This window comes from Nonomuraea turcica (assembly GCF_030718205.1).
GTDB lineage: Bacteria > Actinomycetota > Actinomycetes > Streptosporangiales > Streptosporangiaceae > Nonomuraea.
Genome location: NZ_JAUZQF010000014.1, coordinates 279,673 through 320,514, shown reverse-complemented (window position 1 = coordinate 320,514; position 40,842 = coordinate 279,673). Strand labels below are relative to the sequence as shown.

The window sequence follows — 40,842 nt, the reverse complement described above, 5'->3', positions numbered from 1 at the left end:
TCCGCACAGCCATCCAGCCCTTGGCCGGCAACGCCCGCCCGTCCGGCCCGACCCCGCAGGCCAGCGCATCCAGATCCGCCGGGTTCCACCGGGCGGCGACCAGATCGGCGGTCAGTTCTTGTGCCAGTTCGGCCATCCAGGCGACCCGCTGGGCCAGCAGCGGCTGCGGGACGACCTGGCCGCTCTGCTCCACCATCGCGCCATGGGCGGTGCAGGTCGCGGTCGCGGTGAGCTTACTCACGTCGCCGCCCCCGTTCGGAGGAGGCATCCGGCATGTGCCGCACGACCTGCACCCCGCCTCCTACCTCAACGATTTGTAGCCGTAACATTACCAAGAGTTCGCACCCGTGGGTAGAACGTTTGAGCGATAAACACCCCGCCGAAAACCTTGCGATTTAAGGTGATCAAGCTGACTTCTTGAGTGCTGGGTGGCGTAGAGCTGGGGTGCTGGTACGGCCCTTGGGGCGTCCAGGACCGGCCGTGGAGGATTTCGGTGGGGTAGCGGGGGTGCCCAAGGTGATCAGCAGTCGGGGGAATCCCTGCGGACTCGTCCCGGAGATAGTCTGCGGTGGTGGCGCCGTTCCCAAGGGTAGCGTTGATCTTGGGCGTGGTGGCGGGCGAGCAGGAGCTGGGTGTAGGCGGCCAGCAGGGTCCAGGTCCAGCGCATCGCCTGTTCGGGATGGCGCAGCGCCATATGGGTCCAGCCGAGCACGCGCTTGAGGAATTTTCAGGTAGTGCTCGATGTCGAACCGCCGCAGATATGATCTCCAGCATCGTTCCAGGTCAGGGATGCCTTGGCCGGACCAGAACAGCCACATCGGCTTAGGGGTGGCACGTCGCCCGCCGGGCAGCCGTTCCACCTGGACGCGGATGACCGTGCCGGACAGGATCGGCGCTTCGGCCCGGTGGGCGAAGTGGTCCTTCTTGTCCAGCTTGGGGTGCAGGCCACCCCAGGCGGTAACGGTGACCTGGCCGCAAAGCTCATCGTGGAGGGTCAGGTGCTGGTCGGGCTCGCCATGAGTGTCGGGGCGGGCGCAGGAGAAGGGCTCGCCGTGGCGGCGGGGACGTCCCGGGGCGGCCGCCGTTGCCCGGCTCGCGCGGCGGTGGGTCACGATACAGCAGCCGGTCGTTGCGGATGCGGACCAGCAACTCGATGTCGTCGTTGCCGCTGACCGTGTGCACCCCGCACAACCGGTGATGGGTGTCGGCGGGCAGGTCGGTGCAGCGGGCCGTGTGCTCGCCGTTCACATCGGCCTCACCATGCAGCTCGTAGGCCAGCACCGCCAGGTCGTAACCGGCATCGTGGACGAATAGCTTGCGCCCGGCGCGTCCGGCCGCGCGCAGGCGCCCGGCCAGGGCGCGGATCTGCCCGACCGCGGCCAGCGTCTGGGCCGGACCTCCGGTGGCAACCCGGACGGCGTCCATTGGCGCGACCCACGAATCGTGATCAAGGTTGAGCTGGGTGACATGCTGCCAGGCCCAGCCGGGCACTCCGCCATCCATCCCGCCCGGCCCGGACAGATGATGCCACTCCCGTCCGGGGCTGGTCTCGGCATATGGGCGCGGATGGGTGCTGGCATCGATCGCGAACGTCAACGGCCAATCCCTCGGCCCCGCCGCCACCAGCAACTCCGGCACGCGATCATCATCGATGCGGCCCGCGGCCAGCCCGTCATACAAGCTGCCCCAACTGCGGCGAAAGACCGGCTCCAGACTCAGATACGGCAGCGAAGTGATCATCGGCGCCGATAACACCGCGTCGGTGAGCTCGAACAACGCGTCCTTGCGGCTGGTCAAGCAGTCGTACCAGCCTGCCCGGAACTCCCCCAGCCTGTCGATCGCCTCGGAACTTCTCGTCGATGCCACTCCCGTACCCAGCGGCGTAACCGTCATACTGGACCCCACGGCCATCGTTTTGGATCTTTGATTCTTCGCAGAACAGAAGATCGACGATGGCGTCCTCGTGTCACGCCGGCGTGCCGCTCCGCCACCCAATCGTGATCAACCTCGAGAGAGCAACCTTAAACGCAAGGCTGTCGAACAGGTTGCGGCCGCGGCATGCGCGAATCCGGGGGAGACGGTTCATTGCGTGACGGCGCGGAGGAAGGCGGCGGCGAACACGGCGGCGGATTCCTCGATCGGCGGCAGGTCCGGGCCGATAGATGCCTCCAGGACAGGGCGGAGCAGCATGTGCAGGACCAGCGGCCCGATCATCATCTGAATGAGCAGGGCGATGGGAAGATCGCGTAGGCGACCCTGCGCTATCTCGCGGGACAGCAGCGTGCCGACGCCCTGCAGCATGCGCGGTGTCGCTTGTTCGAGGATCTGCCGGGCCGGGCCGGCGGGGCGGGCGAGGACATCGGCGAACAGCGCCGGCATGACCCGTGGCTCCTGGCCGAACGTGGCGATCAACGCTCGGTAGATGCCGCGGATGGTCTCCTCGATGTGCTCGGGCGGGCCCGCGGCCAGCGCCTCCACGTCCAGCACGGGGCTATAGCGGTCGAAGACCGCGGCCAGCAGGCCGTCTCGGCCCTGGAACACCGTGTGCAGGGTGGGCAGGGAGCAGTCGGCCGCGGCGGCGACCGCGTCCAGGGTGAGCGCGCCGAGTCCACGTTCGCCGATCAGGCGGCCTGCGGCCTCGATGGCGCGCTCCCGCACCGGCAGTCGGCCGCCAGGGTCGATGCCCGCTGCGCGCACGGCCTCATCGAGGGTGGCGCGCGAACCGTTCAGTCGGCGCAGCAGGGTGCTACGGGAGATGCCCGCGGCTGCGGCGATAGCGGTCAATGGCACCTCGGCGACGTCCTGGCCGCGTTGTCTGGCCGCCCGGACGGCCGCCTCTACCAGGTCTTGCAACATGTCCATCGTCATGAAACTTAAGATTACTAGACATCTGAAACTGTCCCAAATATGGTCTCTGCAACGAGGTCACCCGATCTCTTGGAGAAAGGCCCGAATCATGACCGAAAAGACGACTGTGGTGATCAGCGGAGGCGGCCCTGCCGGCATGGTGCTCGGCCTGCTGCTGGCCCGAGGCGGTATCCAGGTGACAGCGCTGGAAAAGCACGGCGACTTCCTGCGCGACTTCCGCGGCGACACCGTGCACGCCTCCACCGTGCAGCTCATGGATGAGCTGGGTCTGGGCGAGAAGTTCCGGGCGCTGCCGCAGAGCCGGCTGGGCGACCTGGAAGCGCCACTACCCGACGGCGGCCGGGTGCAGCTGAGCGAGTTCGCCGCGCTGCCCGCGCCCTACAACTACGTCGCGATGATCCCCCAGTGGGACCTGCTCGACTTCCTGGCCGGCGAAGCCGCCAAGGAACCGTCGTTCACGCTGCGGATGAACACCGCCGCCACCGGTTTGATCAAGGAGAACGGCAAGGTGGCCGGCGTGCGCTACCGCACCCGTGACGGCGAGGAAGGCGAGATCCGCGCCGAGCTCACCGTGGCCTGCGACGGCCGCCACTCCACCCTGCGCCAGGAGGCGGGCCTTTCCCCGAAGGAGTACCCCGTCCCCTTCGACACCTGGTGGTTCCGGCTGCCGCGACACGCCGACGAGCAGGACCAGATCGCCAGGCTCGTCGGCGAGTTCAAAGGCGACCAGATCGCGCTCAGCTTCACCCGGGAGGACTTCTACCAGATCGCCTACTTCACCAGAAAGGGCGCCGACCCCCGGCTGCGCGCCGAAGGCGTCGAGCGCTTCCGCCAGAAGATCGCCCAACTGCTGCCCCAGTACGCCGACCGCGTCGAGCACATCCGCAGCATGGATGACCTGCACCTGCTCGACGTCAAGCTCAATCGCCTCCCCCGCTGGCACATTGACGGCCTGCTCCTCATCGGCGACGCCGCGCACGCCATGTCACCCGCCGGCGGCATGGGCATCAACCTGGCCATCCAGGACGCCGTGGCCGCCGCCACCCTCCTGGCCGAGCCCCTCCAGAACGGCACCCTGACCACCGCCGACCTGGCCAAGGTGCAAAAGCGCCGCTGGCGGCCGACCGTCCTGGTCCAGCGCTTCCAACTGCTGCTGCACCGCGTCATGTTCGCCCCCGCCTTCGCCGGCAAGCGGGTCGGCCCGCCCAAGCCGCTCGTGTTCATCGCCCGCCGCTTCCCGGCCTTCCGCCGCATCCCCTCCAAACTGATCGCCTTCGGCCCTCGCCCCGAACACGCCCCCGCCTACGCCCGCCGAGCGAACGCGTTGTGATCGAGCCGCCTGCACGTCCGACACAGACCTAATGGACGCAGTGGTGAGAGGCACCGCATCCGAAAGTTCTCGCCCCGCCCAGCCGCCGGGCCTGCCGGGTGGGGCCGAGGTAGTCCCATGCCCCACCAATAGCGGCAAGGAGATTCGCATCAACAGCGGAAAACCTGTGACAGAACGTGCGGCAGCAGATGATCCTTCAGATCGACGGCGGCGCTCCTGTAACAGGCACGCGCCGCCTCGACGGAGGCGTTGACGTGGCGGATGACCATGCTGCCCAGCGCGATCGGATGTCGACGCAGCAAGTCGTGAGCTCGGTAGTCAGCCGGGACGCATCGAGTAACCTTAAAACGCAAGAAAACCGCCCGACCGCCCAACCGCACTGCGTGACAGCAGAGGGCCCGGCCTCCACCGGCACAACGTGAACGGCAAGATCGAGACCGGCTCGGGCACACCGCCGGCGATCGTGCCGGGACCCGCTTCCCAGCACCTGCCTGCCGCGCAACAACCCGAGAAACGAACGTGACCGCCGCAACCGCGGCCATCTGCCCGTCCAGGCCGAACGACCCTCCCCCAGCCCCGGAGCCCTATCCCTGGCAGACCTTCACGATCCCGGTCCGGCCGGTGCGACGTCATTCCTCTTCCCGCACCGACAGGCAGCCCGCCTGTCGCCCGCACCAGACACGCGCACGTAGCCGACCAGCTACTAGCCGACCTCCACCCTGTCCCGGCACCGCAACAGGCTGCAACAAGGCCCCCGTCGAAGCGGCCCTCGGATTGAGGCATGCCGACCCAAGCAAATCCGGCTCCGATCGGCCCCCAGCGGCAGCACACCCAGACGCCTAACCGCCTCCGCCCATCTCAACACAGCCAACTCGGAGATCATGGCTGAATCTCAGGCTTTCATAGCGAATGTGAGGAACAGTTCATACCCTCTGTCGTCCCGGCATCTTCGGCGCTCCGGACGAACGACGCCGCCCGTCTTGTGCGGGAGCCCAAACGCCCACCCCGGCGGCGTCCTGTCGAGACGCCCAGCACCGTTGCGTCCTGCCCCATGGGCTCGCGTCACCCCGGTGACCATATGTGATGAGCGGTTACGTAGAGTCGTATTCCTCCCCACCGTACGTTCATGGGGAGGACGCGTTGCCGCTGCTCGCGCTGCTCGTGCTGGCACTGCTCGCCGCCGCCTGCGCCGCCGAGCCGCCCGCACCCGTTCCCGTCGCTCCTTCCGCTCGTGCCGTTCCTTCCGCCGCGCCGTCCAGCGCTCAGGCACGACCCGTCCCTTCCGCCGTGCCCGACCCGGTCCCGCTGAAGGTGCCGCACGCGGCCTCCGGCAGGTACGCGGTCGTGCGCGGAGCCGCGCCGGCGCCGCCGGGCCGCGGGCCGGTGATCCGGTATCTGGTCGAGGTGGAGCGCGGCCTGCCGGTCGGCGCCCGTGCGTTCGCCGCCCAGGTGCATCGCATACTCAACGACGCCCGCGGGTGGGCCAGGTTCCAGCGTGTCGATCGCGGCCCGGTGCGGGTGCGGGTCGCCCTGTCCAGCCCGAGTCTCACCGTCCGCCAGTGCCTGCCGCTGCGCACCGGCGGCGAGTTGTCCTGCTGGAACGGCACCCGCTCGATCATCAACGCCCGGCGCTGGGCGAAAGGCGTGCCGCAGTACGGGCGCGACCTGGCCGCGTACCGGGCGTACCTGATCAACCACGAGGTCGGCCACGCCCTCGGGCACCACCACGAGTCCTGCCCGGGTCCCGGCCGGCTCGCCCCGGTCATGGTCCAGCAATCGAAGTCGCTGGGCCGCTGCCGGCCGAACCCCTGGCCGCACCCCGGCCGCAAACGGCGCGACGGCCCTTAGAGGCCCTGGCCGGTGCCGACGCCCCGGAGCAGCGTGTCCACCACACGGGTGGCGAGGGCGTCGGGGCCGGCGTCGCGGCTCTGGGCCGCCTCATGGATCAGCGCGTAGTAGACCCGCCTGGCCCAGCCGGGATCCACCTCGGCCCGCAGCACGCCGGCCGCCTGCGCCCTCCTGAAGAGGCGATCGCAGCGTTCCTCCACGTCCGCGTGCACCCTGGCCACCTCGGGGTCGTCCGACAGCGCCCGGCTCATCGCGAACCCCCAGGTGCTCTTGACCCGCAGCACGCTGGCCGTGACCTGGTAGAGCGCGACCAGCGGCGGCGTGTCCTCCGGGTGCGCGGACTCGACGGCCTCGGCGAACTGCCGGGTGGCCCATGCCGCCATCGCGTGCACCAGCGCCTCCCGCGAGGCGAAGCGCCGGTGCACGGTCGTGCGCGCCACCCCCGCGGCCTCGGCGATCTGCTCCATGCTGGCCGCCGGGTTCTTGCTGAGCACGCGCTCGGCCGCCTCCAGGATGGTCCGCACCGTCCGCGCCGCGTCCGACCGCACCGCCCGCGTCGTCTCACTCACCCCCACAGGGTACAGCACTGTCACGGCTACTCGATTAGTTGCATCATTTATGTTGCAAGTTGTATGGTCTGAGCATCACAACTGATGCATCTCATGGAGGAGAACCATGGACCTGCGACTCACCGGCAAGACGGCCGTGGTGACCGGCGCGAGCAGAGGGCTGGGCCTGGCGATCGTCCAGGCGCTGACCGGCGAGGGCATGCGCGTGGTGGCCGCCGCCCGGACGATCTCGCCCGCGTTGAAGGAGACCGGTGCGGTCGCCGTGGCGGCCGACCTGTCCACCGCGCACGGCCCCGCCGAGGTGATCGACCGCGCCCTGGCCGAGCTGGGCGCGATCGACCTGCTGGTCAACAACGTGGGCGGCGGCGACGGAGGCGAGGGCCAGACCGGCGGCTTCCTCGGCTTCGCCGACGAGCAGTGGCGGCAGACCTACGACCTGAACTTCCTCAGCGCCGTCCGCGCCACCAGAGCCGCCCTGCCGAGCCTCATCGGCCGCCGCGGCACTGTGATCAACATCTCCTCGATCGGCGCCCGCCTGCCGCACAACGGCCCGCTGCCGTACACGACCGCCAAGGCGGCGCTGACCGCGTTCGGCAAGGCGCTGTCTGAGGAGTTCGGACCCCAGGGGGTGCGGGTCAACACGATCTCACCCGGCATCACCCGCACCTCGATGTGGGAGTCTCCCGACGGGTACGGCGCCGCGGTGGCCGCCGCACACGGCGTCGACCACGAGCCCTTCCTGGCGGCGCTGCCGTCCGTCAGCGGGATGACGACGGGCCGCCTCGTCGAGCCGGAGGAGGTCGCCGCGCTCGTGACGTGGCTCGCCTCGCCGCACGCCGGAAGCATCAACGGCGCCGACTACGTCATCGACGGCGGGACGATCAAAACAGTGTGACCTATCGCGATATATCGTAGGGCTGGGAACACCGGGGGGTCCTGGCCCGGTTGAGCGAAGTGAAGAGACCTCCGAAGGGGAGAGTGAGCGATGGCGGGTAAGCGGCGGGGCTCGACGGCACGGCGGATTCTGGCGGGCGGCGCGGCCCTCCTGGCGGCCGGCTGGGCGCTGCGTGACGTGCCGGCCGAGCTGGGCGTGCGGCCGCTGAGCTCGGGCCCGGACCGGGTGGCGCGGATGCGGCAGTCGGCGCAGTTCAGGGACGGCACGTTTTTCAACCCGATGCCCGAGCCGACGCATCTGATGACCACCCCGCCCGTGAACCTGTTCGCCGAGATGGCCAAGAACAAGGAGCAGCGCCGCCCCGCGGGTCCCGTGCCGCTGCGGGTCCCCGCGCCGGGGCCGCCCCCCGCCGACGGCGTACGCGTCGTCTGGTACGGCCATGCCTCCACGCTGGTGGAGATCGAGGGCAAGCGGGTGCTGTTCGACCCGGTGTGGAGCAAGCGTCCCTCCCCCTCGCAGCTGATCGGCCCGAAGCGGCACCACCCGGTGCCGGTCGCGATCGGCGAGTTGCCGCCGATCGACGCCATCGCGATCTCGCACGACCACTACGACCACCTGGACCTGGCGACCGTGCGCTCGCTGACCAGGACGCAGAAGGCGCCGTTCCTGGTGCCGCTGGGCATCGGCGCGCACCTGGAGCGGTGGGGCGTGCCCGCCTACCGGATCATCGAGCTCGACTGGGAGGAGGAGGCCCAGGTGGCGGGGCTGCGCTTCGTCGCCACGGCGGCCCGCCACTTCTCAGGGCGGGCGTTGACCCGCAACGACACGTTGTGGGGGTCCTGGGTGGTCGCCGGGGCGAGCAAGCGGGTGTTCTACGCGGGCGACTCCGGATACTTCGAGGGTTACCGGGGCATCGGGTCGGCGCACGGGCCGTTCGACCTGACGCTGATGCCGATCGGCGCCTACAGCCCCGCCTGGCCGGACATCCACATGAACCCGGAAGAGGCCGTCAACGCCCAGCTCGACCTTGGGGGCGAGCTGTTGCTGCCGGTGCACTGGGCGACGTTCACGCTGGCTCTGCACCCGTGGGCGGAGCCGGTCGATCGGCTGTGGCGGGAGGCCAAGGCGCGCGACGTCAAGATCGTCGTGCCGCGGCCGGGCGAGGCCGTCGACACCACCGCGGCGCCGGCGGTGGACGGCTGGTGGGAGACGCTGAGCTGAGCGGGCGGCCCTCGCCGGGGCCGCCCGCTTGATCGGGACGTCAGCCGGGCCGGTCCAGCTCCCCGCCCGGCGCCTGTGAACGGCCGTCCAACTCCCCGCCCTGCGCCCGCGAACGGCCGTCCAACTCCGCGGCAGGCGCTCGCGTGCGCCGCTCCAGCTCGCGCCGGGGCCCCGGCGGCCGGTGGTCCGGCTCCGCGGCCGCGTGGGGCGGCGGCGGCGGCTCCGGCGCCCGCTCGGGTTCAGGCTCGGGTTCGTACGCCGCGACCGCCTCCTGATACGCCTTGCGCAGCTTGTCCGCCTCGGCCTGCGGGTTGTGGAACCAGTTCGTGGACCACAGGCGGTGGAAGTTCCAGCCGAGCCGTTCCAGGTGCTCCTTGCGCAGCCGGTCGCGGTCGCGCACGCTGCGCGAGTCGCGGTAGGAGGCGCCGTCGGCCTCGATCGCCAGGACCATGCGGTCGGGGTCCCTCGGGTGGGTGGCGGCGAAGTCGACACGGAAACCGCCGACGCCGTACTGCGGGACGACGGTGATGCCGTGCCTGGCCAGCCGGTCGCGTACGTCGGCCTCGAACGGATTGAGTGCCGTGCCGCCCGAGGCGTCGGCGGGGGTGCCGCCGGAGCCCGCGTACTCCAGGTAGTCGGCCAGCAGCCGGGCTCCTGCCTTGGTGACGCGGGCGGGGTCCACGTCGTGGCTGGAGAACGAGCTGACCAGGGTGAGCCGGTGCTTGGCGCGGGTGGCGGCCACGTTCAGCCGGCGCTCGCCGCCGTCACGCAGCAGCGGGCCCCACTGGTAGCGCATGCGGCCGTCGCGGTGCTTGCCGTACCCGATGGTGAGGATGATCGCGTCACGTTCGTCACCCTGGACGCGTTCGAGGTTCTTGACGAAGAACGGCTCCGGCGCGTCCTCGGCGAAGAAGTCCTCCAACTCGGGATGCTCGGCCAGCGCCTCCCGCAGCGCCTGGTCGACGCGTTCGGCGTGGCGCATGCCGAGCGCGATCACGCCGAGCGACTCGCCCGGGCGGGCGCGGGCGTGGTCCAGCACCAGCTCCACGACCTTGTCCACCTCGGCCGGCACCGACGCCTCCTGACCGGGCCCGGTGGTCGGGGCCGCCGGCTGGGCGACGACCACGTGCCGCAGGCAGTCACCGCGCGACACGCCGGGGAACGTGGTCAGCGCGCCGCCATAGATGCGCGCGTTCGAGAACGCCACCAGCCGCTCGTCCCTGCTCCGGTAGTGCCAGGTCAGCGGCCATGTCGGCAACAGCGGGCGGAGCGCGTCCAGCACCGACTCGAACCCCGCGCCGAACGACACCATGCTCTCCTCGTCCTCGGCGTCATCGGCCCCGTCACCCACCTGCCGGAAGAAGTTCGTCGGCGGGAGCTGCCGGTCGTCGCCGGCGACCACGATCTGGTGCGCCCGCATGACGGACGGGACCGCGTCGGCGGGCACGATCTGGCTGGCCTCGTCGAAGATCACCACGTCGAACAGCCTGGTCGCGGGGAGCACCTGGCTGACGATCAGCGGGGACATGGCCCAGCACGGCTTGAGCGCGAACAGCACATCGCCCGTCTGGTCGAGCAGGCGGCGCAGCGGTAGCTGGCCCCGGCGCAGAGCCGCCTGCTTGCGGATCACCCTGGCCTGGAGCGGGTGCCGGTCCTCGGCGTCGCGCAGCCGGACCGCCCACGCCCTGCGGACCCGTGCCCGGTTGGCGGCCAGGTGCCGGATGTCGCGCTCACGGAAGTCGCCGGCGATCTCGTCGAGCGCGTCTCCCCTTTCCGCGGCGTACCGCGGGTCGCTGACCCTGACGTGGTCGAGGATGGAGGAGTACCAGGCGTGGTCGAACGCGGCCGCCGCCAGGTCCGCCGTCGCCTGCTTGCGTGCCAGGTCGTCGAGGAGCTGACCGAGGCCCAGGGCGTCGAACCGCATGCCCAGGTCGTACAGTCTGGGGAGTTTCCACGCGGTGTCGCGGTCGGCGCAGAGCGCGGCGAGGACCTCGCCGGGGTCGTCGGGGACGCGTACGTAGGCGCGCAGGGAGGCCAGCTGTGCCTCGCACTCGGCCTGCAGCCGCAGCAGCCCGCCGAGATCGGACGGCGGCCACGGCGGCCTGCCGGACGGGGAGGTGCCGTCGGGGCCGGCGCGCCAGGCGTCCGGCGCGGGTGGCGGGAGGCGGCGGGCGTCCCACTCGGCGAGCTGCTCGGCCGCCTCCGCCAGCGCCGCGTGCAGCTCGGCGCGCTCCGGCTTGCCGGCGCCCAGCCACAGGGCACGCGCCCGCTTGCGCAGCGCGTGACGCTCCCGCAGCCCCAGGGGACCATCGCCGGCGGTGCCATCGCCGGCGGCGGCGGCCAGGCGGGAAGGATCCGACTCGAAGACGCGGGGCGACAGGCGCCGCATCGTCTGCGCGACCCCGGCGAAGAGCTGCAGCACCGTCACCCGTTCCCGGTGCCCCTCGGGCGCGCGCAGGCCGGCCTCGGCGCACGCCTGGTCCACCCGGTACGCCAGCAGCGGCAGCAGATGCGAATGCAGGCGGGACGCGAGATCGGCGGCCTGCCGGGCCTGCTCGGCGGTCCGCAGCGACGCCCCGTACCAGGGGGTGCTGCCGGGACGCAGGGTGAACCCGCCCAGGTGGGCGAAGTCGCGCAGCTCGTCCCTGATCCGGTCGGCCGCCTCGCGGTCGATGTGCTCGGGCGGGAAGAGCCGCACCGGCGTACGCGCCTCGGCCGGCACGCCGAGCAGCGCCGACTGGATCTGGAACGCCGACACTCCCCACGGCGGGCGCGGCTCGTGCAGCCCCGCCACGTGCCGCGACAGCCGGCGCTGCCGGTCGATGAGCCGCCGGTCCAGCTCCTGCTCGGGCCCTTCGGTCACGGTCTGGGCGAGGTCGAGCGTGTCGCCCAGGTCCCGGGCGATGCGCAGCCGGTCACGCGTGCCCTCGTGGATGTCGAGCACCAGGTCCCCCAGGTCGGCGCCCTTGAGGCGGGACAGCACGGCGTCGATCGCGGCCCGCTTCTCGGCCACGAACAGCACCTTGCGCCCTTTGGCGACCAACGCCGCGATCAGGTTCGCGATGGTCTGGCTCTTGCCGGTGCCCGGCGGCCCGTGGATCACGAGACTGCGGCCGGACAGCACGGCGTCGATGGTACTGCGCTGAGAGGAGTCGGCGTCGAGCACCGAGTAGTCGTCCTCCGGCGAGTCCAGCTCCAGCACCTCCCCCCTATCGCCCGACAGCAGTTCCTGCGCCTCGGCGTCGCCGGCGATGGCTGCCACCACGTCGCTGTCGGCCAGCAGCTCGCCCGCCGCCTGCATGTCCCTGACCATGGGCAGTTTGGAGTAGGTGAACGTGCCGATGACCCGCCGATCCTGGATGTCGAATCCCGGCACCTCGGCGGCGGCCGCGATGGCGCGCAGCTGGTCGTGGTCGCCGGTGGCGCGCTCGGCGTCGGCGCCGTACACGGTGGCGAGCTTGTGCAGCAGCACCGGGTTGACCTCGACCTCGTCGTCGAGCGCGAGGTGGAAATCGTCGTGCCTGGCCCGGGTGGGGGTGATGGTGAGGCCGCGCAGCAGCACGGGCGCGGCGGGCTCGAGGAACAGCTCGTCCCATGTGGCCATGCCGGTGGCCAGGTACGCGGCCCGCAGCCCGCGCTCCTCGAGCAGCTCGCGGGACTTGCGGTGGATGGCCTGCACGCGTCTGATCGCGTCGGCCCTGGCGTCGGCGTCGCTGAACAGGCGGGTGAGCCTGATCGAGCCGGTGCGGAGGAAGCGTTCGAGGTTCGCGGGGTCGGCCGTGGCCAGGTCGAGGGTGCCTGCCCGGCGGTCCTTGTAGTAGAGCAGCGTGTTGCGCCCGCCCAGGTCGGTGAGCGCCGATATCCAGTTCGCCTGGGCCGCGGCGATCAGCTCGGCCCGGCGGTTGTCCGATGGCTCTGCCATGAACGCTACTTCTGCCCTGACGCGGCCTTTGCAGTCGCTTGACCGCGCGGCGCGGGTCATGTCAGTCGCTGCGCCTTGCTCAGCAGCCGCTGCGCCACTACCACCAGCGCCAGGAACACCCCGCTCACGACCTGCTGGAACGCCGACGTCAGGCTCCCGACCTGGTTGATCAAGCTCTGGATGACGCCGAGCAGCAGCACCCCGGCCACGGTGCCGGTGATCCCGCCCGCTCCCCCGGTCAGCAGGGTGCCGCCGATCACCACGGCGGCGATGGCGTCCAGTTCGAGGCCGATGCCGAGGATGGTCACGCCGGATGACAGGCGGGCCGCGTTCAGCGCTCCGGCGAGGCCGGCCAGCAGGCCCGACATGACGTACACCCAGACCTTGGTCCGGGCGACCGGCACGCCCATCAGCGCGGCCGCCTGCTCGTTCCCGCCGATGGCGTAGACGTTCTGGCCGAAGCCGGTGCGCTGCAGCAGCACCATCGCCGCCAGGGCCAGGGCGGCGGTGATGTAGACCGGATAGGACAGGCCGAGCACCTCGCCCTGGCCCACGGCGGCGAAGGCGGGGTCTTTCACGAGGTACGTGGTGGCGCCCTCGTCGGAGATCGCCAGCATCAGCCCGCGCACGCCGAGCAGCCCGGCCAGGGTGACGATGAACGGCGCCATCCCCGTCCTGGCGATCACCAGCCCCTGGAGCAGGCCGACCATCCCGCACACCGCCAGCGGCAGCAGCAGCGCCACCGGCAGGCCGTACGGGGAGCCGTAGGCGGCCAGGACCCCGCCCAGCACGAACAGCGATCCCACCGACAGGTCGATGCCGCCGCTGATGATGACGAACGTCATCCCGATCGCGATGATCGCCAGGAACGACGACGACACCACGACGCTGGCCGCGTTCCCCGGCGTGGCGAACGAGTCGAAGGCGAGGCTGCCCCCGACCACCAGCAGACCCAGCACCATGAGGGCGCCGTGCTGCTGGAGCACCCGGCCGGCCTGTTCTCGGTTCATCGGCGCTCCCTGGTGGCGTAGACGGCGGCCAGGATGATGGCCGCCTGGACCATCTGGGTCCACGACTGGGGCAGGTTGTGCTTGATCAGCGTGGCCGACAGCAACTGCATGAGCAGCGCACCCATGACCGTGCTGAGCACCCGGATCCGGCCGCCGGTCAGCGGCGTGCCGCCGACCACGACCGCGGTGATGGCCGACAGCTCGATGAACAGGCCGAGCGACGTCGGGTCGCTGGCCTGCAGCCGGGCCGTGGCCAGCACCCCGGCCAGCGCCGCCAGCAGGCCCGAGATCACGTAGACGGTCAGGAGCACGCGCTTGACCGGCAGGCCGGACAACTCGCTGGCCGGCCGGTTGCCGCCGATCGCGACCACCTGCCGCCCGAACGTGGTGCGCCGCACCACGAACAACACGATCAGGGTCAGCGTCGCCGCGATCAGCACGATCACCGGGATCCCGGCCACCGAGCTGCTGCCCAGCGCGATCAGGTCGGGGTTGCGGAACTCGACGAGCTGCGGCACCAGCACGTTGGCCAGCCCGCGCACGCCGACGAGCAGCGCGAGGGTGGCCACGATCGGCTGCACCCCGACGTACGCCACCAGCGCTCCGCCCGCCGCTCCGACCGCCGCCCCGCCGATCACGGCCACGAGCACGGCCGGCAGCCAGCCGTACCCCAGGTACATCACGACCAGCGCGGCCGCGAGCGCCATCACCGAGCCGACCGACAGGTCGATGCCCTGGGTGCCGATCACCAGCGCCATCCCGAGCGAGACGATCACGATGGGGGTGACCTGGACGAGCTGGGTGCGGAAGTTCGCGGCGTCCAGGAAGTGCGGGGTGAACAGCACGTTGAACAGCAGCAGCGCCAGCACGGCCGCGTACACGCCGTAGTCCTGCACCCAGGCGAGCACGCGCGGCTTGAGCACCGCGACGCGGGCCATCTGACCGCCCCGCTCAGCCATCGGACTGCTCCGCGATCGTCGCCATGATCCTCTCCTCGGTCACCTCGTCGCCCGACAGCTCCCCCGCGACCGCGCCTTCGCGCAGCACGAGGATCCTGTCGGCGCCCTCGACGAGCTCCTCCAAGTCGGAGGAGATCAGCAGCACGCCCAGGCCCTCCTCCGCCAGCTCGTCGATCAGCGCCTGCACCTCGGCCTTGGCGCCGACGTCGATGCCGCGGGTGGGCTCGTCCAGCAGCAGTACCTTGGGCCGTACGGCCAGCCAGCGGGCCAGCAGCACCTTCTGCTGGTTGCCGCCGGACAGCTCGGACACCAGCTGGTGCGGCGAGGCGGCCTTGATCCTCAGCCGCCGCATGAAGATCCCGACCACCCGGTCGATCTTCGCCTCGGACACGACACCTGCGGTGCCGAGTGACGGGAGGGCGGCCAGGGCGATGTTCTCCCTCACGGAGAGCGTCGGGATGATGCCCTCGGCCTTGCGGTCCTCCGGCAGCAGGCTGACCCCCGCCCTGATGGCCGCCGCGGTGGAGCCGGTGCGCAGCGGCGCCTCCGCCACGTGCACCTGCCCGCCGTCCAGTGGCAACGCGCCGACGATGGCCTTCGCCGTCTCGGTACGGCCCGCCCCGAGGAGCCCGCCCAAGCCGACCACCTCGCCGGGCCTGATGTCGATGTCCACGCCATGGAGGACATGACGACGGGTCAGCCCACGCGCCCGGACGATGGGCGCCTGACCGTTCCCGTGCCCGCCCACCGCGGTGCTCCCGGCGGGGCGGTGGCGGGAGAAGCGGGTGAGGCCTTCGGTGCGGACCTCGTTGAGGTCCCGGCCCAGCATGAGCGAGATGAGCCGGAGTCGTTCCAGGTCGGCGAGCGGCCCCGTGTGGGCGAGGCGGCCGTCGCGCAACACGGTCACCCGATCGCACACCTGGTACAACTCGTCCAGCCGGTGGCTGACGTACAGGACGGCGATCCCGGCGTCCCGCAGCCGCCTGATCACCCCGAACAACGTCTCGACCTCGCGCGGCTCGAGCGACGACGTGGGTTCGTCCATGATGACCACCCGGGCGTCCACGGAGACCGCCCTGGCCAGGGCGACCATCTGCTGGGCGCCCACGCCGAGCGTCCGCAGCGGCCGGCGGACGTCGGCCGAGACGCCATAACCCGCCAGCACGCGGGAAGCCTCGCCGTACAGGGCGGCTGTGTGGATCACGCCGAAGCGGCCGCGGGGCTCGCGGCCGAGCAGCAGGTTGCGGGCCACGCTCATCATCGGGACGAGGTTGACCTCCTGGTAGATGGTGGAGATGCCGGCTCGCTGCGCGTCCATGGGGGTGGCGAAGGCGGCGGGGCCGCCCTGGTAGCGCAGTTCGCCGCCGTCCGGCCGGTACACGCCGGTGAAGACCTTGATCAGCGTGGATTTGCCGGCGCCGTTCTCCCCCACGAGGGCGTGCACCTCGCCTGGGCGCAGGGCGAGGGACACGCCGTCGAGGGCGAGCACGCCGGGGAATCGCTTGGTGATTCCCCGGGCTTCGAGCACCGGCTCCACGTCGGCCGAGTCTGTCCAGTCAGCCAAGTCAGTACGCCTCACCGAGCGAGTCCTTGGCGTTGCTCGTGTCGTAGTCACGGTCGGAGATGATCACCTTGTCCGGGATGGCCTGCCCGTCCAGGAACTTCTGCGCGGTCTCGAAGGCGAGCGGCCCGAAGCGGGGGTTGGACTCGATGACCGCGTGCAGCCAGCCGTCGGCGATGCCCTGCACGGCGCTGCGGGTGCCGTCCACAGACACGATCTTGATGTCGCCGGGCTCCTTGCCCGCGCCCTTCAGCGCGGTGACGGCGCCCAGCGCCATCTCATCGTTCTCGGCGTAGATGCCGTTGATGTCGGGGTTGGACTGGATGAGCTGTTCGGTGACCTGCTGTCCCTTCTCGCGGGCGAACTCGCCGGTCTGCTCGAACGAGATCGTGATGCCGGGCGCCTTCTCCTTGACGCGGTCCTTGAAGCCGTTCGTGCGCTCGGTGGTGACGTTGTTGCCGGGCGCGCCGAGCAGGATGGCGACCTTGCCCTTGCCGCCCACTGCCTCGATCATCCGGTCGGCGGCGCGCTTGCCCTGCTCGTAGAAGTCCGAGCCGATGAACGTCAGGTAGTCGGCGCACGGCCTGGCGTTGATCTTACGGTCCACGGTGATGATCGGGATCTTCTTGGCCGCGGCCTGCTGGAGGACCGGCTCCCAGCCGTCGGAGTTGAGCGGGGCGATGATCAGCAGCCGCGCGCCCTGGGCGATGAGCTGCTGGACGTCGGTGATCTGCTTGGAGAACTGCGACTGCGCGTTGGTGACCTTGAGGTTGGCGATGCCGAGCCTGGCCGCCTCGTCCTTGATGGACTTGGTCTCCGCGATGCGGAAGGGGTTGGCCTCCTTCTCGGACTGGGAGAAGCCGACGGTGGCGGACTTCAGGTCGAACGTCGTGCCACCGGACTGCTGCAACGTGCAGGTCGGCCCGGTGCCACCCGCGGGGGTCTGCACGACCTGCTGCCCGGCGGTGCTCGCGGCGGCGGGCGCGCTCTGCGGCTCCTCGGCCTTGGCGCAGGCGGCGGTGGTGAGGAGCACGGCCAGCGCCAAACCGGCCGTCCGGATCTGGGGGGTCATGGCGGTTCCTTTCCTACCAGGTGCCGCGCCCGGGCCACAGGGGCCCGGGCGGGTGGAAGGTCAGCTGCAGGTGGGGTTGAGCGCGCCGGTGAGCGCCTTGTGCGCGTCGTGGACACGCTGCACGTCGGGCTTGGTGATCGCCCTGTCGTACGTCATCAGGCCGTTGATCTCGGTCTCGACGTCGGTCGTCTGGGTGTAGATGGCCGCGCTGAGCTGCTCGCAGGCGTGCAGCCGCTCGAGCTCCTTGATCATGTTGACGTAGCGGGTGGTGAGGGCCTCCGGGTTCGGTTCGACCGCGTAGCCCCAGCCGCCGCCGGACCAGGTATGGCCGACCAGGGGCAGGGCCAGGCCGCCGTACTCGCCGATCACGTTGGCGCGGGTACCGGTGGGCTTGCCCGGGTTGCCGGGGCCGGGATAGATGTGGAAGTCCTTGACGTCGCCGTTGCCGCCGTCCACGGCGCCGCAGCAGTTGACGCCGCTCATGTTGTTCACCAGGCGCGAGGGGTCCCAGCTCTTGACGAGGTCGGCGATGCGCGCCTGGTCGTACTGGCCCCAGCCCTCGTTGAACGGCACCCACATGACGATCGACGGGCTGCTGCGGTGCTGGTCGATCATCTCGCGCAGCTCCGCCTCGAACTGCGGCCGGTCGGTGGTGCGGAAGGCCGACGGCATGTCCTGCCAGACGAGCAGGCCGAGTTTGTCGGCGTGGTGGTACCAGCGGTCGGACTCGACCTTGACATGCTTGCGCACGGCGTTGAAGCCGAGCGCCTTGGTCTGCTCCAGGTCGTAGCGCAGCGCCTCGTCGGTCGGGGCCGTGTAGATGCCGTCCGGCCAGAAGCCCTGGTCGAGCGGGCCGATCTGGAAGACCGGCTTGCCGTTGAGCAGCATCCGATTGCCCGCTACGGAGATGGAGCGCATCCCGACGTACGACTCGACCCGGTCCAGCCCGCGCTGGACGGTCAGGTCATAGAGGAACGGGTTGTCGGGGGACCACAGCTTCGGGTTGGGCACGGGAAGCCTGAGCTCCCGGCCCACCTGGCCGCTGACGATGCCCACCACGCGGTTGCCGTCCTTGGCGACGACGGTGGCGCGGCCCGGCGAGCCATGGACGGTCACGTACACGGCCTGGCCCCGCAGGTCGGGCACGGTGTCGACGCGGTCGATCCGCTCCCTGGGCACCGGCTCCATCCAGACCGGCTGCCAGATGCCGGACACGGCGGTGTACCAGATGCCGCTCGGGTCGAGCCGCTGCTTGCCGATGGGCTGCGCGCCGGTGTCGGTGGGGTCGGCGACGCCGACGATGAGCTCCTGCTTGCCGGTGGGCTTGAGCGCGTCCGTCACGTCCACGGTGATCCGGTCGTAGCCGCCCTTGTGGGCGCCGACCTGCTTGCCGTTGACGTAGATCACGCTCTCCCAGTCCACGGCGTCCAGGTGCAGCAGCAGCCGCTGGGCGCGCCAGGTGACCGGCACGTCGAACGTCCTGCGGTACCACATGCGCTCCTCGTGCCGGCCGATGCCGGACAGCTGCGACTCCACCGGGTACGGCACGACGATGCGCTCGGGCAGGTCCCTGCCGATCGGCGCGGCCTCGCCGCTCTTGGCCGGGGCGAACTGCCAGGTGCCGTTGAGGCTGCGCCAGCGGTCCCTGACGAGCTGCGGCCTGGGGTACTCCGGCAGCGGATCGGCCGGGTTCACGTCGTCGGCCCACTGGGTGCGCAGCACGTACGTGGAGGCGTTGACCACGTACGCGTGCCGGTAGGCGGCCAAGGGCGTGCCGTCGGTGTGGGTGATGCCGCCGCTGCCGTCGTAGGAGGCGCGGACGGTGGCACCGGCCTTGGCCGGAACCGGATATTTCAGCTTGAGTTCAATGGTTTCCGGATTCTTCAGGGTGGCGGCGGTGACCGGCCACGAGGTCCCGCCGACCGTGATGCCGAGCTTGCCGAAGGCCCCCGCGGGCACCTCCTGCAGAGGCTTGGCGAACGTCAGCGTCACCACGTCGCCGGCCGCGCCGAGCCGGGCGCCGGACGGCCCTTCGGGCTCGAAGCCGGCGGGCAACGTGAACGCCTCCGTGGGCACGATCGCCTTCGGCTGGCTCGGGCTCTGCCAGCGCAGCCGCAGGTGGGCGCCGCCGAAGTGCTCGAAGTACTCGACCTTGACGTCGTACGTGCGGCCGGCCTCCAGGGCGATCGGGGTGCCGACCTGCTCGCGGTCCCAGTCGTCCACCCAGTGATCGATGATCGGCTTGCCGTCGATCCAGAGGCGGAAGCCGTTGTCGCCGATCATGGAGAACGTGTAGGTCTCGGAGTACTTCGCCTGGATCTGCCCCGTCCACCGGACGGTGACGTCGTCTTCCCTCCCGGCCAGCAGCCGGAAGACAGGGTTCAGGTCGGCCAGCTCCAGGTTGGGGTCGACGACGCTCGCCTTCAGCTCGGCGAAATCGAACTTTCCCGCCCCGGAGGCGAGGTAGTAGTCGCCGCGCAGCCCGTTCCGCTCGGCGGCGGCAACGGATGCGGACGCGGACGCGGGAGACGGCGCCTGCCATAACACGGACAACAACACGGCCAGCAACAACGCGAGGCGCTTACGCACGGGGGGTCCTTTCGTAACGCGGCCGATCAGGTTCGGTCAGCCTTCGACCCTGACTTGCTCCCAAATAAGCACTGCCAGACCGACCCGGTCAAGATTCCCGATCAAATTCGTTCTCGTTCGGTCAGAGGTGAACCCGCTTCGGCCGATCGACTATGATCCGGGACGTGAGCGACACGCAGAGCGACGGACGCAGGCCCGTGTTCGCCGCGGAACGCCGGCAGCGCATCCTCGAGCTGGTGCGTGCCAACGGCGCCGTGTCGCTGCGCGAACTGGCCCAGGCCGTCCATTCCTCCGAGGTCACCGTCCGCCGCGACCTGCGCGCGCTGGAGTCGGAAGGCCTGCTCAACCGCCATCATGGCGGCGCCACGCTGCCCGGCGAGCTGTCGCGCGAGGCCGGTTACGCGCACAAGGTCTCGCTGGAGTCGGCGGAGAAGGCCGCCATCGCCGACCTGGCCGCCGCGCTCGTCGAGGACGGCGACGCGATCGTGATCGGCCCCGGCACCACCACGCAGGAGTTCGCCCGCCGCCTGACCAGGCACTCCGAGCTGGCCGTGGTGACCAACTCGCTGCTGGTCGCCCAGATGCTCGCGGCCTCACGGGTCGAGGTGATGCTGACCGGCGGCACGCTGCGCGGCTCCATCCTGGCCCTGGTCGGCAGCGCCGCCGAGCACTCACTGGCCGGGCTTCGGGTGCGCCGGGCGTTCATCTCGGGCAACGGACTGACCGCCGAGCGGGGCCTTTCGACGCCGAACATGCAGGTCGCGGGCGTGGACCGGGCGCTGGCCGCGGCGGCCGAGGAGGTCGTGGTGCTGGCCGACCACACCAAGGTCGGCGTGGACACAATGGTGCAGACGGTCCCGCCCGACCGGATCGACCATCTGGTCACCGACGACGCCGCGCCCCGTGACGTGCTCGACGAGCTGAGCGGCCGGGGCGTGCGCCTGCACGTCGCCCAGTTCTGATCGAATGTGACAATCCCGTTACTGGATTGTTTCCTTCCTCGACCACGATCGAGGCGGAGGCAACCGTGCTACAGGTGGCAGGCGTTCTCAAGACCTTCGCGGGCGTCGTCGCCCTGGACCACGTCACCCTGTCCGTACGCCCCGGCGAGGTGCACGCGCTGGTCGGCGGCAACGGGGCGGGCAAGTCGACCCTGGTGAAGGTGCTCTCGGGCGTCCACCAGCCGGACGCGGGCGAGCTGCGCTTCCTCGGGGAGCCGGTCAGGTTCGCCGGGCCGGCCGACGCCAAGCGGGCCGGGATCGCCACGATCCACCAGGAGACGAACCTCGTCCCCACCATGAGCGTGGCCCGCAACCTACTGCTCGGCAGGGAGCCCAGGGGACGGCTCGGGCTGATCGGCACGACGGCCCTGCACGCCCGCGCCGAAGAGCTGCTGGCCGCGTACGGGCTGCGGGTGGACGTGCGCCGCCCGCTCGCCTCGCTGGGCGAGGGCGCGCGCCAGCTCGTGGCGCTGGCCAGGGCCGCCTCCGCGGACGCCCGCCTGGTCGTCATGGACGAGCCCACGTCGGCGCTGGAGCACGCCGAGCTGGAGACGCTGTTCGGGGCCGTGCGGCGGCTGCGCGAGGAGGGCCGCTCGGTCGTCTACGTCACCCACCGGCTGGAGGAGCTCTACGGGATCTGCGACCGGGTCACCGTGCTGCGCGAGGGCCGGGTCGTGCACACGGGGCCACTGGCCGGGCTGGACCGGCTGCGGCTGGTCTCGCTCATGCTGGGCCGGCCGTTCCACCCCGTCGCGCCCGCGCCGCGGGATGGCGAGCCCGGCGAGCCGGCCGACCTGCCCGTCCTGGAGGCCAAGGGCCTCACCCGCCATCACGTGCTCGACGGCGTGTCCCTGGCCATGCGCGCGGGCGAGGTGGTCGGCCTCGGCGGGCTGCTCGGGGCCGGACGCAGCGAGACGGCCCGCGCGATCGCGGGCGCCCTGCCGGTGGACGCCGGGCAGGTGACGGTGGCGGGCACGGCGGGGGGCACGATGGGGCGCACGGCTGCCCGCACGTGGCCGGTCGGGCGGGGCGGGGCGGCCCGCAAGTGGTCGGTCAGGCGCGCCGTGCGGGCCGGCGTCGGCCTGGTGCCGGAGAACAGGAAGACCGAGGGCATCGTGCCCACCCTGTCGGTACGCGACAACATCGCGCTGGCCGCGCTCCCCCGGCTCTCGCGGGCAGGCATCGTGTCGGACGCGCGGGTGGACGGCATCGTGGCCACGTTCATGAGGCGGCTGGGCATCCAGGCCGTCTCGCCCCGGCAGCCGGCCGGCGAGCTGTCGGGCGGCAACCAGCAGAAGGTGCTGCTGGCCCGCTGGCTGGCCATGCATCCCAAGGTGCTCCTGCTCGACGAGCCGACCAGGGGCGTCGACGTGGCGACCAAGCTGGGCATGCAGGCGCTGCTGGACGAGCTGGCCGTCGACGGGCTGGCCATCCTGCTGATCTCGTCGGACGTGGCCGAGCTGGTGGACAACTGCGACAGCGTGGTGGTGCTGCGGGACGGCGCGATCACCGAGCAGCTGACCGGTCCCGAGGTCACCGAGGACCGCCTGCTGGCCGCCCTGGCCAAGGACTGACGCGGGCGCCGAGCACTCTTCGGCCCGCTCTACGCCGCCCATGGCGCCGGCCCCGATCGCGCCGGCGGTGCTGCACCTGTTCGCCGCCGTGCCCGTCGGGGCCGTGGTGTTCGCGATCTCGCAGGCCCTCCTCCCGGCCGCGGACCGGCCGTGGCCGTTTTCGCGCCGTCGATCTACGCCTGCGCGCTGAGCCGGCCGCTGCTGGGACGGATCGTGCGGCACTACGTGGAGGAAGCCGATGCATGACGTGCTGACCCCGTTGCGCGCTTCTATCGTATGCTGTACGGTACGGCATACGACAACGATGGGAGACACGTTGACCCTGAGTGACATCCGGCCCTTCCGCCTGGAGACCGATCCGGCCGAGCTGGCGGACCTGCATGCCCGGCTCGAGCGGGTGCGCTGGCCGGACGAGGTGCCCGGGCTCGGCTGGAGCTACGGCGTTCCCCTCGCCCACCTCCAGGGCCTGGTCGAGCACTGGCGCACCGGCTACGACTGGCCCGCGGCACAGTCCGAGCTCAACGCGCACGACCAGTTCGTCACCGAGATCGATGGGCAGCGCATCCACTTCCTCCACGTGCGCTGCGCCGACCCCGGCGCCCTGCCCCTGCTGATCACCCACGGCTGGCCCAGCTCCCCGGTGGAATACCTCGACGTGATCGAGCCGCTCAGCCGCGAATTCCACCTGGTCATCCCGTCCCTGCCGGGCTACGGCCTGTCCGGCCCCACCCGCGAGGCGGGATGGGGCTCCACCCGGATCGCCCGCGCCTGGCTGCAGCTCATGACCCGGCTCGGATACGAGCGCTTCGGGGTACAGGGCGGCGACTGGGGCACGTGGATCTCACGCGAGGTCGGCGTGCTGGCCCCCGAGCGGGTCGCCGGCATGCACGGCAACGGCATCATCTGCTTCCCCATCGGCGCCCCCGGCGAGCTCGACGGCCTGACCGAGGTGGAGCAGGAGCGGATGGCCTTCCGCGAGCGCTACCTGACCGACCAGTACGGCTACAAGCTCATCCAGTCCACCCGCCCGCAGACGTTCGCGTACGGCATGGCCGACTCCCCCGTCGCGCTGCTGGCCTGGTTCGCCAGCGTCTACCACGAGTGGAGCGACGCCGAGATCGACGCCGACCGGCTGCTCACCACGGTCATGCTCTACTGGCTGACCAACACCGCGGGGTCGGCGGCCCGCTCCTTCGTCGAGACGCCCGACACCGACCAGGACACCAGCGTCGCATGGGAGCTCAAACCCGCGACGGTGCCGACGTCGATCTCGGTGTTCCCCAAGGACATCCTGCGGCCGATCCGGCGCTTCGCCGAGCGGGACAACAACATCGTCGGCTGGGTGGAGCACGAGCGCGGCGGCACGTTCGCCGCGCTGGAGCAGCCGGAGACGTTCGTGGCCGACGTCCGGGAGTTCTTCACGGCTCTGGGTTAGTACACCGAGATGTGATGGACCCGGGACGTTGACCTGCGCGAATGGCGCCACCGGGCCTCTGAGCTGCGGTGGTGCCTTTCGCGGGTTGTGGACGCCTATCAGCGTTTCACGTGCTCATGTGCCCTCGTTGTGCCCTGGGGGCAGGTGGGCGCAGGAGAGGGGAGTCAGGCGACCGATGTTCCTCCCAGCGCACAGCACTTGACCTCCAGAACGATGGAGTTGACGAATTTCCAGCTCAGGGCGCTGATGTTGATCATCGTGAGGTGTGTCTGAACGGGTCGCGTTTTCGGGCGCGCATGGCGTGTGGTCCCCACCTGGTCGCCGCCTGACTGGCAGGCGTGCGCCGAGCAGGTGCCCTCTTCTGCGATCAGCGCATGGATAGGCTCCCGGTTGCGACCACGCAGTCCTACTGCAAGATGCGTCTGAGCTGCGGTTTTCCCGGTCTGTATCTCAGCTACCCGCAGATTTACCAGTGATGCTCGGTGTCGCTCCGCTCCGGACGTAAGCCGTATGGAGTACCTCAAGTCGAGGGCCGCGGCTACATTGATGCGATGCTGACAACGCCGAGTGGACCCTGGGGCTGGGAAAACGCGAAAGCCAAACTCCACGGCCAACCCTGTACAGCCGCGCTTGAGTTGGCGTGCTACACCGACCGGCTGGACGTCTTCGTAGACAGAGCCGCTGACCCGTATAGGGTGATGTCGACAGCCGATCGCGTAGACCCGTGGGATCGAGTGTATGGACCAGCTCGGCTTGGCCTAATAATCCGGGTTGAGCAGTATCTGCCACCGACGCCCGATGAAATAGTGGACTTCGCATGGGACCAAGACCAGCGTGATGTCAGCCACGGTGGCGACGCAGGCCAGGAACTCGCCGCGCTGGTGTCGCTCCTTTTAGGGATAAGGCTTCGCTCAGGGGGGATCTCGCGATACTTCGACTTGCGTGCCGACAACTCGTTCGGATATCCGCATGATCCCGGACCTGCGCCCTACTTGCCACAACCCACCTCCCAGCCTGTGTTCCCATACTTGGGAGAGCGTGGACGGGAGGCCCAAACTGAACAATTATCGCTGCTAAACCGGTATGCTCACCTAAGCCTGAAGCAGTCGCGAGCTTTGGTGCGCGCGGCGCGGTCATATCAAGACGCGATATGGATCGCGGATGCCGATCCCCGTCAAGCATGGCTACGGCTCGTAACCGCAGCCGAGGTTATTGCGCAGCTCGCAAAAGACGACCCACCGCTGACCCGGCTTAAAACTCTACACCCGGACATCGCAGATTGGGTGGCCAGGACGAACGATGAGGCGCTAACTATCCGGGTAACGGAGCTATTCGCAGATCAACAGAGGGTGACCGCTAAGTTTCTTCGGTTTTTCGAAGAATTCAAGCCGTCACCACCAGAACGACGCCCGACGGGCCAGGCCCGCATGAAGTGGTCCACTCTGCCGGACTATCTGAAGGCAGTATATTCTGCGCGATCAAAAGATCTTCATGCCGGAACACCAATTCCAGGTGCCATGTGCAACCCTCCGTTCGTGTCACAGCGAAGCGGCATAGCCTGGGAGATGATATTTCGAGCGTCCACGCTTGAGTGCGCGCCGACTATGAACCTTCAAATGTTCGAGTATTTGGTACGCGGCTCCCTTATCAATTGGTGGAAGGCTACCGTTGAAGGGAAGCAACCAGCTTGATACTTATGAGAACAATTCAGCGGTGAGCAACGTCCTACACAGTGGACCGTACTACGAACCAGACGGTGACTAGAATTCACGTACCCCAATCCATCAGGACTGCGATGAGCAAGGGAACGGCGTCCCGTTACAAATTCTTCATGGAATTCTTGCGCCAGTGTCTCTCGACGATAGCGCCGGCCGCCCGGGACACCAGTCTCGGCTGACGACCCACCTCTTTGTCCCGAACTCGCTGCGTAGAGGCCGATAAGGATCGTTGCGTAGTCAGGCCGCCCATGGAAATCGTGGGAGGTCACCGTTGGCCGGTGAGGTTGCAGCACCTTGGTGCTGCACACTGCATGCCGATCGTTCATAGTCTGCACGGAGCCTGCCAACTAATCTAAACCTGGATATCTTACTTTGGCGGTCTCCAAAGAAGTACATGCTGTTCATGATCTGTCGATGCCTGTCCCACCAATACACCGTTATCGTTCACGGCATTCAAGCTTGCGTTGTGATATTGATAGGTTGAAAGCATGGTAGGGGTGCTATCAGTTAGAAGCGTCCATGGGACGTAGTATCCATCGATCTCCACTCGTCCGGCTATCAGGAGATTATTATTAGCGACGTTCGGGGCAAAGCCTCCACGGACTGGAACCGCCTCCCATGTTTCTTGATTGTATGAAATGACGGGAACTTGTCCGCCCGGGGCCTGACCGATTCCGATCACGTGCCCCGCGTTGGTAATATATAGAGGAATTATTCCAGCGGGCAACGACTTCACTGTGTTCGTATTGATATCCCACACCAAAGGCAGTCGTCCCCATAGCCCTCGGTTGGCCCACACTAGCGCAACGCCTGAGTCATTTAGGGCCACAACTCTGCCGTTTTCTCCACCGCATAGTTGATCGAGAATTAGCAATGACCCACTGGGATCCCAAATCGCCGGTCTAGTCCGATTCCCATCCGTGACGTCACGATTAATGCTTGCCGCACCGCCCACCACGCCAGCCGAGTTGATAGTGGTGATTTCAGGCTCCATCATATGGTCCGGCAAATTAAGAAGTCGCTCACCACCCTCCTCTATCACTAATAGCGTGGCTTCTCCCTCTATATTGCGACAACTCACGGCAACACTTCCGCTTTCGTTGATCGCAGCACTGCAGCTCTGGCTCCAATAATCTAGATTGGACATGCCGAATTCAGGATTCCATGTCCAGTACTGATACCAAGCCCGATTATCCGGCCTGCTACTTGCACCGATGACCGTTCCGCTATTATTTATGCCGTAGGGATGGCAATCAGCATTGAAGGCGTAGGCAATCTCTACAATCTCGAAACTGGAGGCTCCGAAATCAACCGTTACTCGATCACAAGCATAGGAACGTCTATTTGATTGCTTACTGCTACCAAAAGCAGCTCCTACAATTGAGCTAGACTGCATGCCGAGATCCGACAGGACAGCTTCCATGTCGAGGTAAACACCATTCAAGATTGAGTACGTTTTGACTGCCGTACCACGTGCAAAATCTTGCAGACCGGCTCCGCTGGAATCCAGTGAAACCACGGTACAGTTTTCGCTGATACCGTTGCCCCACTTCGGCGATCTTGAGGCATCGCGGTTGAGCTCTTCGATTGCGACTCGAATTCTAGCGGAGTCCTCGCCGGCATCGTCTATGAGCTGCTCAAGTCTGGTACGCTCCTTCGCGGCAACAGCGGGTTTGCACCCAGTAATAATCACCCGTGGATTTGCCCCGGCACGAAGCGCTCCCCAACTTACTATCATGTCAACGCCAGTCTTAGTCGAGCCCCGACCTTCTGTGGATTCGAAATTGGAAATGACAGCTACGGTTGGCTTTGCTTGCACAAACGCCGCAACGATAAGCGTCAGCCGATGGCGAATACCGGTCCTTTTTTCAATATCAGATATGTAGGCAGAAGCTCCAAGTCGCAAGATCTCGACAACTTCATGGAATGCGAGGTTCGGCTTGCCTTGCAACCACTCAATAATTCTATCGGCGGTATTTTGCGGAGCCCCGATCTGCTCCTGCGCTAGTCCCGTGTAGGAAACAAAGCCGTTAAATGACGGATAATGAAGCGTTACCAGTTTCATGGCCGCGTTGCTAATTATCAGCTCGCCAGCAGTCAGTCGGAAATCGGAAGATTGATAAATGCGCGTTCGTGTCAGAACCGTCACATTTAATGTCACGCAGAGCTCCACTTCGTCTAGTTATGCTACGCTCTCTCGTTTTTGCGTGCTCCGGACTACTCAGGAAGGTTAGCCTCTTCCCAGCGCTGGTCCTTTTCGCCAAGCTCCGAGCGCACATAATAGGGCAACCATTGCTTCGACATAAGCAACCATCGATAGACCTTGCTGTTCAACCACTCCGCATAGTCAGGATCTTCATGCCCCATTGGCAGCCCAGGAACACTACGCGGGCCAGGTGCAGGCTCAAGCGAGACGGGTATGACGCTTGGATTTGAAGCGGCACTAGCCCGATAGACAGCGTTCGGTGTCATTCCCGAGGCCGAATAGAGGACGCCGCGATCAGCTCCGAGATCAAGGAGTTTGCCAATAAATTCATCAACAGCGCCTATCTCAAGGGGGCGGGATTTAAGCTTGCACTCAACAGCTATGACGATCTCTTGGCCTATTATTTTTCCGCGCACCCATACGTCTACTTGTCGAACAACCTTACTAAGCTTTGCGGTCGTGCGCTTATTGTGGATTACCTCTGCTTCGGCATCGAACGTCGCGAGAAGTTGTGCTACTTGCTCCTCGTATGTTCTCCATAAAGGAGAATTCATCCGTGACGCTCCCATCAATGCTACTCCTTGTCGCGAGATAAGCTATCTCGGCCACGAGCTCAAGAATTCATTCCTAAGGGAAATTTTCATCCGCTACTTCAACGGCGGTATATATCGCCCTGCCCCTTGCTGTCTAGGAGGTCGGGCGAGTCACCTCTGATACTCCGAGCCAAGTAAAACTTACTCTGTCTGAGCCACGCGCCGGGCGACATTGTGGTCATCTCCTCGTCGGGCAGGCGTTAGCCATACTGAGCCGGCCGCACCAGGGCAAGCCGCCTACACGTGTCCCGGTGAGGTTCCTCGCGCGCTGGTTGTCCTGCCGGTAGTCGACGGGTGCCCTGGGTCTACCCGAATTTCTCATGCCGAGAGCTACGGCGTCCATCTCGACGTCGGCTGCGGTAGCGATAGGGCTCTCGGCCGGCATGTCAGCATCGGGAGCTCTGAGCAGAGTGACCACTTCGATGCCAACTCGTGGCGCGAGGGTCGTTGAGTCGGTGTGGTGGTCGGAGGCGCTGCATCGATCACGCATGGTCGGTGACGGTCGCTGGGATTGCTGCACTTTGCTGCTGCACCGCCACCTGCGCGTCCGTCGCGCCCTCGGCGAAGCGATCCGCCGCCCTCATCCGCACCTGTTCCCGGCGCGCCCGCTCAGTACGTTGGAGCTAGCGTTATGACAGGTCATAGGAGCCATTGGGGTCGGCGTGCGCTGTTGCGATGTAGGCCGGTTTACGGGTGCGTACAGCGTGCGGCTCCGGTTGGTCCCGCGTTCTAGGGGATGAGGTGGCGCGCGTTAACGCTAGTGAGATTACTCAGCGCTGTGCTTTGCTGGCTGGCCGCCGAGTGAAGATGCGTTCTTCCACAACTCATCAAATTCTTGGACCAATTGCTCGCCGAAAGCTGAATCTAGGCTTATTCTAAGGTTGGTTCCGTTAGGGGATGGCTTTCCATGCCAAAAGAACCCTATAAATGCCGTATTATCTCCGGCGAATATTTGCATTGAGGGAAGCGCGTTGTACTGTTTTACTTGCACGGTATTGTGCTCGTTGGCGAGAGCTAGCAAGCGCGCCCTATTTGTAGCAAGGGAATCGGCAATGTAGGTCTCCCCTAGATTCAAGTCTTGAGACCGCGCCTTTGTCGAAGGCGATTCACTATCCAGGATCAGTATCCTTACAGTTGCGTTGTGTGATGCCGCCTTGGCCATGCACTTCAACAGGAACTCAGGTTCGCCAATCCACGTATCGAGTACCATTACGTTGTGCTTCGAGTTATTTAGCTCGTCGCGGACGTCATCTCTTGGAAGTTCGTCAAACACGTTTGTGATGCCCAAATCTTTGAGCTGCGAAAGACCCGATTGGTTCTCGCTCAATGCCCGCGTCACGGTTTGATGGACATCCTCTAGGAAATGCTTTCTCAGCGTAAAATTACCTAGCCATCCGAGCGTCCCAGATGTAAGCAATGCAATAGCCAGCGCTCTTGTGAATTGCCCCAGCCCTGTTGGCCAAAGAATAATGCTAAGTGACAGCAAGGCGAAGCCGACCACCAGCAAAAGAAGCGATACGATTATTGCCTTTAGTTGTGCACTTTCTCTGCTGCTTTCCATAAGGCGTGTCGCCCTCCATTCCCTCCCGCATGGCCGTCGACATCAGAGCACACAGCATTGGCTTCAAATAATGATGATAACTCTGATTGGAACATCGGCTGGCCAAAGTAAATGAAACATGGATTAAAATTGGCGCTTCGGTGCGTAAAAGAGAATTTTCTAAGTTAATTGCGTTCTGTGGATACTATTCAGGGCGGACGGGGACGATCAGGCTTCCACTCAGCCCATTGACGGCCGTAGCTTGATGCTCGAAGCTACGGCGCTCGAGGTCATCTCCTCGTCGGGCAGGCGTAGCCATACCGGGCCGGACGCGCCAGGGCAAGCCGTCGATCGCGTGTACATGTGTCCCGGTGAGCTTCCTCGCGCGCTGGTTGCCCTGCCCGCAGCCGGCGGCTTGCCCTGGTGTGGCTGGTCTGGTGTCCCTTGTGGTGGCCGGCGAGGAGATGACCGTGGGGAACGTCTACCCGACCCGCACGTTTGCGCGATCTTGGCCATCTCCGAGGAGGGCCGGGGTTTGGGGCGGAGCCCCATACCTTCCTTCACCTTTCCGCGGTCGCGCTTTCGCCGCTTCACCTTTGATCGATGCCTATGAGTGTGAGGGCTTTCGCCATCCTCGTCGTGGGCGTGTTGAGCCGTACGGGTGGCGTGCCGTGGCCTTCACTGTGGGCGCTGGGTTGGTGAAAGGCCTGGGAGGAGAGCGATGCGGTCAAGCCGTACCTGGGCCATCACTACCTGGGTGGTGCCGCTTGCGGCACGCGCGCCGCCGCGGCGGGACCGGCCCCCAAGGCCGCAGCCCGCCGCGAGCGAGCGCGCAAGGGCCGGGCTGCCTGATCGACTGTCCTTCGCGGCGGGGTGCGTGTCTGCAATGCGGGGGCCGGTGGTGATGGGCTGGGCAGGCTGACGCTTGGTCCTCCTGGTAGTCATCATCCCGAGCTGGTGGAGGTCAGGTGAGCCTCCGTGCTGCAAACCGTCCCAGCTCTGACGTTCCTCCCCGGATTCTGGTGGAAGCCTCGCGTCTGCATGCCGGCCATTTCTCGATCTTCATCGTTGCGGGGAACGCCAGCACACGTCTCCTGTCCGTGATCACGGTGTGCCCGCCGCTGCGCGGCGGGCTTGAAGACGTGAGGAAACTTGTAACAGGCCGACCTGGGGACAGACCTGTCCTGTCCCGGGACATGCTTGACACATCAGTCCCAAGACATCGGTGCTGTCACGTCCTGGGGGACCTGGGGTCATATGAGGCGGACTCCGTCGTGGTGCCGGATGGCGGGTGTTCCCTCGTGGAGGGCGTCAAGGATGCGGACGGCGAAAGCTTCGCTCACCATGTCGCGGATATCCTCTTCGGATGCCCAGTGGAAGGCGGTGACTTCGTCGTTGATCGAGAGCCGGCCGCCAGTAGCCGTGCAACGGAACACGAGTGCGACGATGCCGCGGGCCATGTTTTTGTAGATGCCGGTGAGAGCCAAAGGCTCGACGATGAGCCCCGTCTCCTCGGAAACCTCTCGGCATACCCCCTGCATGATCGTCTCGCCGATCTGGAGTATGCCGCCGGGTGCCTGCCATTCGCCGTTGTCGGCTCGTCGTGTCAGCAGAGCTCGACCAGCGTCATCGACAACGACGCCTGCGACGCTCACAGAGTGGCGCTGGTCGAGCTCAACCATAGTTAGCTCCTGTAGATTGTTATCGGCAGTAGATGTATCGATGGCCTCACGTCGTCGTAACCTTGTACTTAAGTTCGTACAGGTGGCCACCCTTAACAAGGATCGATGCTTCAACGGGCTGCATGTTGTTGCTGTAGATGACCCGGAATTGCCGAATCACGGGGACTTCCTCTGGTAGCTCCAAACCCTCGACTTCCTCTGGCGTGGGTGGTCGAGTGGAAATCTGATCGGTGAGATTCTGCTGAGGGTAACCAAGATCGGCCAATGCCTGGGGGGCTCCACCTCGGATCCTCTTTCGCTCGGCCAGCGGTGTACCCGCCGCGATACTTGCCGGGTAGTAGGACCATGACAGTTCGATAGGTTCGCCAGCATGCAAGAGAAGACGGTGCCTCAAGATCGCTGTTTCGTTCGGAGCTATCCCAAGGGCGTCCGCGACTTCGACGGGAGGTTGTACCTCCCTGACGTCTATCAGCTTGTAGGTGAACCCTTCGGGAGATGGCGCGAAGTAGGCAGCAACATCGATGACAAAGGGCTGCTTGTCCCGCACAAAAACACCTTTGCCAGGGACGCCGTACAAATATCCCTCGTTCTTCAATATCGTCAATGCGCGTTGAATCGTGGCGTTCGCAGCGTCGTACTTGTCGACGAGCTGTTGTGTGGATGGGATCTGCGTGTTCCGCGGCAGCGTGCCGGCCATGATGAGCGCCCGAAGATCGGCGGCAATCTGCTGATGACGAGGTCGTTTGTCTGCATGCTTAGGCAAAGCAGAACTCCTCTCGGTTAGAGGGTGAGCGTGTATCGCAGGTGGCGACCATGGGCAACCATGGTCATCTGGATCACTTCAATCGGTGTGCCGTCCTCGGCCCTTGATCGCCGAGTGAGTACCAAAACCCAGTCATCGTTGGGGAGCTGAAGCAGTCGCTGTTCTTCGACGGAGGCTGGCCTGGCCGTCACGTCCTCCTCGACGTGGACAGGTTGATAGCCCAGGCTGGCCAGCAACGTGATCGCGCCACCTGGCACCTTTCGTGGGTCTGACAGGCGGGTCCCGCGCGCTATGGAAGCTGGGTAGTAGGAGTCGGCGAGTTCTACCGGCTGTTCGTCGAGTAGCACGACTCGACGGCGAACGACCGCAGTGTCGCCGTCTGCCAGCAACAAGGCCGCAGCAATGTCCGCGGGTGGCCTGATCTCGACGACTTCACGCATGACGTGGGAGCCGACCCGACCGTCTTGAGCGGCCTCCTCCGCCCAAGGGTCCGCTTGGCCCGGCTTTTGCGGGCGCACATAGGGCGCCGACGTGCTTGTCCACCTGTTCGGGTCAGACATGGCCTTCACCTGGTCCCTCGCTCGCGTGGCGGAAGATCCTCACCTAGCTACCTTACCGGGTAGGCGATAAGGAACTTATCCGGCATCGCCTCAGCTTCATCCTACTCAAGCCTTGCTGCCATATCGGAAAGGCAGTATGGTGGCCTACAAGAACCTCGGACGCTGAGAGATGCCGAGGTAGGACGAGTCAAGGAGCACATGGCGATGCGAAACATTCCGGTGGACACGTCGGCCCTGTCGTTCACGGTCGCGGGTGAGCCTGAGCCGAAGATTGTGGATCGGGCGACGGGTGAGGTGAAGAAGGATGCGGAGGGGCGTGACTTGTACACGCTGCCGCTGCTGCCGATGCCGAACGATGACCGGCGCAACCCGGTGATCACGGTGACGTTCCCGTCTGCGGTGTTCCCGCAGATCCAGCTCGGCAGCAAGGTCCGCCTGACGGGGTTGGTCTGCTTCTTCTGGCAGATGAACGGCCGCGCGGGGATGGGTTTCCGCTGCGAGCAGGTTCGGCCGGCAACGGAGAAGGCTGCCTGATGGCCGCGAAGTGTGTCGAGTGCGGCGCGGGGCGGAACCTGGCCGAGCAGTTCGACGCTACTCGCAACGAGGTCGTGTGGCTGTGCGCGTACTGCCACTACCGCGCGGTCGCTGGTGGTGGTGCGTGATGGCGGTTCTCTGGCACTTCCGCTGTAGCGCGATGCACCCATTGACCCAGGTGCAGTGTCGGCACAGTCCACGGCATCACAGGTTGCAACACGGCTACATCGATCACTTCCGTGGTCTGGAGGCGGTGTGGATCACGTGGCCGATGACGGACGGTGGGCTGTGAAAGAGGTCGGGTCCCGGAGCGGCTGTGCCTGGACAGCTTGGGCCGCTCCGGGGTCTCCAACCACCAACAAGAGGAAAGGAGACGGGCTCTAGTATGGCGGATTTCCTGATCTGGCTGGCCGTAGGCGTGCTGGCGGTGTGCGCGTGCCTGCGGGCGTGGCGGCGCTGGGCGCCGGTGTCGTTCTGGTACGTGCTGGGCTTCCCGGTCAAGGCCGTGATGGTGTACGGCACGTGGCGGGCGGTGGCCTCGGGCTGCGGGTTGTCGAAGCGGCGGCGTCGCTGGCGGTGGAGTGTGCCGGGCTTCCCCGGTTGGGGGGCGGAGTGATGGCGGCGCCGAAGGGGCGGAAGCTCACCGACAAGGAGATGTCCCTGATCCTGGATTCACTTTCGGAGCGGCAGCAGCGTCACATGCTCGCGTACTTCAAGGGCTGGGACGAGGAAGGGTTCCAGAACGCTCTGAGGTCGATGGGCGGTGGCGAGTGATGCACGGGCTGATGGTCAAGCAGCGCCGCAAGCTGCACCGGGTACAGGTGGAGAAGGCGCCGCGGCTCGGGCTGATCCGGCCGACTCCGCTCGGGTTCCAGGTGACGGCTCGGCTGCATGATGGGCAGACGCCGGAGGATTACGAGGATGTGCTGGACAAGCTGGCGCATGCGTGGCGGGTGCACAGCGTGCGGCTCGTGTCGTGGCGTCCGGGCCGGGTGACGCTGGCGGCGACGCTGGTGGATCCGCTGGAGACGGTGGCCGGGCTTGAGGTGATGGCTGACGGGCTGCTGCGGGTGCGGGTGGGCCTGCTGGACAACGGCAATCCGTACGTCGTCGACTTCAAGGTGGTGCCGCACTGGCTGAACGTGGGCGCGACCCAGTCGGGCAAGTCGAACCTGGCCAATGCGCTGATTGTGGGGCTGGCTCCGCAACCGGTGGCGCTGGTGGGCTTCGACCTGAAGGGCGGGGTGGAGTTCACGCCGTACCGGGCGCGGCTGTCGGCGCTGGCCACCGAACGCAGCGAGTGCGCCGAGCTGCTGGCTGACCTGGTCGGCATCATCAAGTCACGGATGGCGCTGTGCCGGCAGTACCGGGTGAAGAACATCTGGCATCCGCGACTGCCGGAGGAAGCGCGCCCCATTCCGATGGTGGTGCTGGTCGATGAGATGGCCGAGCTGTTCTTGATGGCTGACCCGGACAACGAGAAGGACGAGGTGGCCGCGGTCGCCACGCGCCTGTTGCGGATCGCCCAGCTTGGCCGGGCGTTCGGCATCTACCTGTTCGTGTGCGGGCAACGGGTCGGCTCGGACCTGGGTAAGGGCGTGACCGCGCTGCGCGCGCAGTTGACCGGCCGCATCTGCCACATGGTCAACGACGATGAGACGGCCAAGATGTGCCTGGGCGACATGGACCGGCGGGCGGTCGCTGCTGCGCGGCAGATCTCACCGGACCGGCCGGGCACGGCCGTGGTGATCGGCTCGGATAGCCGCTGGCATCACGCTCGTTCGGTGCATGTGGTGGAGGAGGAGGCCGAAGCCGCCGCGGAGCGGTATGCCGATCTGACGCCGTCGTGGGCGCTGTTGACCGGTGGTCCCGCCATCGACGTTGGCGATCCTGGCGAGCTGGCCGAGGAAGAGCTGGCCGAGTTTAGCGAACCCGATCTGGAAGATCTGCCCGTCTGAGCGCGGGCTGAGAGGTTCCCCGGGCTGGGCGTGAGCCCTGAACCACGCCACGTCCGTAGCGGAGCCATGCCGAGAAGCGGTCGCGACGGAAGGGCCGGTGATGTCCGGGTGCCTGGATCGGAACGACATGAACGAGCTGGAGAAGGCGTGCCGGGGCTGCGGCCACCAGCGGGCGGTGCACACCGGCGGTGCCAAGCCGGGCTGCTGGGCGATCTATGACCCGGTGTGGGCGAACGCGTCGGGCTGGTGCCAACAACGGGGCTGCTCCTGCAAAGAGCGCAGCTAGGACGAAAGGAGGTGCGTAAAGGTGGGACGACTGCGGGCCTGGCTGGCCGATTCGGGGCCGGTGGTGGTGCTGGCGCTGATCGCGGCAGTGGGGTCGTTCGATCACATCTCCAGCCTGGCACGTAAGTACGGCCAGCACGGCTGGCGGGCGTGGGCGGTGGCGGTCTGTATCGACCTGGTGTGTGTGATGGCCGCGCGGGAGATCCAGCGTGACAAGCGCACCGGCCGGAGCCGCCGCGGGCTGATGTCGTGGCCGTCGCTGGTGCTGGCCGGCGGGATCGTGCTGACGCTGGCGGCGAACCTGGCCGAAGCACCGCGCAGCGCGTGGGGCTGGATCCTGGCCGCGACTCCGGCGGCGGCGTTCCTGATCGCCATGTCCATGATCGAACGGCGCGCGGGTCAGCACGAGGCCGAACCCGAGACAGAACAGATGGGCCTGGTGTGGGAAGACCCGAGCCTCGCGGCTGCCGATGTCGATCCGCAACCGGCTCGGCATGTGCAGCTTGACCGGGTCGACCAGCACGCCGAACCGGTAGCGGATCGTTCGGCTCCTGCGGAGCTGGAACAGGCCGCCGCTGCTTCTGCTGGCAGCACGGCGGAGGTGGATCCGTCGCTGCCGCCTGCGCTGCTGGGCTACGCGCGGCGCCTGGCCGTCGAGCACCGCACCAGTCATGGCCGGCCCATCACGGCGGAGTTGCTGCGGTCGCGCATGCACATCACTTCTGAGCTGGCGGCCAGCCTGCTCGGCCACGTGGACGACGACTGACCTTGCATCCGGCCGTCCACCACTTCCCCGGTGGGCGGCTCATGGAAAGCCAGTCTCCCGAGGTATGTCAAGACGAAAGGACAACAGTTCATGATGACGACCGATTCCACGGTCCGCGCCGAGTTCATCGCGGGTTTGCGCAGCCTGGCGCGGTTCCTGGCCGACAACCCCAAGGTGCCCGTGCCGAGCAACGGCGCGAGCTTGACGGTGCACGTGGTGGACGACAGCGACGACAAAGAACGGGCCACGGTGGACCGCGTCGCCGAGCTGATCGGCTCGCCTGCCAGTGGTGGCGCGCACTACAAGACCACGCGCGACTTCGGGCCGATCACCTATGAAGCGCTGGCCATCAGCCAGGAGTGCATGGACGCCTGGCAGGCGCTGGCCAGCTACAACGGCGCCGTGAGCGGAGGTGGCTACTGATGTTCCGGCTCCGGCGCTGGCTCGGCTACGCGGCTATCGCGTTCGTCGTCTTCTACCTGTTCACGCGTCCGGCTCAGGCGGCGGATGCCGTCAACGGCGTCTTCGACGGCGTGCTGGCGGGCGCGGACAAGCTGGCCATCTTCTTCAGCGCGGTCCTGACCTGAAACCCGAAATCCGGCCGAATCCCTGCCGGATGACTCGAAAGGAGAATTCGACATGGCAAGAGGTGGGCAATGCCGGACCTGCCGCGGGATCGGCAAGATCGGCGAAATGCGGTCGCGGCTGCAAAACGGCCAGCTCCTCATCGTGGAGGTCCGTCGTAAGTGCTTCACCTGCCAAGGCAAAGGCCACCTGTAATGGCGCAGAAGTCCCTGCCGGCAGAAGCGGTGCAGGCGTGCTCGGCATGTGGAGGGCGCGGACTCCACTCCAGCGCGGCAAGGAAAAAGCGCTGGTTCATGTCCTGGAAAGTGCAGCGCTTCTCACTGTGCCACGCGTGCCGCGGGACAGGAAAGTCGGGCGGTCGAAACGTGCCGGAGGCTGACGGAAAGGAGGTGAACATGCCAGGTCGGCACCGCAAGACGTCGGAGACGAAGAAGAAGGAATGCAAGTGGTGCAAGGGGGCGGGTGGCTTCAAAAACGGAGGCCTCTACATCCACTGCGTGAGATGCAGAGGGACCGGCGGGAGATAAACCACGCGCTTGCTACGGCGAGCGGATGTTCAAGGAGGTGTCAGATATGGGCGTGTTCAAGAATAGGGCCGTGCCGCCGCTGACGTGCAGCGAATGCTCAGGCGACGGCCGGATCGAACACCGGGTGTGGAAGATGGGCGCGGGCTACAAGTCCGAAGGACGGGTGTGCAAGAACTGCGGGGGCACTGGGCTTATCCGGTGCCGATGAGTGGCGTTGCGTCCGGCCGCCCCTCCGCCAAACCGGGAGGGCGGCTCACGGAAAGCCACTAACCCGCAAGAACAGAAAGGAAGGACACCAGAATGGCGCAGAGCAAAGCCGAACGGGACACCGCCATCAAAAAAATCAAGAACAAGATCTGTGTTGACTTCGACGTCTACCCCGACGAAGTCATCCTCCGCAGCGACCACAAAATCGTCGTCGACCGCCGACGCAGATTCCCGGGGGCCGTGCCCATGGTCGTCGGGGAGTGGCGGTAGGGACCGCGAGGAGTCTAGGGGAGGTGAAAACCCGTTGGTGAGAAACAGGCGCCTGGTCCCGCTGTCGTCGTATGCGTGCTGCACCTGTAACGGTGCCGGCATCGATTCGGAAAGCCGATCCTGCCGAGACTGCAACGGCACCGGGATGGACAATCACCCGAGCGACTAAAAGGGGCGATGCCGCCGTGAGGAACACGAGAAGAAGCCGAGCGGAAGACTCGCAATACTCTGCGCTGGTGCAGCAACCGGTGCGTTGCTCGATATGCAAAGGCTACCTGTACGTGCGTACGAGGACATGCCCGAAATGCGATCGCTAGCAAAGCGAAGGGAGGCAAGATGAAGGATGTAATTACATACCGCACCGCGGGCGGCAGCACCGTCGTATGGACCTTTGATCCCAAAGTCGCACCCTATGGCCGATGGGTGTGTGAGGGGTGCGGTGACAAGGGTCACAGCCTGAGCAGGTATGCAAACCAGCACGCCTCTCAGTGTTGGGCATGCTGAGGTCCGTCGCATGACAAACACGACAGGCATTAACAACAGGCGCGTGAGCTGCCCCGACTGCCGCTACGAGACTCGACTCGCACGCTTTGACGCGTTGCTGGTGGGTGAGGCCGGATTGCAGGTCGGCTGCCCCAACTGTCGTTACTCGTTCTGGGTCACCTTCGCCTAATCAAGGCCGGGTGGTCCGGGTCGAGAACTGGGAGCGAAAACATGGTCCGGAAATCCCAAGTAGACAAAATCAAAGCGGCTGTCCGTGAATTCGACAAAGCGACACGAACCGGATCTCGACACGAACAGGAGCGCTGCCTGGCGGTACTCAACGCCGTTTGCCGAAATTCCACGCGAGCAGAACTCAACGCCGCTACCGCATCGTGATCAACCAGGGTGCGCGCCCACGGAACGGCTCCAGCTTGGCCGCTCACGCCCGTCCCGCAGGGCGCGCCTCCTTCACCTGGCATCAAGCAAAGGAGGTTCCAGTATGAAGCACACACAACCCACCAGCATGCGCTGCCCCCGCTGCGGCGGCTCCGGCAAGCGGCGTGGCCGAATTTACGTGCACGAGTGCTCCACCTGTCACGGCACGGGCCGCGTCACCGGCAAGGACATGGAAGGGCTCGACCTGTGACCGGGCCGGCGCCAGAGCTGCCGCCGATCACACCCGGCACATGGGAATGCCGCCGCTGCCGCGCGCTGAACTACGACACGGTGCTGTTTTGCCGCAGGTGCGGACAGTGACCACCAAGAAGATCACAAAGGAGTGCGGACGCTGCTGGGGCCAGGGGTGGCTGCTCTGCTCAGTCTTCGATCAGCGAGCGATCAGAGGCTATCGGCCCTGCGATGACTGCGGCGGCACGGGCGAGGTGGAGGGCGGCCGGTGACCCGCTACCAGGTCGCCGTGACGGAAACCTACGCCGACGGCGTCCAGGACAACCCCTGGAGCGTCGTCCGGGACGTCACGGCGGCCGACAGCGCGCCCTGCCATCGGCCCATCGCGGTCAAAGCCAACGGCCACCGCCGGCTGATCGCCTGCGGCCGTCGCCTTCCCTCCGACCAGCAGTGCGACGCCTGCCGAGTCACGGTCGAGATCGTCGAGGTAAGGAGGAAACGAGCGTGAACTGCAATGGAACGGGCGGCCAGTGAGCACGCCTGCGCTGCTGGCGGACTGCGTCGGGCCGGTCGTGCGCGACCTGGCCCGGCGCTCCGGCAAAGACCTCTCACGCTGGATCGAGCAAGTACACCGCCTCGGCGGCTGCGCCGAACCGGTACGGCTGGCCGGGGAGAGCATGACGTTGGATGCGACGACCGGCCACGTGCTCTCCAGCTACAGCACCGCGAGCGAACCGCACGGACAGCTCCTGATCCGGTGCGGCAACCGTCGCGCCTCACGCTGCCCCTCATGCGCGGAACTGTACCGGCGTGACACCTTCCACCTGATCCGCGCCGGGCTCCTGGGCGAGGAGAAAGGCGTGCCGGCCACCGTGCGCACTCACCCTAGGGCGTTCGTCACCCTCACCGCGCCGTCGTTCGGGCCGGTGCACCGCGGCCCCGACAAGGACGGCGTGCGCCGGGTGTGCCATCCCCGCCGCTCAGGTCCGGCATGCTTCGAACGCCACAAAGCCGACGACTCCCGCCTCGGCCAACCCCTGGATGCCGACTCCTACGACTACATCGGGCACGTGCTGTGGAACGCCCACGCAGGCGACCTGTGGCGCCGCTTCACCATCTACCTCCGCCGGCACCTGGCCGCCGCCGCAGGGCTGACCCAAGCCGCGTTCAACAAGACGGTGCGGGTGTCGTTCGCCAAGGTCGCCGAATACCAAGCCCGCGGCGTCGTGCACTTCCACGCCGTCGTCCGCCTCGACGGCCGCACGACCGAACCGGCCGACGTAGCCGAACCGCCGGCCTGGGCCAGCCTGGAACTGCTCCAGAACGCGATCGGCTCGGCCGTGTCCGCCGTGCGACTGAAAGCACCAGACCTCGGCCAACCCACCACAGAGCTCGTCTGGGGCCGACAGGTCGACATCAAACCCATCCAAACCGGCGACCTCGACGGCCACCTGTCCGAACAGGCCGTGGCCGCCTATATCGCCAAATACGCCACCAAAGCCGCCGAAACCACCGGCACCCTCGACCGGCGCGTCCACGCACACGACCTGACCCACCTGCACGAGCGCGGTGCTACGCCGCACGCCGCCCGGCTGATCCGCACCGCGTGGCAGCTTGGCCACCCCGAAAAGCATCCCGAGCTGACCGGGCTGCGGCTTCGCAAGTGGGCGCACATGCTCGGCTT

General features: G+C 66.9%; 35 protein-coding genes and 1 pseudogene (1 of these 36 only partly in view). 19 read left to right on the top strand and 17 right to left on the bottom strand.

Annotation, left to right across the window (positions count from 1 at the left end):
* From Q9G87_RS34055 to Q9G87_RS34040, 4 genes and pseudogenes are all read right to left on the bottom strand, one after another.
* Nucleotides 1–241: pseudogene (locus Q9G87_RS34055) on the bottom strand (zinc ribbon domain-containing protein); the annotation flags it as partial.
* A gap of 279 nt (nt 242–520) precedes the next feature.
* On the bottom strand, nt 521–712 hold the full coding sequence (locus Q9G87_RS34050; RefSeq protein WP_305920653.1) for a hypothetical protein: 192 nt from the start codon (nt 710–712) through the stop codon (nt 521–523).
* Nucleotides 713–981: 269 nt separating this feature from the next.
* On the bottom strand, nt 982–1,866 hold the full coding sequence (locus tag Q9G87_RS34045) for a transposase (protein ID WP_305920652.1): 885 nt from the start codon (nt 1,864–1,866) through the stop codon (nt 982–984).
* 216 nt (nt 1,867–2,082) lie between these two features.
* On the bottom strand, nt 2,083–2,862 hold the full coding sequence (locus Q9G87_RS34040; protein ID WP_371825862.1) for a TetR/AcrR family transcriptional regulator: 780 nt from the start codon (nt 2,860–2,862) through the stop codon (nt 2,083–2,085).
* A gap of 94 nt (nt 2,863–2,956) precedes the next feature.
* On the opposite strand from Q9G87_RS34040, the gene Q9G87_RS34035 reads away from it, so the two are divergent.
* Both Q9G87_RS34035 and Q9G87_RS34030 read left to right on the top strand, forming a co-directional pair.
* Nucleotides 2,957–4,198: an FAD-dependent oxidoreductase gene (locus Q9G87_RS34035; RefSeq protein WP_305920650.1), complete on the top strand. Its 1,242-nt coding sequence runs from the start codon at nt 2,957–2,959 to the stop codon at nt 4,196–4,198.
* A 1,083-nt stretch (nt 4,199–5,281) separates the two neighbouring features.
* Entirely contained in the window at nt 5,282–6,046 is a 765-nt protein-coding gene (locus Q9G87_RS34030; protein ID WP_305920649.1) for a DUF3152 domain-containing protein, read from the top strand.
* Here Q9G87_RS34030 and Q9G87_RS34025 read toward each other — a convergent pair.
* On the bottom strand, nt 6,043–6,615 hold the full coding sequence (locus Q9G87_RS34025) for a TetR/AcrR family transcriptional regulator (RefSeq protein ID WP_305920648.1): 573 nt from the start codon (nt 6,613–6,615) through the stop codon (nt 6,043–6,045). The genes Q9G87_RS34030 and Q9G87_RS34025 overlap by 4 nt on opposite strands.
* Before the next feature lie 106 nt (nt 6,616–6,721).
* Between Q9G87_RS34025 and Q9G87_RS34020 the strand changes: the two genes are divergently transcribed.
* Nucleotides 6,722–7,510: an oxidoreductase gene (locus Q9G87_RS34020; protein WP_305920647.1), complete on the top strand. Its 789-nt coding sequence runs from the start codon at nt 6,722–6,724 to the stop codon at nt 7,508–7,510.
* A 90-nt stretch (nt 7,511–7,600) separates the two neighbouring features.
* Nucleotides 7,601–8,731, top strand: coding sequence for an MBL fold metallo-hydrolase (locus Q9G87_RS34015; protein WP_305920646.1), 1,131 nt, complete (start codon nt 7,601–7,603; stop codon nt 8,729–8,731).
* A gap of 40 nt (nt 8,732–8,771) precedes the next feature.
* Here the strand turns inward: Q9G87_RS34015 and Q9G87_RS34010 are convergent, their stop codons facing one another.
* From Q9G87_RS34010 to Q9G87_RS33985, 6 genes are read right to left on the bottom strand one after another with little or no spacing between them, the layout of a single operon-like run.
* Complete coding sequence (locus tag Q9G87_RS34010; protein ID WP_305920645.1) at nt 8,772–12,653, bottom strand: AAA domain-containing protein; 3,882 nt, start codon at nt 12,651–12,653, stop codon at nt 8,772–8,774.
* A gap of 56 nt (nt 12,654–12,709) precedes the next feature.
* Entirely contained in the window at nt 12,710–13,663 is a 954-nt protein-coding gene (locus Q9G87_RS34005) for an ABC transporter permease (RefSeq protein ID WP_305920644.1), read from the bottom strand.
* Nucleotides 13,660–14,622: an ABC transporter permease gene (locus Q9G87_RS34000; protein ID WP_305920643.1), complete on the bottom strand. Its 963-nt coding sequence runs from the start codon at nt 14,620–14,622 to the stop codon at nt 13,660–13,662. The genes Q9G87_RS34005 and Q9G87_RS34000 overlap by 4 nt, the downstream gene beginning before the upstream one ends.
* Nucleotides 14,615–16,186 (bottom strand): sugar ABC transporter ATP-binding protein, encoded by a 1,572-nt coding sequence (locus Q9G87_RS33995; RefSeq protein ID WP_305920642.1) that lies wholly within the window; start codon nt 16,184–16,186, stop codon nt 14,615–14,617. The genes Q9G87_RS34000 and Q9G87_RS33995 overlap by 8 nt, the downstream gene beginning before the upstream one ends.
* Nucleotide 16,187: 1 nt before the next feature.
* Complete coding sequence (locus Q9G87_RS33990) at nt 16,188–17,255, bottom strand: ABC transporter substrate-binding protein (RefSeq protein ID WP_305920641.1); 1,068 nt, start codon at nt 17,253–17,255, stop codon at nt 16,188–16,190.
* A 60-nt stretch (nt 17,256–17,315) separates the two neighbouring features.
* Nucleotides 17,316–19,844 (bottom strand): PA14 domain-containing protein, encoded by a 2,529-nt coding sequence (locus Q9G87_RS33985; protein ID WP_305920640.1) that lies wholly within the window; start codon nt 19,842–19,844, stop codon nt 17,316–17,318.
* A 164-nt stretch (nt 19,845–20,008) separates the two neighbouring features.
* Here Q9G87_RS33985 and Q9G87_RS33980 point away from each other — a divergent pair, with 164 nt between their 5' ends.
* The 3 genes from Q9G87_RS33980 to Q9G87_RS33970 all read left to right on the top strand — a co-directional run bounded on the left by Q9G87_RS33980 (nt 20,009) and on the right by Q9G87_RS33970 (nt 23,854).
* A complete protein-coding gene (locus tag Q9G87_RS33980) occupies nt 20,009–20,806 on the top strand; it encodes a DeoR/GlpR family DNA-binding transcription regulator (protein ID WP_305920639.1) in 798 nt (265 codons plus the stop codon).
* Between the two features lie 74 nt (nt 20,807–20,880).
* Entirely contained in the window at nt 20,881–22,419 is a 1,539-nt protein-coding gene (locus tag Q9G87_RS33975; protein ID WP_305920638.1) for a sugar ABC transporter ATP-binding protein, read from the top strand.
* 316 nt (nt 22,420–22,735) lie between these two features.
* The gene (locus Q9G87_RS33970) at nt 22,736–23,854 is read left to right on the top strand and encodes an epoxide hydrolase family protein (RefSeq protein ID WP_305920637.1); all 1,119 of its coding nucleotides are present in this window, start codon (nt 22,736–22,738) and stop codon (nt 23,852–23,854) included.
* Between the two features lie 2,085 nt (nt 23,855–25,939).
* Here Q9G87_RS33970 and Q9G87_RS33965 read toward each other — a convergent pair.
* The 6 genes from Q9G87_RS33965 to Q9G87_RS33940 all read right to left on the bottom strand — a co-directional run bounded on the left by Q9G87_RS33965 (nt 25,940) and on the right by Q9G87_RS33940 (nt 32,796).
* Nucleotides 25,940–27,733 carry a hypothetical protein gene (locus Q9G87_RS33965; protein ID WP_305920636.1) on the bottom strand — a complete coding sequence of 598 codons (1,794 nt, stop codon included), beginning with the start codon at nt 27,731–27,733 and terminating at the stop codon, nt 25,940–25,942.
* Nucleotides 27,734–27,789: 56 nt separating this feature from the next.
* Entirely contained in the window at nt 27,790–28,332 is a 543-nt protein-coding gene (locus tag Q9G87_RS33960; RefSeq protein ID WP_305920635.1) for a restriction endonuclease, read from the bottom strand.
* Nucleotides 28,333–29,137: 805 nt separating this feature from the next.
* On the bottom strand, nt 29,138–29,932 hold the full coding sequence (locus tag Q9G87_RS33955; RefSeq protein WP_305920634.1) for a hypothetical protein: 795 nt from the start codon (nt 29,930–29,932) through the stop codon (nt 29,138–29,140).
* A gap of 1,232 nt (nt 29,933–31,164) precedes the next feature.
* Nucleotides 31,165–31,593, bottom strand: a complete 429-nt coding sequence (locus tag Q9G87_RS33950) for an NUDIX hydrolase (protein ID WP_305920633.1) — start codon at nt 31,591–31,593, stop codon at nt 31,165–31,167.
* 46 nt (nt 31,594–31,639) lie between these two features.
* Nucleotides 31,640–32,356 (bottom strand): GntR family transcriptional regulator, encoded by a 717-nt coding sequence (locus Q9G87_RS33945; RefSeq protein ID WP_305920632.1) that lies wholly within the window; start codon nt 32,354–32,356, stop codon nt 31,640–31,642.
* A 17-nt stretch (nt 32,357–32,373) separates the two neighbouring features.
* Nucleotides 32,374–32,796 (bottom strand): UTRA domain-containing protein, encoded by a 423-nt coding sequence (locus Q9G87_RS33940; RefSeq protein ID WP_305920631.1) that lies wholly within the window; start codon nt 32,794–32,796, stop codon nt 32,374–32,376.
* Nucleotides 32,797–33,114: 318 nt separating this feature from the next.
* Between Q9G87_RS33940 and Q9G87_RS33935 the strand changes: the two genes are divergently transcribed.
* The 12 genes from Q9G87_RS33935 to Q9G87_RS33880 form a co-directional block, all read left to right on the top strand.
* Nucleotides 33,115–33,450 (top strand): SCO3933 family regulatory protein, encoded by a 336-nt coding sequence (locus Q9G87_RS33935; RefSeq protein ID WP_305920630.1) that lies wholly within the window; start codon nt 33,115–33,117, stop codon nt 33,448–33,450.
* A complete protein-coding gene (locus Q9G87_RS33930; protein ID WP_305920629.1) occupies nt 33,450–33,578 on the top strand; it encodes a hypothetical protein in 129 nt (42 codons plus the stop codon). The genes Q9G87_RS33935 and Q9G87_RS33930 overlap by 1 nt, the downstream gene beginning before the upstream one ends.
* 257 nt (nt 33,579–33,835) lie before the next feature.
* Nucleotides 33,836–34,066, top strand: coding sequence for a hypothetical protein (locus Q9G87_RS33925; protein ID WP_305920628.1), 231 nt, complete (start codon nt 33,836–33,838; stop codon nt 34,064–34,066).
* The gene (locus Q9G87_RS33920; RefSeq protein ID WP_305920627.1) at nt 34,066–34,224 is read left to right on the top strand and encodes a hypothetical protein; all 159 of its coding nucleotides are present in this window, start codon (nt 34,066–34,068) and stop codon (nt 34,222–34,224) included. The genes Q9G87_RS33925 and Q9G87_RS33920 overlap by 1 nt, the downstream gene beginning before the upstream one ends.
* Complete coding sequence (locus Q9G87_RS33915) at nt 34,224–35,408, top strand: FtsK/SpoIIIE domain-containing protein (RefSeq protein WP_305920626.1); 1,185 nt, start codon at nt 34,224–34,226, stop codon at nt 35,406–35,408. Before Q9G87_RS33920 ends, Q9G87_RS33915 begins: the two co-directional genes overlap by 1 nt.
* Nucleotides 35,409–35,715: 307 nt before the next feature.
* Nucleotides 35,716–36,459 (top strand): DUF2637 domain-containing protein, encoded by a 744-nt coding sequence (locus Q9G87_RS33910; RefSeq protein ID WP_305920625.1) that lies wholly within the window; start codon nt 35,716–35,718, stop codon nt 36,457–36,459.
* Nucleotides 36,460–36,549: 90 nt separating this feature from the next.
* Nucleotides 36,550–36,882, top strand: a complete 333-nt coding sequence (locus Q9G87_RS33905) for a hypothetical protein (protein ID WP_305920624.1) — start codon at nt 36,550–36,552, stop codon at nt 36,880–36,882.
* Nucleotides 36,882–37,046, top strand: coding sequence for a hypothetical protein (locus Q9G87_RS33900; RefSeq protein WP_305920623.1), 165 nt, complete (start codon nt 36,882–36,884; stop codon nt 37,044–37,046). Before Q9G87_RS33905 ends, Q9G87_RS33900 begins: the two co-directional genes overlap by 1 nt.
* Before the next feature lie 825 nt (nt 37,047–37,871).
* Complete coding sequence (locus Q9G87_RS33895) at nt 37,872–38,048, top strand: hypothetical protein (RefSeq protein ID WP_305920622.1); 177 nt, start codon at nt 37,872–37,874, stop codon at nt 38,046–38,048.
* 982 nt (nt 38,049–39,030) lie between these two features.
* A complete protein-coding gene (locus Q9G87_RS33890; protein WP_305920621.1) occupies nt 39,031–39,177 on the top strand; it encodes a hypothetical protein in 147 nt (48 codons plus the stop codon).
* Nucleotides 39,178–39,426: 249 nt separating this feature from the next.
* Nucleotides 39,427–39,666 carry a hypothetical protein gene (locus tag Q9G87_RS33885; protein WP_305920620.1) on the top strand — a complete coding sequence of 80 codons (240 nt, stop codon included), beginning with the start codon at nt 39,427–39,429 and terminating at the stop codon, nt 39,664–39,666.
* Between the two features lie 22 nt (nt 39,667–39,688).
* Nucleotides 39,689–40,842, top strand: the 5' portion of a protein-coding gene (locus Q9G87_RS33880) for a replication initiator (protein ID WP_305920619.1). 256 nt of this gene lie beyond the right edge of the window; only the first 1,154 of its 1,410 coding nucleotides appear in the window; it begins with the start codon at nt 39,689–39,691; its stop codon lies beyond the right edge, outside the window.

Bases quoted from the DNA above. Each gene is read 5' to 3' on its own strand.
- Q9G87_RS33895 (WP_305920622.1), top strand. From the start codon at position 37,872: ATGGCGCAGAGCAAAGCCGAACGGGACACCGCCATCAAAAAAATCAAG.
- Q9G87_RS34010 (WP_305920645.1), bottom strand. From the start codon at position 12,653: ATGGCAGAGCCATCGGACAACCGCCGGGCCGAGCTGATCGCCGCGGCC.
- Q9G87_RS34020 (WP_305920647.1), top strand. From the start codon at position 6,722: ATGGACCTGCGACTCACCGGCAAGACGGCCGTGGTGACCGGCGCGAGC.
- Q9G87_RS33920 (WP_305920627.1), top strand. From the start codon at position 34,066: ATGGCGGCGCCGAAGGGGCGGAAGCTCACCGACAAGGAGATGTCCCTG.
- Q9G87_RS34040 (WP_371825862.1), bottom strand. From the start codon at position 2,862: ATGGACATGTTGCAAGACCTGGTAGAGGCGGCCGTCCGGGCGGCCAGA.
- Q9G87_RS33905 (WP_305920624.1), top strand. From the start codon at position 36,550: ATGATGACGACCGATTCCACGGTCCGCGCCGAGTTCATCGCGGGTTTG.
- Q9G87_RS33935 (WP_305920630.1), top strand. From the start codon at position 33,115: ATGGCGATGCGAAACATTCCGGTGGACACGTCGGCCCTGTCGTTCACG.
- Q9G87_RS33930 (WP_305920629.1), top strand. From the start codon at position 33,450: ATGGCCGCGAAGTGTGTCGAGTGCGGCGCGGGGCGGAACCTGGCCGAG.
- Q9G87_RS33960 (WP_305920635.1), bottom strand. From the start codon at position 28,332: ATGAATTCTCCTTTATGGAGAACATACGAGGAGCAAGTAGCACAACTT.
- Q9G87_RS34015 (WP_305920646.1), top strand. From the start codon at position 7,601: ATGGCGGGTAAGCGGCGGGGCTCGACGGCACGGCGGATTCTGGCGGGC.
- Q9G87_RS33950 (WP_305920633.1), bottom strand. From the start codon at position 31,593: ATGGTTGAGCTCGACCAGCGCCACTCTGTGAGCGTCGCAGGCGTCGTT.
- Q9G87_RS33940 (WP_305920631.1), bottom strand. From the start codon at position 32,796: ATGCGTGAAGTCGTCGAGATCAGGCCACCCGCGGACATTGCTGCGGCC.
- Q9G87_RS34000 (WP_305920643.1), bottom strand. From the start codon at position 14,622: ATGGCTGAGCGGGGCGGTCAGATGGCCCGCGTCGCGGTGCTCAAGCCG.
- Q9G87_RS34035 (WP_305920650.1), top strand. From the start codon at position 2,957: ATGACCGAAAAGACGACTGTGGTGATCAGCGGAGGCGGCCCTGCCGGC.
- Q9G87_RS33990 (WP_305920641.1), bottom strand. From the start codon at position 17,255: ATGACCCCCCAGATCCGGACGGCCGGTTTGGCGCTGGCCGTGCTCCTC.
- Q9G87_RS33900 (WP_305920623.1), top strand. From the start codon at position 36,882: ATGTTCCGGCTCCGGCGCTGGCTCGGCTACGCGGCTATCGCGTTCGTC.
- Q9G87_RS33955 (WP_305920634.1), bottom strand. From the start codon at position 29,932: ATGGAAAGCAGCAGAGAAAGTGCACAACTAAAGGCAATAATCGTATCG.
- Q9G87_RS33915 (WP_305920626.1), top strand. From the start codon at position 34,224: ATGCACGGGCTGATGGTCAAGCAGCGCCGCAAGCTGCACCGGGTACAG.
- Q9G87_RS33890 (WP_305920621.1), top strand. From the start codon at position 39,031: ATGAAGCACACACAACCCACCAGCATGCGCTGCCCCCGCTGCGGCGGC.
- Q9G87_RS34030 (WP_305920649.1), top strand. From the start codon at position 5,282: ATGAGCGGTTACGTAGAGTCGTATTCCTCCCCACCGTACGTTCATGGG.
- Q9G87_RS34005 (WP_305920644.1), bottom strand. From the start codon at position 13,663: ATGAACCGAGAACAGGCCGGCCGGGTGCTCCAGCAGCACGGCGCCCTC.
- Q9G87_RS33925 (WP_305920628.1), top strand. From the start codon at position 33,836: ATGGCGGATTTCCTGATCTGGCTGGCCGTAGGCGTGCTGGCGGTGTGC.